The sequence below is a fragment of the Gillisia mitskevichiae genome (genome assembly GCF_003634585.1).
GTDB classification, from domain to species: domain Bacteria; phylum Bacteroidota; class Bacteroidia; order Flavobacteriales; family Flavobacteriaceae; genus Gillisia; species Gillisia mitskevichiae.
This window is the reverse complement of the sequence record NZ_RBLG01000004.1, coordinates 115,344-173,014: the sequence shown is the minus strand read 5'-3', so window position 1 is coordinate 173,014 and position 57,671 is coordinate 115,344. Positions and strand designations below refer to the sequence as shown.

The 57,671-nt window shown below is 34.6% G+C and carries 47 protein-coding genes and 3 tRNA genes (1 of these 50 only partly in view); 18 read left to right on the top strand and 32 right to left on the bottom strand.

Annotated elements, in window-relative coordinates:
* From BC962_RS13420 to BC962_RS13385, 8 genes are all read right to left on the bottom strand, one after another.
* Positions 1–451, bottom strand: partial view of an ABC transporter substrate-binding protein gene (locus tag BC962_RS13420; protein WP_121346534.1) — the 5' portion only. The gene continues 347 nt to the left of window position 1, outside the view; 451 of the gene's 798 nt are visible here — the first part of the coding sequence; it begins with the start codon at positions 449–451; its stop codon lies off the left edge, out of view.
* A gap of 11 nt (positions 452–462) precedes the next feature.
* Positions 463–1,287, bottom strand: coding sequence for an orotidine-5'-phosphate decarboxylase (pyrF, locus tag BC962_RS13415; protein ID WP_121346533.1), 825 nt, complete (start codon positions 1,285–1,287; stop codon positions 463–465).
* Positions 1,288–1,365: 78 nt separating this feature from the next.
* Positions 1,366–2,442 (bottom strand): peptide chain release factor 1, encoded by a 1,077-nt coding sequence (prfA, locus tag BC962_RS13410; RefSeq protein ID WP_121346532.1) that lies wholly within the window; start codon positions 2,440–2,442, stop codon positions 1,366–1,368.
* A gap of 94 nt (positions 2,443–2,536) precedes the next feature.
* A complete protein-coding gene (locus BC962_RS13405; protein ID WP_121346531.1) occupies positions 2,537–3,241 on the bottom strand; it encodes a hypothetical protein in 705 nt (234 codons plus the stop codon).
* A 141-nt stretch (positions 3,242–3,382) separates the two neighbouring features.
* Positions 3,383–4,030, bottom strand: coding sequence for a hypothetical protein (locus tag BC962_RS13400; protein WP_121346530.1), 648 nt, complete (start codon positions 4,028–4,030; stop codon positions 3,383–3,385).
* 177 nt (positions 4,031–4,207) lie between these two features.
* Positions 4,208–5,386, bottom strand: a complete 1,179-nt coding sequence (locus BC962_RS13395; RefSeq protein WP_121346529.1) for an AIR synthase related protein — start codon at positions 5,384–5,386, stop codon at positions 4,208–4,210.
* A gap of 141 nt (positions 5,387–5,527) precedes the next feature.
* A complete protein-coding gene (locus tag BC962_RS13390) occupies positions 5,528–7,714 on the bottom strand; it encodes a glutamine synthetase III family protein (protein ID WP_121346528.1) in 2,187 nt (728 codons plus the stop codon).
* A 117-nt stretch (positions 7,715–7,831) separates the two neighbouring features.
* Positions 7,832–8,773 carry a calcium/sodium antiporter gene (locus tag BC962_RS13385; RefSeq protein ID WP_121346527.1) on the bottom strand — a complete coding sequence of 314 codons (942 nt, stop codon included), beginning with the start codon at positions 8,771–8,773 and terminating at the stop codon, positions 7,832–7,834.
* A 138-nt stretch (positions 8,774–8,911) separates the two neighbouring features.
* Here BC962_RS13385 and BC962_RS13380 point away from each other — a divergent pair, with 138 nt between their 5' ends.
* The 3 genes from BC962_RS13380 to BC962_RS13370 all read left to right on the top strand — a co-directional run bounded on the left by BC962_RS13380 (position 8,912) and on the right by BC962_RS13370 (position 11,580).
* On the top strand, positions 8,912–9,274 hold the full coding sequence (locus BC962_RS13380) for a BlaI/MecI/CopY family transcriptional regulator (RefSeq protein ID WP_121346526.1): 363 nt from the start codon (positions 8,912–8,914) through the stop codon (positions 9,272–9,274).
* Entirely contained in the window at positions 9,274–11,262 is a 1,989-nt protein-coding gene (locus BC962_RS13375; RefSeq protein ID WP_121346525.1) for a M56 family metallopeptidase, read from the top strand. Before BC962_RS13380 ends, BC962_RS13375 begins: the two co-directional genes overlap by 1 nt.
* Positions 11,263–11,427: 165 nt before the next feature.
* Entirely contained in the window at positions 11,428–11,580 is a 153-nt protein-coding gene (locus tag BC962_RS13370) for a hypothetical protein (RefSeq protein WP_026839551.1), read from the top strand.
* 98 nt (positions 11,581–11,678) lie between these two features.
* Here BC962_RS13370 and BC962_RS13365 read toward each other — a convergent pair whose 3' ends face one another.
* A complete protein-coding gene (locus BC962_RS13365; RefSeq protein WP_121346524.1) occupies positions 11,679–12,194 on the bottom strand; it encodes an adenine phosphoribosyltransferase in 516 nt (171 codons plus the stop codon).
* A gap of 187 nt (positions 12,195–12,381) precedes the next feature.
* On the opposite strand from BC962_RS13365, the gene BC962_RS13360 reads away from it, so the two are divergent.
* The 6 genes from BC962_RS13360 to BC962_RS13335 all read left to right on the top strand — a co-directional run bounded on the left by BC962_RS13360 (position 12,382) and on the right by BC962_RS13335 (position 22,645).
* Positions 12,382–14,772: a S9 family peptidase gene (locus BC962_RS13360; protein ID WP_121346523.1), complete on the top strand. Its 2,391-nt coding sequence runs from the start codon at positions 12,382–12,384 to the stop codon at positions 14,770–14,772.
* Positions 14,773–14,957: 185 nt separating this feature from the next.
* Positions 14,958–16,439 (top strand): Na+/H+ antiporter NhaC family protein, encoded by a 1,482-nt coding sequence (locus BC962_RS13355; RefSeq protein WP_121346522.1) that lies wholly within the window; start codon positions 14,958–14,960, stop codon positions 16,437–16,439.
* Positions 16,440–17,071: 632 nt separating this feature from the next.
* Positions 17,072–17,893 (top strand): alpha/beta fold hydrolase, encoded by an 822-nt coding sequence (locus BC962_RS13350; RefSeq protein WP_121346521.1) that lies wholly within the window; start codon positions 17,072–17,074, stop codon positions 17,891–17,893.
* Positions 17,890–19,938, top strand: coding sequence for a response regulator (locus BC962_RS13345; RefSeq protein ID WP_121346520.1), 2,049 nt, complete (start codon positions 17,890–17,892; stop codon positions 19,936–19,938). The genes BC962_RS13350 and BC962_RS13345 overlap by 4 nt, the downstream gene beginning before the upstream one ends.
* Positions 19,939–20,128: 190 nt before the next feature.
* Complete coding sequence (locus tag BC962_RS13340; RefSeq protein ID WP_183075512.1) at positions 20,129–21,970, top strand: tetratricopeptide repeat-containing sensor histidine kinase; 1,842 nt, start codon at positions 20,129–20,131, stop codon at positions 21,968–21,970.
* 9 nt (positions 21,971–21,979) lie between these two features.
* The gene (locus tag BC962_RS13335; protein ID WP_121346518.1) at positions 21,980–22,645 is read left to right on the top strand and encodes a response regulator; all 666 of its coding nucleotides are present in this window, start codon (positions 21,980–21,982) and stop codon (positions 22,643–22,645) included.
* A 167-nt stretch (positions 22,646–22,812) separates the two neighbouring features.
* On the opposite strand, the gene BC962_RS13330 is transcribed toward BC962_RS13335, so the two are convergent.
* From BC962_RS13330 to mraZ, 15 genes are all read right to left on the bottom strand, one after another.
* Positions 22,813–22,886 (bottom strand) — tRNA-Arg (locus BC962_RS13330).
* Between the two features lie 58 nt (positions 22,887–22,944).
* Complete coding sequence (locus tag BC962_RS13325; protein ID WP_121346517.1) at positions 22,945–23,397, bottom strand: GatB/YqeY domain-containing protein; 453 nt, start codon at positions 23,395–23,397, stop codon at positions 22,945–22,947.
* Positions 23,398–23,486: 89 nt separating this feature from the next.
* A complete protein-coding gene (gene ftsZ / locus BC962_RS13320; protein ID WP_121346516.1) occupies positions 23,487–25,427 on the bottom strand; it encodes a cell division protein FtsZ in 1,941 nt (646 codons plus the stop codon).
* A gap of 27 nt (positions 25,428–25,454) precedes the next feature.
* Complete coding sequence (gene ftsA, locus BC962_RS13315) at positions 25,455–26,807, bottom strand: cell division protein FtsA (RefSeq protein WP_121346515.1); 1,353 nt, start codon at positions 26,805–26,807, stop codon at positions 25,455–25,457.
* A 3-nt stretch (positions 26,808–26,810) separates the two neighbouring features.
* Positions 26,811–27,527, bottom strand: coding sequence for a cell division protein FtsQ/DivIB (locus BC962_RS13310; protein ID WP_121346514.1), 717 nt, complete (start codon positions 27,525–27,527; stop codon positions 26,811–26,813).
* Entirely contained in the window at positions 27,517–28,872 is a 1,356-nt protein-coding gene (murC, locus tag BC962_RS13305; protein ID WP_121346513.1) for a UDP-N-acetylmuramate--L-alanine ligase, read from the bottom strand. The genes BC962_RS13310 and murC overlap by 11 nt, the downstream gene beginning before the upstream one ends.
* Entirely contained in the window at positions 28,872–29,978 is a 1,107-nt protein-coding gene (gene murG / locus BC962_RS13300; protein WP_121346512.1) for an undecaprenyldiphospho-muramoylpentapeptide beta-N-acetylglucosaminyltransferase, read from the bottom strand. Before murG ends, murC begins: the two co-directional genes overlap by 1 nt.
* Positions 29,975–31,186, bottom strand: a complete 1,212-nt coding sequence (locus BC962_RS13295) for an FtsW/RodA/SpoVE family cell cycle protein (RefSeq protein WP_121346511.1) — start codon at positions 31,184–31,186, stop codon at positions 29,975–29,977. The genes murG and BC962_RS13295 overlap by 4 nt, the downstream gene beginning before the upstream one ends.
* A 23-nt stretch (positions 31,187–31,209) precedes the next feature.
* Positions 31,210–32,553 carry a UDP-N-acetylmuramoyl-L-alanine--D-glutamate ligase gene (murD, locus tag BC962_RS13290; RefSeq protein WP_121346510.1) on the bottom strand — a complete coding sequence of 448 codons (1,344 nt, stop codon included), beginning with the start codon at positions 32,551–32,553 and terminating at the stop codon, positions 31,210–31,212.
* A gap of 1 nt (position 32,554) precedes the next feature.
* Positions 32,555–33,790: a phospho-N-acetylmuramoyl-pentapeptide-transferase gene (gene mraY, locus BC962_RS13285; RefSeq protein ID WP_121346509.1), complete on the bottom strand. Its 1,236-nt coding sequence runs from the start codon at positions 33,788–33,790 to the stop codon at positions 32,555–32,557.
* A gap of 37 nt (positions 33,791–33,827) precedes the next feature.
* On the bottom strand, positions 33,828–35,291 hold the full coding sequence (locus tag BC962_RS13280) for a UDP-N-acetylmuramoyl-L-alanyl-D-glutamate--2,6-diaminopimelate ligase (RefSeq protein ID WP_121346508.1): 1,464 nt from the start codon (positions 35,289–35,291) through the stop codon (positions 33,828–33,830).
* Complete coding sequence (locus BC962_RS13275) at positions 35,288–37,294, bottom strand: penicillin-binding protein (protein ID WP_121346507.1); 2,007 nt, start codon at positions 37,292–37,294, stop codon at positions 35,288–35,290. Before BC962_RS13275 ends, BC962_RS13280 begins: the two co-directional genes overlap by 4 nt.
* 8 nt (positions 37,295–37,302) lie before the next feature.
* Positions 37,303–37,620 (bottom strand): FtsL-like putative cell division protein, encoded by a 318-nt coding sequence (locus tag BC962_RS13270; protein ID WP_121346506.1) that lies wholly within the window; start codon positions 37,618–37,620, stop codon positions 37,303–37,305.
* A 38-nt stretch (positions 37,621–37,658) separates the two neighbouring features.
* Positions 37,659–38,555, bottom strand: coding sequence for a 16S rRNA (cytosine(1402)-N(4))-methyltransferase RsmH (gene rsmH / locus BC962_RS13265; RefSeq protein ID WP_121346505.1), 897 nt, complete (start codon positions 38,553–38,555; stop codon positions 37,659–37,661).
* Positions 38,542–39,009, bottom strand: coding sequence for a division/cell wall cluster transcriptional repressor MraZ (gene mraZ, locus BC962_RS13260; RefSeq protein ID WP_121346504.1), 468 nt, complete (start codon positions 39,007–39,009; stop codon positions 38,542–38,544). Before mraZ ends, rsmH begins: the two co-directional genes overlap by 14 nt.
* A 291-nt stretch (positions 39,010–39,300) precedes the next feature.
* On the opposite strand from mraZ, the gene BC962_RS13255 reads away from it, so the two are divergent.
* Positions 39,301–40,065 carry an alpha/beta fold hydrolase gene (locus BC962_RS13255; RefSeq protein ID WP_121346652.1) on the top strand — a complete coding sequence of 255 codons (765 nt, stop codon included), beginning with the start codon at positions 39,301–39,303 and terminating at the stop codon, positions 40,063–40,065.
* Between the two features lie 10 nt (positions 40,066–40,075).
* The gene (gene yihA / locus BC962_RS13250) at positions 40,076–40,681 is read left to right on the top strand and encodes a ribosome biogenesis GTP-binding protein YihA/YsxC (protein WP_121346651.1); all 606 of its coding nucleotides are present in this window, start codon (positions 40,076–40,078) and stop codon (positions 40,679–40,681) included.
* A 284-nt stretch (positions 40,682–40,965) separates the two neighbouring features.
* Here yihA and rpsT read toward each other — a convergent pair whose 3' ends face one another.
* The 4 genes from rpsT to proS form a co-directional block, all read right to left on the bottom strand.
* A complete protein-coding gene (rpsT, locus tag BC962_RS13245; RefSeq protein WP_034924290.1) occupies positions 40,966–41,214 on the bottom strand; it encodes a 30S ribosomal protein S20 in 249 nt (82 codons plus the stop codon).
* Between the two features lie 27 nt (positions 41,215–41,241).
* Positions 41,242–41,313: transfer RNA gene (locus BC962_RS13240), tRNA-Glu, on the bottom strand.
* Positions 41,314–41,392: 79 nt separating this feature from the next.
* Positions 41,393–41,464 (bottom strand) — tRNA-Glu (locus BC962_RS13235).
* A gap of 247 nt (positions 41,465–41,711) precedes the next feature.
* Positions 41,712–43,190 (bottom strand): proline--tRNA ligase, encoded by a 1,479-nt coding sequence (gene proS / locus BC962_RS13230; RefSeq protein ID WP_121346503.1) that lies wholly within the window; start codon positions 43,188–43,190, stop codon positions 41,712–41,714.
* A gap of 120 nt (positions 43,191–43,310) precedes the next feature.
* Between proS and BC962_RS13225 the strand changes: the two genes are divergently transcribed.
* Both BC962_RS13225 and BC962_RS13220 read left to right on the top strand, forming a co-directional pair.
* On the top strand, positions 43,311–44,381 hold the full coding sequence (locus BC962_RS13225; RefSeq protein ID WP_147405657.1) for a hypothetical protein: 1,071 nt from the start codon (positions 43,311–43,313) through the stop codon (positions 44,379–44,381).
* 15 nt (positions 44,382–44,396) lie between these two features.
* Positions 44,397–45,908: an OmpP1/FadL family transporter gene (locus BC962_RS13220; RefSeq protein WP_121346501.1), complete on the top strand. Its 1,512-nt coding sequence runs from the start codon at positions 44,397–44,399 to the stop codon at positions 45,906–45,908.
* 93 nt (positions 45,909–46,001) lie between these two features.
* On the opposite strand, the gene BC962_RS13215 is transcribed toward BC962_RS13220, so the two are convergent.
* Positions 46,002–47,858: a T9SS type B sorting domain-containing protein gene (locus BC962_RS13215; protein WP_121346500.1), complete on the bottom strand. Its 1,857-nt coding sequence runs from the start codon at positions 47,856–47,858 to the stop codon at positions 46,002–46,004.
* Between the two features lie 146 nt (positions 47,859–48,004).
* Between BC962_RS13215 and folE the strand changes: the two genes are divergently transcribed.
* From folE to BC962_RS13190, 5 genes are all read left to right on the top strand, one after another.
* Positions 48,005–48,682: a GTP cyclohydrolase I FolE gene (gene folE / locus BC962_RS13210; protein ID WP_183075511.1), complete on the top strand. Its 678-nt coding sequence runs from the start codon at positions 48,005–48,007 to the stop codon at positions 48,680–48,682.
* Between the two features lie 37 nt (positions 48,683–48,719).
* Entirely contained in the window at positions 48,720–50,207 is a 1,488-nt protein-coding gene (cysS, locus tag BC962_RS13205) for a cysteine--tRNA ligase (RefSeq protein ID WP_121346499.1), read from the top strand.
* A gap of 10 nt (positions 50,208–50,217) precedes the next feature.
* Positions 50,218–50,442 (top strand): membrane protein insertion efficiency factor YidD, encoded by a 225-nt coding sequence (yidD, locus tag BC962_RS13200; protein ID WP_121346498.1) that lies wholly within the window; start codon positions 50,218–50,220, stop codon positions 50,440–50,442.
* Between the two features lie 80 nt (positions 50,443–50,522).
* Positions 50,523–51,344: a prolipoprotein diacylglyceryl transferase gene (lgt, locus tag BC962_RS13195; protein WP_121346497.1), complete on the top strand. Its 822-nt coding sequence runs from the start codon at positions 50,523–50,525 to the stop codon at positions 51,342–51,344.
* Positions 51,341–51,826, top strand: a complete 486-nt coding sequence (locus BC962_RS13190) for a DUF192 domain-containing protein (RefSeq protein ID WP_121346496.1) — start codon at positions 51,341–51,343, stop codon at positions 51,824–51,826. The genes lgt and BC962_RS13190 overlap by 4 nt, the downstream gene beginning before the upstream one ends.
* 605 nt (positions 51,827–52,431) lie before the next feature.
* On the opposite strand, the gene secDF is transcribed toward BC962_RS13190, so the two are convergent.
* From secDF to BC962_RS13175, 3 genes are all read right to left on the bottom strand, one after another.
* Positions 52,432–55,416 (bottom strand): protein translocase subunit SecDF, encoded by a 2,985-nt coding sequence (secDF, locus tag BC962_RS13185; protein ID WP_121346495.1) that lies wholly within the window; start codon positions 55,414–55,416, stop codon positions 52,432–52,434.
* A 171-nt stretch (positions 55,417–55,587) separates the two neighbouring features.
* Entirely contained in the window at positions 55,588–56,514 is a 927-nt protein-coding gene (gene mdh, locus BC962_RS13180) for a malate dehydrogenase (protein WP_121346494.1), read from the bottom strand.
* Positions 56,515–56,606: 92 nt separating this feature from the next.
* Positions 56,607–57,578, bottom strand: coding sequence for a DUF6588 family protein (locus BC962_RS13175; protein ID WP_121346493.1), 972 nt, complete (start codon positions 57,576–57,578; stop codon positions 56,607–56,609).
* Positions 57,579–57,671 lie beyond the last annotated feature (93 nt).

The following is a 57,671-nucleotide window of genomic DNA, read 5'->3' as shown; positions in this document are numbered from 1 at the left end:
ATTTTTCAGCAGAAAGTTCTTTCTGAAAGGATGCTGTTTTTTGAGTTAAATCTGAAATCAACTGTTTAGATCTCATTTCTTTTTGAAATAGAATTCCATAACTAGATATTAGCTCTAAGGAATCGGAAAAGCTCACGATATTTGAAATATGCACCTGACATATTTCCTCCAGCTCCTGAACCATTTCTAAAGTATTCTCCTCTTTATTACAAAGAATAAGATCTGGCTTAAGTGCTCTAATTTTATCTAAATGCACCTGTTTTGTTCCTCCAACTATAGTTTTGGTTTTTTTCAGGTATTTGGGATGAACACAAAATTTTGTAATACCCACCAACATTTCCTCCAAACCTAAATAAACCACTAATTCGGTTAAGCTTGGTACTAGAGAGACTATCCTACAAAAGGACTTTGAAATATCAACTTCACGATCTAGTTGATCTTTAACAAGCATCACTTCAGGATTTAAGATAAGATTGCGGCCATTTGAGCAGCCATTTCTCGTTGCATTACTTCAGCCTTAGCTGCAGCAATTTCAGCAAAGTTGGATGTTTGAGATGCATAGATAATAGCTCGAGAAGAGTTTACTAACAAACCTACGTCTTTGTTCATTCCATACTTACATACCTCCTCTAAACTCCCTCCCTGCGCTCCAACTCCTGGCACTAAAAGAAAACTATCTGGAACGATTTTCCTGATCTCTAAAAGAAATTCGGCCTTAGTTGCTCCAACCACATACATTAAATGTTTAGAATTCTTATAAGTTTTAGAAGTTTCCAACACTTTCTTATACAATTCTTGTCCATCGCATTTCGTAGTTTGAAAATCAAATGCTCCTGTATTGGAAGTAAGTGCCAAAAGAATGGTGTGCTTATCTCTAAATTCTAAAAATGGTTCTACGGAATCCCGCCCCATATAGGGAGCAACAGTTATAGAATCGAACGCCATTTCGTGAAAGAACGCAATAGCATACATTCTTGATGTATTTCCTATATCTCCGCGTTTAGCATCTGCAATTGTAAAGATTTCAGGATAATTAGTTTTTATGTAATCTATGGTTTTGTCCAGTGCTTTCCAGCCCTTCCTACCATGAGCTTCATAAAAGGCCACATTCGGCTTATAGGCAACAGCATATTTATGGGTAGCATCTACAATCGCTTTATTAAAAGCAAAAATAGGATCTTCTTCGGTAAGTAAATAGGTTGGAATTTTATCTAGATCGGTATCTAATCCTACACAAAGGAAAGATTTCTTTTTATGTATTTGAGCTATAAGGTCCTGAGTGGTCATAAAAGATCAGTATTATATTAATTGCAAAAATAACTATATAAAAAATCCCGCAAAGAGCGGGAAATTTAATTTCAAAATTTAAAATGCATCGCTGTTCTCCTTCAGCTTCTCGGTGTTTTCTACCAACTGCAATTCATCAACTATTTTTTGAATATCTCCATTTATAATATTGGAAAGATCGTATAAGGTTAAATTGATCCTGTGATCTGTAACTCTTCCTTGAGAATAATTATAGGTTCTAATTTTAGCACTCCTATCTCCACTGGATACCATAGAATTACGTTTAGCAGAATCTGCCTCCAATTTCTTGGCTAGCTCCATATCATATAATCTAGAACGCAATACTCTAAATGCCTTTTCTTTATTCTTATGCTGAGATTTTTGATCTTGACATTGAGCAACTAATCCTGTTGGGATGTGTGTTAAACGCACAGCAGAATAAGTAGTGTTTACAGACTGTCCTCCTGGTCCAGATGAACAGAAAAAATCTACTCGAACTTCCTTTGGATTAATCTCAACATCAAATTCTTCTGCTTCTGGCAATACCATTACCGTAGCAGCCGATGTATGTACACGACCTTGGGTTTCGGTTTGAGGAACTCGTTGAACACGGTGAACTCCCGCTTCAAACTTTAAAGTTCCATACACATCTTCCCCAGAAATTTCAAAGATCATCTCTTTAAAACCACCGTTAGTACCCTCATTATAATCTACAATATTACACTTCCATCCTCGGCTATCGGCGTATTTATTATACATCTTATATAGATCTCCCGCAAAAATACTTGCTTCATCTCCCCCTGCACCAGCACGAATTTCCATCACCACATTCTTTGCGTCTTCTGGATCTTTAGGAACCAACATCATTCGGATCTTTTCATCCAGTTTCGGCAATTCTGCTTTAGCCTCATCTAATTGAAGCTTAGCCATTTCGGTCATTTCAGCATCACTTCCATCTGCAATGATCTCTTCAGATTCTTGGAGATTCTCTGTAAGTTCAATATATTTTTCACGCACATCCATGAGTGCCTTCAAATCTTTATATTCCTTATTCAATTCTACATAACGCTTCTGATTTGATATAACATCAGGCTGAATGATAAGATCATTCACTTCATCAAAGCGCTGCTTCACGATATTCAACTTCTCAATCATAAACTTTTCTAATGATTTTTCGATGCAAATTTACATTAATTTCACCAATTATTAAGGCGTGGCTTAGTAACTATTCAATTTGAATAATACTTCTTTAAAGAAATTTGTAGGATTCTAACATATCTCTATTTTTATCCATTCTAGAAAATTTTACTAAACACAACAAGCCAATAATATAAAACATTCTATCTGGAAAGAAAAATTCTTCAACATTCAAGTAATAAGACATAAAGCCTGAAATATCTGATATAACTAAGCCTAAAACCGCCCATAAGAAATAAAAAGAAGATTTATTACTATATCTGTTTGAATAAGAAAACCCGAGTATTACCATTGCAATCATGGCAATACCATATACGTAGAACAAAAATATATGCCAGGAATCATCCCATTTAGTGCCAGCCATATCTATTAACAAATAAAGCATCACTATATTTATTCCCAATACCCCCACAAATAACACTTTCTGAACTACTGTTGCCTCTAGGTTTTTCACATAAGGTCTTATATGATTCATGAAAGACAAATAAGCTATTATAACTATAACAAAGGTTAGCTTTTTAACCCAAGGTATTTCATATTTGAGAAGTAAAATATCTGAAACTAATAGCGAAGTGAATCCAAGAATTAAAAACGGCTCTTTACGCTTAACCCCAACAAGAAAAATAGAAAATAAAATTAAGGTTCCAATAATACGTAACCACCTGCTTTCTAATAATCCAAACTCTAGGATAATATAAAAATTGGTGAGTAAAAGAATAACTCCAATTACAACAAGTATAGTTTTGAGGTTTTTCATTTAATAGAAGAGGAAATGTCTCTAGTTTGAGGTAAAAATAATATTATCTCTGTGATATACAGATAAAACTAAAAATAAAACAGTTAGTTAAGCTTCAATTGCTTTAGAACAACAGATTAAAATTTTACTTAATTGCTACCATTAGCTATGCTGGTCATCCAAATCACTTTTTGCATCTATGTTTTCCAGTCTTTCTAAAAACATAAATTGAAGTAAAAAAGCAATTCCTAAAATATTAAAAACCCTGTCTACCATAAAGAATTCTGAAAACCCAAGGTTAAACGCTATAAAATAAGTGAGATCTGAAAATGCCAAACTTAAAACTGCACCTAAAAAAAATATTGAAGCTCTGTTAGCATATCTGTTACTAAAAGAAACTGCAGCCGTAACACATACTATTACAGCTAAACCATAGAGATAAAATAGAATATCTATAAAAGAATAAGATTGTCCAACAGGCACCATATCTGCAAGTAGGTATAATAAGTACAAATTCATACCTATTGCAATAGTAAAAATAATCTTCTGAAATAAATTGGTTTGAAGTTGTTTTAAACGAGTAAATACTAATCTTATTAAAGCTAAATATATTACAGCACGTACAATAAAGATCAATGCATTAATAACCGGATCTTCATAATTTATGAGTAGACCGTCTGAAAATAATAAGAGCGTAAAAACTAAAAGACCTCCCTGTTTATAATATAATGGGGATATAAATAGTAAGAAAAAGATAAGCATAGATGCAAATCTCACCCAACGACTCACTACTTCGTCTAAATTGATCATAACCCCAAGGTTAATCACAATTAAAGTGAGCGTAGTAATGAGTAAAAAATGCTTGTAAGGCTTCATAGTTGATCATTCATAGATCTAAGCACATATTTTTTTTCGCGCTTAAAGAAATACATTTCACTTAATGTAAAATACAACATTTTAGCAAAAACGTTCTAAAGTGGAGAGAAATCAATAGTTAAACTCTCCAAACTCACTCTTAATAGTAAGAGATTTATTATTTGAAGCTTCAACCCGACCAATGATTTGAGCATCTACATTAAAAGATTTTGATATAGAAATGATCTCCTCTGCTATCTTTTCACTCACATAAAGTTCCATGCGATGTCCCATATTAAATACCTGATACATTTCTTTCCAATCGGTCTTGCTTTCCTTCTGAATTAATTTAAATAAGGGTGGAACCTCAAATAAGTTATCTTTTATAATGTGGAGCTCTTTTATAAAATGAAGGATTTTCGTTTGTGCTCCTCCACTACAATGCACCATTCCGTGGATATCTTTGTTAGAATATTTAGAAAGGATCTTCTTTATTATTGGAGCATAAGTTCGGGTTGGAGATAAAACCAACTTACCAGCGTTTAATGGGGAATTTTCTACTTCCTCAGTTAAAGTTTTAGACCCAGAATATATAAGTTCTTCAGGAATACTATTATCAAAACTTTCAGGATATTTTTCAGCTAGAATCTTAGAGAAAACATCATGTCTTGCAGAAGTAAGACCATTACTTCCCATCCCTCCATTATATTCTTTCTCGTAAGTTGCTTGACCAAAAGAAGCTAACCCAACTATAACATCTCCAGGTTTAATATTTGCATTATCTATTACCTCACTTTTCTTCATTCTGGCAGTAACTGTAGAGTCTACGATAATCGTACGAACTAGATCTCCCACATCTGCCGTCTCTCCACCAGTAGAATGAATTTCTACTCCAAAACCTTTAAGATCTTTTAGCAAGTCTTCTGTTCCGTTGATTATAGCTGAAATAACTTCTCCAGGTATGCGGTTTTTGTTTCTTCCTATAGTAGAAGAAAGCATAATATTGTCTACTGCTCCCACACACAAAAGATCATCTATATTCATGATAAGTGCATCTTGAGCCACCCCTTTCCAAACAGAAAGGTCTCCAGTTTCTTTCCAATACATATAAGCCAAAGAAGACTTTGTACCTGCGCCATCTGCATGCATAATAAGGCAATAATCCTCATCGCCCGTTAAATGATCTGGAACAATTTTACAGAAAGCCTGCGGAAATAATCCCTTATCCACATTTTTAATTGCGTTGTGAACATCTTCTTTTCCTGCAGAAACACCTCTTCCGGCATATCTTTTACTAATTTCCTGACTCATGAAGCTCCTTTTTTATGAGATTGCAAAGATACATTCTTTTGATTTTTTATCCTGACTTAGCTCTATAATTATGAGGTAATAAAAAAACCACATTTTTCAGAATAACTGAAAAATGTGGTTTTATACAGATTTTGATAGATGTTATCTAGTAAATAACAACTCTCTATACTTAGTTAGAGGCCAGATCTCATCGTCTACCAATAACTCTAATTTATCACAGTGATATCTTATTTCTTCGAAAAATGGTTTCACGTTATCGCAATAAGCAAATGCTCTTTTCTCTGCATCTTCAATCTTATTCGCTGCTTTACGAGCTTCGATCATTTTGCTTACATCTGCATTTATATGCTCGATATGTCCAGATATTGCTTCGATAATTCCAATTTGCTCTTTAGAATGCTTTTTAAAGTTTTCTTCAAAGATCTCCTTCAAACCACGTACGTTTTCAATTAACACATTTTGATAACGAATACATGTTGGGATTACATGATTTCTTGCAATATCACCTAAAATTCTTCCTTCTATCTGGATTCTCATAGAGTAATCTTCCAGCTCAATTTCATGACGGGCTTCTACTTCCCTCTTGTTCATCACCTTCATCTCCTTGTACAAGTCGATAGTTTGCTTAGAAACCTTTGCTTTTAAAGCTTGTGGAGTTGTTTTATGATTACTTAACCCACGTTTTTCAGCTTCAACCTGCCATGCATCTGCATATCCATCACCTTCAAATCTAATTTTCTTAGACTTTTTAATGTAATCTCTCAAAATATTAAAGATAGCGTCGTCTTTCTTCATGCCTTTATCTTTTATTAAGGCATCAACACTTTTCTTAAAATCTTTAAGTTGTTTAGCAACTATAGTATTTAAAACCGTCATCGCATTTGCACAGTTAGCAGTAGAACCCACTGCTCTAAACTCAAATTTATTCCCAGTAAATGCAAAAGACGAAGTTCTGTTTCTGTCTGTATTATCAAGTAAAATCTCAGGGATCTTACCAACTACGTTTAACTTAAGATCGGTTTTTTCTTGAGGAGATAATTTCCCGTCTGTAACCTTTTCAAGTTCATTTAAAACATCTGTTAATTGACTTCCTATAAAAGCTGAAATAATTGCAGGTGGCGCTTCGTTAGCTCCTAATCTATGATCGTTGGATGCACTTGCAATTGTCGCTCTTAATAATTCTTCATGATCATGAACGGCTTTAATAGTATTCACAAAGAACGCTAAGAATTGTAAATTCTTCATTGGAGTACTTCCAGGACTCAATAAGTTAGTCCCGGTATCTGTACTTAAAGACCAGTTATTGTGCTTCCCACTTCCATTGATTCCTGCAAACGGCTTCTCATGGAAAAGCACTTTAAAATTATGTCTCTCTCCAATCTTGTCCATTAGATCCATCAATAATGAATTATGGTCTACTGCAAGGTTAGCTTCTTCAAAGATAGGAGCTAACTCAAACTGATTTGGGGCAACTTCGTTATGTCTTGTTTTTACTGGAATTCCCAATAACATACATTCTATCTCTAGATCTCTCATGTAAGCCAAAGCTCTGCTAGGAATAGATCCAAAATAATGATCGTCTAATTGTTGTCCTTTTGCAGGGGAATGTCCCAATAAAGTTCTTCCAGAAAGTTGTAGATCTGGTCTGGATGCATATAATGCTGAATCTATTAAGAAATATTCCTGCTCCCATCCAAGAGTAGCAATAACTTTAGTCACATTTTTATCGAAGTATTTACATACTGCGGTTGAAGCTGAATCTACAGCCTGTAAAGCTCTTAATAAAGGTGTCTTATAATCTAATGCTTCACCAGTATAAGAAACATATACTGTAGGAATACATAAGGTAGTTCCATAAATAAATGCGGGAGATGTAGGATCCCAGGCGGTATATCCTCTGGCTTCAAAAGTATTTCTTATTCCCCCATGAGGAAAACTAGATGCATCTGGTTCTTGCTGAACTAATTGAGTTCCACCAAATTTTTCAATTGCTAATCCGTCACCAATAGTTTCAAAAAAAGCATCATGTTTCTCTGCAGTAGCACCAGTTAATGGCTGAAACCAGTGAGTATAATGAGTAACTCCTTTAGAGATCGCCCATTCCTTCATCCCGGTAGAAATATGATCGGCTACACCTCTGCTAATTTTCGTCCCTTTAAGGGAAGCATCCCTTACACTCTGATAAGCTTCCTTAGTTAGGAACTGTCTCATCACTGTCTCGTTAAAAACATTTCTACCAAAAAGCTCAGATCTACGATCAGTCTCCTCGATCTTTACCGGTTTTCTATTTAATGTTTCTTTTAATGCCTGAAATCTTAAAATTGCCATGTGGTGTCGTTTAATTTTAAATTACTTCGACAAAAATATACTTTTTAAGATTACACCCCCTAAATTTTAGGGGTAAAAAATATTTATTTAACTTTTTTTAGGATTTAGCCCTGTAGATTACATAAATGCCATTCCAATAAAAATAACATAGGCAACGAAAAGAATTATTCCTTTATATCTGGAAATACTAAACCTCTTTGGAAGAAAAGCTAAAGGAATTAGCACAAAGGAAAAACCTAACATCCAGAAAATATCATTAGTAAGTAATTCTTCAGATTTTAAATATATAGGTTGTATAAGTGCAGTTATTCCCAACACCGAAGCGATATTAAAAATATTGGAACCTATTAAATTCCCTAACGAGATAGCCTTTTCCTTCTTTAGTGCTGCAATAACCGATGCAGCCAACTCGGGAATACTCGTTCCTACGGCTATAATACTTACGGAGATCACACGTTCACTCACGCCAATCATTTCAGCAAGATCTACAGCTCCAGATACCAACAATTCTGATCCTCCGTAAAGTGCCACCCCACCAATTAATAGCCAGATTATTATCTTAAAACCAGAAGTTACTTTTAAAGATTCATCTATCCCTTCTACTTCTATCCTATTCTTTCTAGCTCGTTGGATAAGAAATAACACATATATAATAATACCTATAAATAAAGCAGCTCCTTCTATTCTAGAGATATTCCCTCCTGTGTATAGGAAAAAATACAATGCGAAAGAAAAGAACATCATTATGGGCCAATTGAACTTATAAAAATCTTTATCTATAATTAATGGGGAGATAATCGCAGTTATCCCTAAAACCAAACCAATATTAGCAATATTAGAGCCTATTACATTTCCCAGCGAAATATCTGAAAACCCAGATAACGCTGCCTGCAAGCTAACTAAAAGCTCTGGCAAAGAAGTAGCAAAGGAAACTACTGTTAACCCAATTATCATCTTTGAAATATTGAATTTAAAAGAAATAGCTACAGAGGATCTCACCAAAAACTCTCCTCCTACAACTAGCAATACAAACCCAATTAATATATAAAGTATACTCATCTATCTCATTTTGTTGCGAAGATAAAGAAAGTTACGAATGCTGCACAATGCAATTCTCAAACTACAAAAATAGGTTTATAACTATTTTTATCGTTATATTTGGTTTTCACTTTAAACTTATTTTGAAAAAGTAGGACTATGGAGAAATTGACCAATAAAGAAGAAGCGATTATGCATATTTTATGGAAGCTAGAAAAAGCCTTCGTAAAAGAAGTGCAAGCCGAGTTGACCGAGGAGAATTTACATTATAATACCGTCTCTACCATTATTAGAAATCTTGAAGACAAAGGATATGTTGCACATACCGCTTTCGGAAAAACTCATCAATATTATCCCGCGGTATCAAAGGAGATTTATAGAAAGCAATTTATGAATACGGCTACTAAAAAATTCTTTGATAATTCTTACAAGAGTATGGTTTCCTTTTTCGCGAAAGAAGAAAAAATTTCTGCTGAAGAATTGAGAGAGATCTTGGCAATTATAGAAAAAAAGGAAAAATAATGGAAAGTCTATTAGTCTATATTCTGAAAAGTGCTGGCCTTATTAGTCTCTTTTATATTCTTTATATAGTCATGCTAAAAAATGACACCTCATTTATAGCAAATAGAAAATTCTTATTAATAGGGATCTTTACCTCTGCAGTTTTACCTGTAATATACTTTACAAGAAAGGTGTTTATTAATGTGCCTGAAACGATCTACACTGCACCCAGCATAAATTCTAATTTGGTAACAACCCAGGAATCTCCAGAAACAAATTGGTGGACGATCGTGGGGATATTTTATGTAATCATTACTGTTTTCTTCCTTTTACGATTTAGCTTCAGAATATTCCAGATCTTAAAAATGATCCATTTCAGCAAAATTCATAAAGAGGAGAAGTTTAAGTTTATTAAAACCCCAGACAAATCTGGACCTTTTTCCTTCTTCAAATATATTTTTATAAATCCTGAGAATATAGAAGAGGATGAAATACAACTTATGCTAACTCATGAAAAGGTCCATGCCAGGCAATTTCATTCTATAGACATGCTTTTCTCCAATTTTATTACGGCGGTTTTATGGTTTAATCCAATAAGTTGGTATTATAAGAAAGCTGTAGAGCAAAATCTAGAATTTATTGCAGATTCTGAAACCGCGAAAGCCTCTGGATGTATCCAAGAATATCAACATGTCTTAGTAAAAGTTAGTACAAATCAATATCAAAACGTATTAGTTAATCATTTTTATCAATCATTCATCAAAAAACGAATACTTATGTTAAACAAGAAATCTTCCAGCCGAAGCAATATCTCTAAGATGAGCTTAATTTTCCCACTGTTGCTAGCATTTATGCTCACTTTTAATGTAAAGACAGAGGCTCAGGTAAAACGAGTTTCTAAAGTTGTTTTAGATCATGTTCAATTTTATCCAGATGAACTGGCATCTGCCATTATTACAAAAAATTCTACAAAAGAGCAATTAGAAGAAGTGGTTCGAGAATTCGAAAAACAGGGAGTAGAACTCAAATTCAAAAAATTGAAATTTTCAAAAGAAGGGCTTTTAACCCGAATCAATATTAAATATGAAATCGAAAAATCTGGTCAATCTGGAAATTTCAATAAAAACGGTGACGCTCCAATAGATGATATTGAAATCAGGTTGTCTGAAGATTTTAATATTGAATTTCGTTCTAAACCATCTACGAATGAAATTAATGAATTTATAATTGTAAAAAATTCCAAACCTATAACAATAGATTCCATTACAAAAGATAAAAATATAATCTGGAAAACTAATCTTGCGGACGGTACAATGGAGGAAGTAACTTTCACAACGCCATCTAATGCTTCATTTAAAGTTGGGAATAAGGTTCATTATTTTGTAACAGAATTCGATTCTATTAGCGGAAAAGGACAAGTCATAAATGTAAATTCCAAAGGTGGGAATAGAATAACATGGATAGAAAAAGATAGTGTTTCTTCAAATAAAAGTTTCAAAATTGCAGATAGCATGCAGGTATATAATTTAAATAAAAAAGAAAGTAAAAATGTAAAAGTAATTTCAGATAAGAAAGGAGATTACATTATAGTAATAGATGGAGAAGTCATGCCTAAAAATTTTAAAGCAGATAAAATTCCTGCTAAAAGTATTAAATATGTAAATGTGCTAAAAGGAGAAGTCGCTGTTGCAAAATATGGCAAAACGGCTAAAGGAGGAGCTATAGAAATGAGCACCAAATCTAATTTAAAAAACACAAAGAGAAAAGCTCCTATAGTTCATGTAGCGAAATCTGCGGGTTCTAATAATACTAAATTCGTTTTTGAAAATGCAAATGAAATACCATTAATTTATATTGATGATGAAATACAAAAAGAGGATTTCGATTTAAACTCTATAGATCCAAAGACTATAGAAAGCATGATGGTTTTAAAATCTGATGCTGCAGTAAAAGAATATGGAGAGAAAGCTGAAAATGGGGTAATTAAGATCACCTTGAAAAAAGAGTAATAAGAAAAGTCTAGAATTTGATCTGGTTATTATTTAGTGAAGTTGAGATTAATCGTATTAATTCTTCGATTAATCTCAACTTCCTTTATTAATAAGCATCACGAAACACCATTACAATTGATTGATTTTAAATATCTTTGGATAAAACCAACCAATCAAGTTTTTATGAAAAATCACTTTTTTAAAACATTGTCTAAGATCAATCAAAAAGTATTGCCTAGTTATACCAAAAAACGCTTAGATCTTCAAAAAGCAAGTAAAATTCAATTGGCAGTTTTCGGTTGGAAACTTTGGGTTACTAAAAAGGCATTAGATTAAATTTAAAGCATTTAATAGTGTTTATGAATAATAGGGTTCCGAAATGTGATTTAAAATTTGAGACCAGCTTCAAGGATTTTCCAAAATATATTGTTGGATTAGTATTTAAGCAAGGATTCTACGGGATAGGATCTTAATTTATTCCTGCCATTTAAAAACTCCAACTCTATCAAGAAATTACACTGCACGATTTCTGCACCCATTTTCTTAACCAAATTACACGCAGTTCTCGCTGTACCTCCTGTGGCTAAAACATCATCGTGCAAAATTATGCGTTCTCCTTTTTTAATTGCATCACAATGAATTTCCAAAGTGTCTTTTCCATATTCCAATTCATATACTTCAGAGTAAGTTTCGGCAGGGAGTTTACCCGGTTTTCTTATAGGTACAAACCCGGCATTAAGCTTTTCGGCTAAAAGCATTCCAAATAAAAAGCCGCGAGATTCTATCCCTACCACTTTATCTATTTTCTCATTGCCAATAAGTTTTAAAAACTGAGCGACAGCTTCCTTAATGGCTTCAGGGCTTTGTAATAATGGAGTGATGTCTTTATACTGAATTCCTACTTTAGGAAAATCAGGGATCTCTCGAATATATTTACTTAAATCGGTCATGAAGGAATATTTTATATCCTATAAAAATAACCATATGAATTTAATAAAGCAGCTAAGTATGGTTAACAAACTGAAATATTTCAACTTCCAGCTTACACAAGGCCTATGAAATTTTAATTATATTGCTAACTCAATTTATTCTAATCATTATTCGCTCTTTTAGCAAGTAGCATTTACCCATAATTCTATGAGAATCCTTCAATTGAATATCTTCAAGATCAAATCTCTTTCTTTATTCTTCTTTTTCACGTTAATCACTTCTTCTGGATTTTCTCAAAGCAGTGATCTTTCAGTAGAAAAAATAATGCAGGATCCTACGTGGATGGGAACTTTTCCTTCTAATATTAATTGGAGTGAAGACAGCAAAACGATCTATTTTGATTATAATTTACAAAAAGAACCATCAGATTCTCTTTATAAGATCCAATTGTCTAACCAATCCAGTATTGAAAAAGTTTCCTCTTTAGAGCAGCAAAATAAAGTCTCTGCTCGTGGAGATTATAATAAAGATCATTCTCAAAAGATCTTTATTAAAGATGGTAATTTAATGCTTTATTCAGCAAAAGACAGATCCTCCAAAACCATATTAGAGTTAGGAAAATCAATATCCAATCCGAATTTCCAACAAAATGAAAACTTGGTTTCTTTCGAATTAGAAGATAATTTATATCTCTACAATCTAAAAAAAGGAAGCGTAAAAAAACTGACTTCAATTAAAAGCGGTGAAGACAAAACGAATGATACTAAAGATCTATCGAAAAAGGAAAAATGGCTGGAAGAAGATAATTTAAGCTTATTGGAAGTGGTTTTAGAAAGAAAGCAAAAAGAAGATTCCAGTAAGGCTTATGATAGTAAGTTTAAAAAAGAAGCCTTTACTTTTTATACTGGGAAACGATTTATTACCAATTTACAAATGTCGCCTAACTCTAAATATGCAACATTCAACCTTATAACCAGAACAGATAATAAGAATACGATTGTCCCAAATTATTTAGATGCATCGGGTTATACCGTAGACCTAAATACTAGATCTAAAGTAGGAGACGATATAAGTAAAGTGGAACTTGCTGTCTATAATTTTGCAAAAGACACTGTTTATTTAGTGAAATCTGATGAGCTCCCGGGAATCTCAGACCTACCCGACTATGTAAGTGATTATCCAGATAAGGAATGGGAAGAGGAACCTAGAGATGTAATCGCATGGGGAGCCAATTTTTCTGATAATGGTGAAAAAGCTATTGTAAATGTTCGTTCTCACGATAATAAAGATAGGTGGATCACTCTTTTAGACTTGGAAAATGGAACTCTAAAAAGTTTAGATAGACAGCGAGATGAAGCTTGGATAAACGGACCGGGAATTGGTTATTCTTATGGCGGCGGTACTCTAGGCTGGTTGCCAGATAACAAACACATTTATTTTCAATCTGAGGAATCCGGTTATTCCCATTTATATTTACTGAATACTGATAACGGAAAGAAAACTGCCTTAACTTCTGGAGAATATGAGGTGTTCGATCCGCAATTATCCAATGATGGAAAAAGTTGGTTTTTAACCACTTCTGAAATTGATGCCGGAGAACGTCATTTCTATAAAATGCCTGCTATGGGTGGCAAAATGACCCAATTAACAAGCATGGCTGGAAATAATGAAGTTAAACTTTCTCCAGATGAAAAGCACATGGCAATACTGTATTCTACGAGCAATCAGCCTTGGGAATTATACCTTAAAAAAACTGGAACCAATAATAAACCTGTTCAATTAACCAAAGGCAAATCTGAGGCTTTTAACGCCTACAATTGGAGAGCACCTAGCAGAATAGAAGTAAAAGCAGAAGATGGAGCTATGATCCCGGCAAGATTATATAAGCCTAAAGATGATGTAAAAAATGGAGCTGCCGTGATCTTTGTTCATGGTGCGGGATATCTACAAAACGCGCATAATTGGTGGTCTTCCTATTTTAGAGAATACATGTTTCATAATCTTTTAACAGATCTTGGATACACTGTTTTAGATATGGATTATCGTGGAAGTGCAGGTTACGGAAGAGATTGGCGAACCGCTATTTATAGACACATGGGCGGGAAAGATTTATCTGATAATGTAGATGGTGCACACTATTTGATTGAAGAGCATGGAATAGATAAAGAGAAAGTCGGTATTTATGGAGGCAGTTATGGTGGCTTTATTACACTTATGGCAATGTTCAATGAAAGTGACACTTTTAAATCTGGAGCAGCATTAAGGTCGGTAACAGATTGGGCTCATTATAATGACGGGTACACATCTAATATTCTAAATACCCCTGTAGAAGATCCTATTGCTTATAAACGCTCCTCTCCTATTTATTTTGCTGAAGGCCTAAAAGGAAATCTTTTGATCGCTCACGGAATGGTAGATACCAATGTGCATTTTCAAGATGTAGTAAGGTTAGCCCAGCGATTAATAGAGTTGGAGAAAGATAATTGGGAAATGGCTTTGTATCCAGTAGAAAGTCATGGTTTTGTAGAACCTAGTAGCTGGACAGATGAATATAAGAGGATTTTAAAGTTGTTTAATGAGACCTTATTAGCCAAGTAATAAAGTTTGTAAATCCCTTCTTTAAAAAATCAACAATTTTAAGTGTTGACTTTTTAATTTATTAGAGAAGAAAAATAACAGACAACATTGAATATAATCAATTCTTGGAAGAGATATAGGTCAAATTGTTTTTATACATTTAGGGCCATCATATAAATAATATTCCACTTTTTTTAAAACTGCTTATGGAGAATTACGGGCTGCTATCCATTTTACCACCTGTCATAGCTATTATTCTAGCTTTAAAAACAAAACAAGTATATATCGCCCTCCTTTTCGGGATATGGTTTTCTTGGGTTATAATAAGTGATTGGAATTTCCTGACCGGAACTGTTGCCTCAATAGAAGGATTAGTTAACGTTTTTAAGTCTGAAGGCAATACCAGAACCATCATGTTCAGTGCATTAGTTGGGGCTTTATTACTATTCATTCAATATTCTAAAGGTGTAGAAGGTTTTATTAATAAACTGAATGTTCTAATTGGCTATTTCGAAAAAAAAGAAACAGGATACAGCAGAGTAATTATTCAGTTATTAGCATTATTAACTGGGATTCTTTTATTCGTAGAAACCAGTATCAGTTCCCTAACTGTAGGAACCCTTTATAGACCAGTATTCGATAAATTAAAAATTTCCAGAGAAAAGTTAGCATATATAGCAGATTCCAGCTCAGCTCCAACCTCTATATTAATACCATTCAACGCTTGGGGCGCATTTATCATGGGGTTATTGATAACTCAAGGAATACAAAATCCATTTTCAATGATGCTTTCCTCTATCGCATTCAACTTCTATCCTATTCTGGCCATATTAATTGTTTTTGTAGTAATAGTATTTAAGAAAGATATTGGCCCAATGGCAAAAGCCGAAAAGAGGGTAAAGGAAACAGGAAAACTTCTTAATGATAACGCCAAACCTATGCTTTCTGACACCATTACATCTTTTAAACCGAAAGAAGGCCTTAAAGCAAAAGCTTATAATATGATCATCCCATTGGCAACAATGGTGTTTATGATGCCTATAAATTTAGCTGCAACTGGATGGGCTAATGTGGAGAATTATAGCTCGTTTGGAGATCATCTTTTCCAAGCTATTGGTCAAGGTTCTGGCTCATCATCTGTTTTGTATGCTGTATGTACGGCAATACTGGTAGCTATGGTCTTGTACAGATCTCAAGGTATCATGAAAACTAAAGAAATGATAGACCTTGTACTTAAAGGAATAAGCGAATTAATGCCCTTAGCATTATTAATGCTCTTAGCTTTTGCTATAGGTGACGCTTGTAATCAATTAGGCACAGGTGATTTTATTGCTAATTCATCTAAAGATTGGTTGTCGCCAGAGTTTCTCCCAATGGTAGTATTTATAATAAGTTCATTTATTGCCTTTTCTACCGGAACATCCTGGGGGACTTTCGCTATAATGTTGGCGATTTCAATTCCAATGGCTAATATACATGGCGCTGAATTACCATTAATTATCGCAGCAACTTTAGGTGGAGGTATTTTTGGAGATCATTGTTCTCCGATATCAGACACTTCTATAATTTCCTCTATGGCTTCCGCTAGTGATCATATAGATCACGTGAGAACACAATTACCTTATGCTCTTATTGGAGGGGTTATTACATCTTTTCTTTACTTGATATTAGGCTTTATGATGGTTTAATTATTTAAACTTTATATACTACATAACAAGCGTGTTAATTTGAGGCAAACAACTATTAGTTTACTAGCTACCAGATAGTGAAATTAAAAGAGGAAGCCCCCAAACGAAAGAGGCAAAATCGGTAATAAATTGCTCTATTTGAGTCTTAGGTAATGTAGGCTATAATAGAATTAAGTTGTTAAATTATAAATTGGATGAAGATGAAAAGATCTTTTATTTTTTAAGATCGTTTTCCAAAAATTCATTGATCAGATAAAACGCTAATTAAGACCTGAATTTATTATAATAAAAAATTACTAAGTAAACCTGTGTTTAACAATGGTTAAATTATTAAGTTTAATAAATTATGATAATAATTCATAAAATATTCAAAAGTATTTATTATTTATATTTAGTAATAATTAAACAAAATTCTAATCAACTTAGTTTTTAAAAATAAGATATATTCAAAAAACATCACCTTATTTGACAAATTAATTAATAATTCATAATTCATAAATTAAAAGGTATCTCATAAGAAACCCCTAATTATCATCAATAATTATAATCATATATTTTAAAATGATTCAAATTTCAAATCTCTGTTAAACAAAATATATAAACATTGCTTAAATTCACCTTAAAATAGGATTATGCCTTCGAAACAAATCAACTCGGTTTTAGAAAGAAATAATGTAAAGGTTCTTGGCACCGGAACACAGCCTATTCTTTTCGCTCATGGGTATGGTTGTGACCAAAATATGTGGCGCTTTGTTTATCCAGAATTTACAAAGGATTATAAGGTCATACTTTTTGATCACGTGGGTGCAGGACATTCCGATCATAATTCATATTCAAGAGAAAAGTACGATGACCTTTTGGGTTATGCTGCAGATATTTTAGAGATTTGTGAAGAACTGGATTTAAAAGATGTAATTCTAGTAGCTCATTCTGTAAGCTCTATGATAGCTGCCTTGGCAGCAAACTTGGAGCCCTCTCGTTTTGCGAAATTAGTCATGATAGGCCCATCTGCCAGATATATTAATGATAAAGATTATGTGGGTGGATTTAACAAAGAAGATATTGATGACCTTATGGAGGCATTAGATAGCAATTACCTAGGCTGGTCTACTAATATGGCTCCGGCAATAATGGGAAATCCAGAGAAACCAGAGTTAGGAGAAGAACTAACAAATAGTTTTTGCCAAACAAATCCTGAGATCGCTAAACATTTTGCTAGAGTAACTTTTTTATCTGATAATAGGAAAGACATTAAAAAAGTAGTGGTCCCAACTTTGGTCTTACAGTGTTCCCAAGATATAATTGCCCCTGTAGCAGTTGGACAGTATATTCATGATAATCTTCAAAATTCTGAATTACAAATATTAAATGCTACTGGGCATTGCCCCAATCTTAGCGCACCTGAAGAAACCACCCTTGCCATAAAGAAATATCTCGCAAGCACAACTTCATGAGTATTACAAATAAGGATAAGAACCCTAATGGGAGAATCACGGAAACTGCAGAGGAACTATATGAAAATGCTCCCTGCGGATATGTATCGTTTTTAACAGATGGAACGATCTATAATATAAACGCTACCCTATTGTCTTGGATTAATTTCAAGAAAAAAGAGGTGATCTATATAAAGAAATTTCCTGAGCTTTTTAAAATCGGGGGGCAGATTTTTTTTGAAACTCATTTTTTTCCTTTAATCCGAATGCAGGGATATATTCAAGAGATCAATTTTGATATTGTTAGAAAAGACCGCACCTCTTTCCCCGGACTTCTTAATGTGAATGAAATCCCTGCCAAGGGCGAAAATCCGTTAACTTATAGAGCTACAATATTTGATATTACAGACCGTAAGAAATACGAAAAGGAATTAATAGCAGCCAAAAAGAAAGCAGAAGAAGATTCACATGCAAAAGCTGAATTTTTATCTACTATTAGTCATGAAATAAGAACTCCACTGCATGCTATTTTAGGAATTGGGAATCTCCTAAATAAAACCCACCTAAATGAGGATCAAAAAGAATATGCACGCATTCTTTTACTTTCTTCTGAAAATCTTTTGGGTTTGGTTAATAATTTATTAGATCTCAGCAAAATTGAAGCTCAAAAGGTAAAACTCGAAAAGCGGCCTTTTAACCTTAAGAATATGGTTAAAATGATGCAGCAGACCTTCAAGGTTAAGGCAGCAGAGAAGAATATAGATTTGTTAGTTAAGCTGGATAAAAATGTCCATCAAGAAGTATTAGGAGACCCAGTAAAACTTTCGCAAATTCTAACTAATTTAATTGGGAATGCTATAAAGTTTACAAAATATGGCTCTGTTACACTTTCTATAGAACATGTTGAAACCTCAAAAAATAAATGCTTATTAAGCTTTAAAGTACGTGATACCGGAATTGGAATTCCGAAAGACAAATTAGAAGCTATATTTCAGGAATTCTCTCAGGCCAGTTACGACGTTAGCATGGAATATGGCGGAACAGGCCTTGGTCTTACCATAAGTCAGAAATTGCTTCAATTGCATAAATCTGAAATGAAAGTTCAAAGTAGCGAAGGTAAAGGTTCCGAATTTAGTTTTGATATTTGGTATCAGGTTATCACTAATCATGTTTCCAAAAAAGATAAAAAAATAAGTCTGAAAGATCGAGAAATATTTAGATCATCTCGAGTTTTGGTAGTAGATGATAATCCAGCAAATATATATATTACAACTCAGTTTTTAAATGAGTGGAAGCTGGAGAATGAATCGGCAAAAAGTGGTCTTGAGGCAATAAAACTATTAAAGAAAAAACATTTTGATTTGATCTTATTAGATTTGCATATGCCAAAAATGAATGGGTATGAGACTGCAATGCAAATTCGTTCTTTAAATTTTATTAAACAACCTGTAATTATAGCATTATCTGCGACAGAGAGAGGAGAGATCAATTATAAGCTTAAAAAAGCGGGAATGAATGATCATGTCCCGAAACCCTTTCAGCCCGAAAAATTAATGGAGATGTTGGTGCATTACTTACATAATCCAAATGATTGTATAATAGAGAAAAATTTATACCTCCCAGTAGATTTAGAGGAGGAGCTAGAAGACCTTACAGAGATAGAAAGCTCTAATAATAGCGAAGTATACCCAAATATTAAACAGGCTTCCTTCAATGTGTCCAAATTCGTGAAGATGGCAAATAAAAATGCGCATTATCTGGATAAGTTTATAAAGAGCACCTTAGATGCTTTAGTATCTTATAATAAGGAATACATGGAAGCAATTAATAAAAATAGTGAAGTGATGATTGGAGATCTCATTCACAAAAGCACCATGTCCATGTTTTATATTCAGGCAGACCATCTTAGCAAAATCATGGAGGAATCCAGAATTTTGATCGCTACTGAGGATTGTGATGCATTGGTTCTAAAGCAAAAGTCGGATGAATGTAGCGCTGAGTTCAGAAAAATTATTGATGGCTTAAAGAATTTGAAAGCAAATGAAATTCTAGCTCATTTAGATTAAGTTCAGCTATGCCTATCTTTTTTTTATAACGGTGGGAGTTGCAAATTAGTGTTCGATTTTTACCTATTTTCGCCATATGAGAATCCCCCACCTTTTTATTAGTATTAGTTTCCTACTGGCAATATTACTTATTTCTTGCACTTCAGATTCAACAGAAAATTCGATAAAAATAAATTCAGAATCAAGGCTTTTGAAGTCTTCTGGAGTAGATTCAGCCAATATATATTTTCAACAAGGAATTAAGGAAAAGGATCCTGAGAAGATGCTATTAAGCTTTCAGAAAGGAATGGCAAAAGCTGATCGCAAGGAAGATACAATAAGTCTTTATCTATTAGACGGAATAATTTATTCTCGAAAACGTCAAAAAAATTACGACTCTACACTAGATTACACAGACAGTTTAATCTATACAGCAAAACTACAAAAGAACACTTACTTTGTCGCCTTAGCTTACTATCGTAAAGCCTCGGTATTTCAAGCACTAAACAATTCAGAAGAAGCATATAGAAACTACTACAAATCTAGAGATCTGTTCTTACAAATTGGAGATAGCTTGCGGGCAGGTCAAAGATCTCTTGAAATGGCAAATGCCCAAAGTAGAATGTCAGATTATTATGGCAGTCAGGAGAATGCAACCAATGCTTTAAAACTGCTTTTAAAGGTAAAAGATTCGGCATATATAAACAGTGCATACAATGTTATAGCAATGTCCTATCGGGAAAGAGGTTTTTATGACGATGCCCTAAAAGAATACAAGAATGCTCTTCGATATTCAATATCTAAAGAAGACAGTTTAAGCTTTTTAAATAATATAGCATTGGTTTATAGAGATAAGGGAAATTACTCAAGCTCACTCTCTATTTTCCAATCTGTTTTAGAACAAAAGGAAGTTGCAGATGAAAATTCCCAGGCTCGTTTTATAGATAATTATGCATACACCAGATGGATGCAGGACTCCAATGCTCTTGTATTAGACGAACTTAACACTGCACTAGCTCTTCGTCTAAAAACAAAAGATCTAAATGGTTTAACTGCTAGTTACGAACATCTTTCTAGCTACTTCCAAAAGAGTAAACCAGATCTAGCACTAGATTATGCTTTTAAATGGTTAGAAATAGCGAGAGAGAATTCCAGTAAAACTTCAGAATTGAATGCTTTAAAGAGAATAATTAATTATTCCCCTGAGGAAGGCTCCAAAATATTTACTAATAGTTTTATTAAACTCAATGACAGTATAAAACAAGCGAATATTAATGCTAAAAATACCTTTGCCAAAGTAAAATTTGATGAAGAACAAAAGCTGCAAGAAATATTGGGTTTGGAAAAACGAAATAATCAGCAACATATAGAAGCGCAGCAGCAACGAGACCGGATTATTATTATCTCATTAATTGCTGCAGTGATCACACTAATAGCAGCTTTCCTATTATATTATTTTAAACAGCGACACAAAAAGGACAAGATTAGAGAAGTATATAATACAGAAACTCGTATTTCCAAAAAGATTCATGATGAATTAGCAAATGATATATATAATGTGATGGGAAGATTAGAGCCTTTAGCAAATACAGAAGTGCTTGATAGCTTAGAAAACATTTATACACGTACTAGAGATATATCCAGGGAGAATAATGAAATAAACACTTCCAATAGTTATGAGGAAGATCTAATTGCAAACCTTTCCAACAGCAGCTCTAAGAACACTAAACTTATAGTAACGGGACAAGAAGACATTCTATGGGCGAATATCTCTAGGGAAAAGAAGATCGTTATCTATAGAGTGCTTCAGGAGTTACTAGTGAATATGAAAAAGCATAGTACTGCAAGTTTAGTTGCAATTCGATTTATAGCTAAGTCTAAAAAAGTCGAGATTAGATATTCCGACAATGGAAAAGGTTTTGACCTTCAGAATAAAATACCAGGAAACGGCATTAAGAATGTGGAAAACCGTATTCATTCAACTAATGGAAGCATTAATTTTGAAAGCGAAGAAGGAAAAGGATTGAAAGTTAATATCCAAATACCGGTTTAATCTAAAACAATGTTTAAAAAAGTATTAGTTGCAGAAGATATAGACAGTATTAACTATGCTGTTGCTAGTGTACTTTCAGAAATGAAGATTGCTCATATAGATCATGCGCAATATTGTGATAAAGCTTATATACTTGCCAAAAAAGCTCTACAAGATGGCAATCCATACGATCTTTTAATCTGCGACCTTTCCTTTATCCCAGACTACAGAGATAAGAAGATCACCTCTGGAAAGCAGTTAATTGCAATATTAAAAGAACTAGATCCAAATTTGAAGATATTGGTTAACTCCATAGAGGATCAGCCTCAAACCGTTAAACAATTATGGGATACTGGGGATATCTTAGCATACGTATGTAAGGATAGAAATGGCATGAGAGAACTTAAAAAAGCCATTTTAGAGATTGATGAAGGAAGAACTTATAACTCTCCTAAAATTGAATCTGCATTGAAACAAGAGAACCTTTTTGTTTTAAAGAAATTCGATATTAATTTACTCAATGGTATCGCAAATGGATTAACCCAAGATGAGATCCAAGAAAACTTTAAGCAAAATAACATCATCCCTAATAGTAAAAGTTCTATTGAAAAACGACTTAAGGAATTAAGAGAAGAATTTAATGCCAATACCAATCCGCATCTTATTGGCATAGCTAAAGATCTTAGCCTTATCTAGTAGAAAAACGCGATTTATATAACCATTCTAGATCAAAAAAACCCGCAGCGAAAGCTGCGGGTTTTTTTTGACCTGCGGTGATCCCTCAATGCTCCGCTTTGAAAATAGTCCAAACAAAAAAACGCTCAAGTGAACTTGGCGTTTTTTCTAATTGAACTATTTAATAGTGACCGCGAAGGGATTCAAACCCCCAACCCTCAGAGCCGAAATCTGATGCGCTATTCAGTTGCGCCACGCGGCCAAATCAATAAACAATTAACATTGACCAATGATCATTGCTAATTGATAATTGTTAATTGCTAATTGCTTAATTCTCTCTTAACGATCATAGAGATAGTTTTACCATCTGCTTTTCCTGCTAATTCGCCAGAAGCCATTCCCATCACTTTCCCCATATCTTTCATTCCTGAAGCTCCGGTCTTAGCAATTATATCTTTAACTTTTTGTTCTATTTCCGCTTCGCTTAACTGAGCTGGTAAAAATTGCTCGATCACCGCCGCTTGATCCAATTCTGGCTGAGCCAAATCTTCTCTGTTCTGTTCTTTATAAATCGCAGCGCTGTCCTTACGTTGTTTCACTAGTTTCTGCAACAACTTCAATTCTGCATCTTCAGAGATCTCTTCTTTGGATCCATTCTCTGTTTGCGCCAACAATATCCCACTTTTAATGGCACGAAGAGCCTCTAATTTAACCGCGTCTTTTGCACGCATTGCCGCCTTTAATTCGGTCATTACTTGGTCTTGTAAACTCATATTAAGTGTATTAATTAAGACTGCGAATATAAAAATAAAACCTGAAATTCGTGGGGGAATTTCAGGTTATTGTTAGGGCAAAATTAAGCTTAGTCTACGTTATCATGTAGAAATGAATTGTTACTTCTAAATTTAAGGTCGTCATTATCACCCCCTAAAGTAGTTCTTGAAAGCTTCTCTTCTTCTTTCCTAGAATTGTCTAAATCTATGCCTGCTCGTTTATAAGCTGGTTGCTTTTCAATTTCATCAATTTGAGCAGCGTTACTTCTAAATTTGTAATTGAATTCCTTCATTTTCGCTCTTCTTTCTGCAGCTCTTTCAATTAAGCCTTCAGAAATAGGATTATCAAAAGGATCGTTATCATGGTCTGATATACTTTTTCTTTCCGGTTCTGGAGCTACTGTTTTCTTTTCAAAAACGATATGCTCTTCCTCTATTTCTTTTTTCTGAACAGGTTTAGATTTTTTAAGCATTTGCTCTACTTCCATATAATCATCCAGACTATAACGCTTTTCTCCTGTAGAAGAATTTTCGGTTACGGGAATGATCTCAATAGGCTCATTTACCTCCATATCCCTAGTCTCATCATGAAGCTCATGAATGATCCTGCTATTATTGGGTTTCTCTACCTCTAATGATTCTTTAGCTTGCGGACTTTTTGGCTCATCTCTAGGCTTCTCTTGTTCCTGATTAATTGGGAAATCAAAAGTAAACATGAACTGATCTTCAGCATCATCATCTAAATCTTCCTGCTCTTGCTTCTGCAGTTTATTGATTTTTGCTGAAGTATCTGTAATAATAAAATCTTCTTCCTTATAATTTACTTCCTCATATTCCACGTCCATAATTCTAGCACTTGGTGGGGTATGTAAATTATCATCTTCTTCTAAAGTATGAACGATCTTCTGTTCTTTTACTTCTTCTGCAGCCTCTTCATTAAAAGCAGGTCTTTGAAATTTATTCTGACCAAAATTGTGAACTGCTTTTTGCTCATCCTCTAATGTGTGGATGATTTTTTTAGTTTCGGTATTAACAATTTCATTTTGCTGCTCTACATTAAAACCCGTAGCAATAATGGTTACCGCGATTGCATCTTCCAAGCTTTCATCTTCACCAACTCCCATAATGATGTTGGCACTATGTCCAGCTTCATTCTGGATGTGATCGTTGATCTCTCCAATTTCATCTATCGTGATCTCTTCTGAACCAGAAACGATCAATAACAACACATTTTGAGCGCCTTTAATTTTATTATCATTCAATAAAGGAGAATCTAAAGCTTTAATGATCGCGTCATTTGCTCTACTTGCTCCAGATGCAGATGCAGAGCCCATAATAGCAGTACCACTATTACTAAGAACCGTTTTAGCATCACGTAAATCGATGTTTTGTGTGTAGTGATGTGTAATAACTTCTGCAATCCCTCTAGAAGCAGTTGCTAACACCTCATCGGCTTTAGAGAATCCAGCTTTAAAACCAAGGTTCCCATAAACCTCTCTTAGTTTATTGTTATTAATAACAATAAGAGAATCTACATGTCTTCGTAAATTTTCTACTCCCAGTTGAGCCTGCTCATTTCGCATTTTCCCCTCAAACTGAAAAGGAATAGTAACGATCCCAACAGTAAGGATATCCATTTCTTTGGCTTGCTTGGCAATTACAGGCGCAGCTCCTGTTCCTGTACCTCCACCCATACCGGCGGTAATAAATACCATTTTGGTATTGGTACCGAGCATGCGTTTAATCTCCTCACTACTTTCTATAGCGGCGTTTTCACCCACTTTTGGGTCTGCGCCAGCTCCTAATCCTTCAGTTAAGTGTACTCCTAACTGAATTTTATTGGGAACCGTACTATTTTCCAAGGCCTGGGAATCTGTATTACAAATAATAAAATCAACTCCCTTGATTCCTTGTTGAAACATGTGATTGATGGCATTGCTACCACCCCCTCCTACTCCAATAACCTTGATCACGTTGGATTGGTTTTTGGGTAAATCGAATGAAATATTTTCGAATTCTGTACTGCTCATAAATCCTTTTTTACTGGTTCTATATTGTTATTCTGCGTTGTCTAAAAAATCTTTGAACTTTTCAGCCCATTTATCAAAAACACTCTTTTTAGATGATTTTGATTTTGTTGAAGAGGTTTCCTGCTCTTCATCTTCCTCTTCTGTATTAAAGGAATGTGTTCCTTCTTCTACTATTACTTCCTTTTCCTCTGTTCCTGCACGGTTTTGAAATTTAGCATTCTGCTGCTCTAAACTATTCAATACCAAACCAACTGCAGTTGCATATAGTGGGCTCGTAGTTTCGGTATCGCTATCTCCTGCTAAATGCTCGTTAGGATATCCAATTCTGGTATCCATTCCGGTAATATACTCCGCCAATTGCTTTAAATGTTTCAATTGAGCACCACCACCGGTAATTACCATTCCGGCAATCAATTTCTTCTTTTGCTCTTCGTGACCGTAGTTCTTAATTTCAAGATATACTTGCTCTATAATTTCTACAACACGTGCATGGATAATTTTGGAAAGGTTTTTAAGGGTGATCTCCTTTGGCTCTCTTCCACGTAATCCTGGAATAGAAACGATCTCATTATCCTTATTTTCTCCCGGCCAAGCAGATCCAAACTTGATCTTCAATAACTCTGCCTGTTTTTCTATAATAGAACAGCCTTCTTTAATATCTTCTGTAATTACATTTCCTCCAAATGGGATTACTGCGGTATGTCGAATAATTCCATCTTTAAAAATGGCTAGATCTGTAGTTCCACCTCCTATATCGATAAGAGCAACTCCTGCTTCTTTTTCTTCCTGACTTAATACTGCATTTGCAGATGCTAAAGGCTCTAAAGTCACTGCTGAAAGTTCCAAACCGGCACTTTTAACACATCTACCAATATTTCTAATAGAAGAAACTTGACCCACAACTACATGGAAATTTGCTTCTAATCTTCCACCATACATTCCAATTGGCTCCTTGATCTCTGCCTGCCCATCTACTTTAAATTCTTGTGGTAACACATGAATTATCTCTTCTCCAGGTAACATTACCAGTTTATGAACTTGGTTACAAAGTGTATAAATATCGTCGCTATCTATTACCTCATCTGGATTTGGGCGAGTGATATAATCACTATGCTGCAAACTTCTAATATGTTGTCCTGCAATCCCAACAACCACCTCTTCGATTTTTAATCCTGAATCTGCTTCTGCTTCTTGTATCGCTTGCTGAATAGATTGAATAGTTTGGGTAATATTATTCACAACCCCACGGTGGACACCTAAACTTTTAGATTTTCCAATCCCTATGATCTCCATTTTCCCGTACTCATTCTTCCGCCCTATCATGGCCACGATCTTCGTGGTTCCAATATCCAGCCCTACTGCAATTTCGTTGTGTTCCATCCCTTATTTTTTAGTGCAAACAACCTGATTCCCAAATTGTAGATCCACCATTTTGTAAGTATTTATTAAATCGTCTTTAAGTGCTTTTTTATAAAAAGCTTTAAAATTGTTGAATTTCTCATCTATTCGGCTCACTTTTCCGAAGAAAATATTGAAATCTGTTTTTCTTAATTCTAATTGATAATATCCACCACTCACTCGTGTGATAGACGTAATATGTTCAGTCAAAAATTGGTCATTGTTAATATAATCTACTAACGGAAAGACTTCTTTGATGTCCTTTTCCTGCATATTAACAAGAACTGGAACTCTAGCAGAATAATTTTTAGAAAGCGGCATCTTCTTGCCTAACCTATCTAAATAAAATGCATTATTCCCCAAAACCCTACCAATAGGGCGGCGCTGACTGATTTTGGTTTTTAAAATTCCATCTAGCGTAAGAAACACTTCTGCATTTTCAATCATCTCATGTTTATTCAACAGCGTCTCTACTCTATTCAAATCTAAAGTTTCTTTACCTATACTTGAGACCTCTATGTCATTTTGTATTAACAATTTATTAACCGATTCTTCGGACACATAAAGGTTTTCAAATTGCGTAAATTGAACTTCAATTTTCTCAACTTTTCTTGTGTTATTTCGCTTTTCAGCAAAGCCATAAAAAAAGATGATCAAAGCAAATAATAAAAAGCCTTTTATGTAATTAAAGTTAATTTTCATCCTTAAAATATTTTTCAACTTTAATGATCTCTTCTCCAATATCTCCTGCTCCCATCATAACAATAATAGGACTTTCCGATACATTTAACTCATTTATGATCTCTGATTTTTCTATTAATTTTTTATTCAGATTATTTATTTTATTCAATAACCAATTAGAAGTAATTCCTTCTATTGGAAGTTCCCTCGCAGGATAAATATCCAATAATCTCACCTCATCGAATTTACTTAGGCTTTCCGCAAAATCATCTGCAAAATCTTTAGTTCTGCTAAATAAGTGCGGCTGAAAAATCGCAATCACCTTTTTATTGGGATGCATTTCTCTAACAGCTTGGTAAACAGCGGCAATTTCTGCCGGATGATGAGCATAATCGTCTATTAAAATGCGATCTTCGGTTTTCAATCTATAGGTAAATCTGCGATTTACACCCTTAAAACTATATAATGCTCTGGCGAGTTCATTGGTTGGGGATCCGTAATGAATGGCAATCGCCAGAGCAGTAATAGCATTTAATAAATTGTGTTTGCCCGGGAGGCTAAACTTTAAACCTTCTATAATTTGTGTTGGGGTGATCAGATCGAAATGATAAATTCCGTTCTTTATTGTAACATTTTGAGCAGAATAATCTGCGTTATCTTCAATTCCAATAGTTCCACCTTCAAGTGGTAGTCCATTCTTCACAAAAAGGGTACCGTTCTCGGGTATTAAAGCTGCGAAATCCTTAAAAGATTTAATTAATTCCTCTGGAGCTCCATAAATGTCTAAGTGATCGGCATCCATAGAAGTGATAGCGGCAATATTTGGCGATAAATTTAAAAATGACCTGTCAAATTCATCTGCCTCTACAACCATAACATCATTCCCATTAAGAATAAGATTGCTCTGTATATCCTCACTTATTCCACCAAGAAATGCTGTCACTTTTGCTCCAGTCTCTTTTAATAAATGACCTAAAATTGCAGTGGTGGTAGTTTTACCATGGGTTCCTGCCACACCCAAGGTAAATACTCCTTGCGTGATCATTCCTAAAACTACCGCTCGCTTTTTAAGCTGAAATTCCTTTTGAATAAAATAATTGTATTGTTTACTATCCTTCGGAATAGCTGGGGTGTAAACAATTAAAGTATTTTCCGTATTCCTGAAGCTATCTGGAATTAACTCAATTTCATCTTTATAAAAAACCTGAATCCCTTCTTCCTCTAGAGTTCTTGTAAGAACAGTAGAAGTTTTATCGTAACCAGCAACTTGCTTTCCTAGATAATTGAAATATCGCGCTAACGCGCTCATTCCTATTCCGCCAATGCCGATAAAATAAAGATTTTCTATGTTTTTAAATTGATCCATTAATTTAATTCCTGCTTCTTTATAATTTTTTCCATGGTATCTACAATTGCAGCTGTTGCTCCAGGTAGGGCCAATTTTTTAATATTTTCTGAAAGGTTCTTCTGAACTTTTTCAGATTCTAATACCAGCATAATAATTTCAGAGAAATCCTTAGCCAGATCTTTTTCATCTAATACATAAGCTGCATCTTCATTTGCAATAGTTAAAGCATTCTTCGCCTGATGATTTTCAGCAACATTAGGAGATGGAATGAATATCACAGGCTTCCCAACGATACATAGTTCTGAAACACTTATTGCTCCTGCCCGAGATACGATTACATCTGCTGCAGCGTAAGCAAGATCCATTCTGCTTAAAAAAGCATGGGTTTGCACATATTTGCTATCGTATTTTTTATATTCCTCATAATACAAAGAACCCGTTTGCCAAATTAGTTGGATCTCATTCTTTTCAAAAACATCTACAAAAGCTTCCATTAACTGATTTATTCTTCTTGCTCCCAAACTCCCACCTAAAACCAATAATGTTTTTGGCTCTTTTTTCAGCTTAAAGAATAACTGTGCTTCTTCTCTCTTATTTGCAATATTCAGAATATCCTGTCTTACTGGATTCCCAGTCTTAATTGTTTTTTCTAATGGAAAGTAACTCTCCAAATGATCATAAGCTGTACAAATAGCATCAGCATTTTTACCTAGCAATCTATTAGTAATTCCAGGGTAAGAATTCTGCTCTTGGATTAGAGATGGAATATTCATAGAATTTGCCATCTTCAGTAAAGGTCCGCTTGCAAATCCACCAGTTCCAACAACCACATCTGGCTTAAATTTTTTAAGGATCTTTCTAGATTCCCAAAGACTACTAATTAATTTAAAAGGAAAGCTTAAGTTTCTTGCGGTTAAACTTCTGTCTACCCCAGAGATCCAAAGTCCTTCTATTTTATATCCCGCTTGTGGCACCTTTGTCATTTCCATTCTATCCTTCGCACCTACAAAAAGAATTTCCGCAGATGGATAGCGTCTCATAATTTCATCGGCAATAGAGATCGCAGGATAAATATGTCCTCCTGTACCTCCACCAGATATTATAACTTTTAATTGCTCCTTCATATCGCTTCGCTTAAAATGTCCAAAGGATTCTCTTCTTCTCTTTCTCTATCAGATTCTTCAGATAATTTTATTTCTTCTTCTCTTTTCGCACTCACACTAAGCACTATTCCCAAAGCAAGGCAAGTCATCCAAATAGATGTTCCCCCGCTACTTACCAAGGGTAAAGTTTGTCCTGTTACCGGGAATAATTCCACAGCGACAGCCATATTCACTAGGGCTTGGAATACGATAGGTAATCCAACGCCAATGGCTAAAAGCTTACCAAATACGGTATTTGCTTTCGTTGCCACAATAACTATTCTAAATAGCAACATTAAATACGCCAGCATCACCCCAAAGCCACCAATTAATCCCATTTCTTCAACAATGATCGCATAAATAAAATCTGATGATGACTGCGGTAAAAAATTCCTTTGTATACTTTTTCCAATTCCTTCCCCAGTAATTCCTCCTGTGGCAATCGCTGTCTTTGCTCTCTCTATTTGGTAATCTGCCTCTGTATCTTCATCATTTGCAAAATTCTCTATTCTACTCGCCCAAGTATCTACCCTATTTGGTAATAATCCTGGAAATGCTTTTGCTGTTAAAATGAACATTGTAAGCAACAGTAAACCTGCACCAACAATAATCCCTAAATATTTAACTGGATATCCACCAAGAAAAACAAGCATGATCACCATTGTAAAAATGATAGCTGTTGTAGAGAAGTTAGCAGGTAAAATTAGCACTAACACTACAAAAACTGGCATCCACAACGGGAGAATGGTCTCTTTAAATGTCACTACTTTTTCAGTAATTCTGGAAAGATATCTTGCCACATAAATCATAAGAACCACCGCAGCTAGTGTAGAGGACTGAAAAGTTACTCCCACCACCGGTATCTGTATCCACCTACTTGCATAAGCACCATCTATAGTTGTTCCTTGAAAAATAGTGTAAACCAGCAATACCACTACCACCGGTAACATTAATATAGAAAGCCCTTTAAAATAATGATAAGGAATTTTATGAAATGCGAACAACACACAAAACCCTAGAACAAGATGAAAAAAATGAACTACCAAGTAGCTACTTGTGCTACCGTCTCCATATAAATAGGCCAGATTACTACTCGCGCTATACACCGGCAAGAACGAGAATATCGCCAGCAACGCGGTGGTAGCCCAAATAACTTTATCACCTTTTATATTTGAAAATAAGTTGTTCATTAAATTCTAACTCTTATTGTCTATTATAAATTTCTTACAGATTCTTTAAACTGTCTCCCTCTATCTTCATAGTTCTCGAAAAGATCGAAACTTGCACATGCAGGAGAAAGCAATACCGTATTTCCTCTTTCAGCAATTTTATATGCCATTCCAACAGCTTCCTTCATAGAATGCGTTTCCACAATTGTATCTACACAATTCCCAAAAGCCTCGAAAATCTTAGAGTTATCCACTCCTAAACAAATAATTGCCTTTACCTTTTCATTTACCAAAGGCAATAATTCTGAATAGACATTTCCTTTATCTACACCTCCAACGATCCAAACCGTTTCACTTTCCATACTTTCTAAAGCATAGTAAGTAGCATTTGTATTAGTTGCCTTAGAATCGTTCACATACATAACGTTATTGATCTTAAGTACTTTTTCTAATCTATGCTCTACCCCTTGAAAATTCTCCATACTTGCACGAATGGTCTCTTTTCTAATTCTTAATAATTGAGAAACCGTGGAGGCAGCCATGGCATTCTTAGTATTGTGTTTACCTTCTAGTGCTAATGCGTTATTTGGCATAATAAATTGGGTGTTGTTGAGGTTTATTTTAATGTTGTTATCTTCTAAATAGGCTCCCATTTCTAATTTCTTCTGAAGTGAAAAAGGAATCATTTGAGCTTTTACTGAATTGGCTTCAAGCCATTTTGAAATTATTTCATCGTCGGCATCATAAATAAAGAAATCGTCTTCAGTCTGATTTTCAGTGATTCTGAATTTCGATGCCACATATTCATTTAAATTATAATTATAACGATCTAAATGATCTGGAGTGATATTGGTAATTACAGCGATATCGGGTCTAAAATTCACTATTCCGTCTAACTGAAAACTGCTAAGTTCCAATACGAAATAATCAACCGGTGCTCCTGCTACCTGTTTTGCAAAACTATCTCCCACATTTCCCGCCATAGAAACATTCAATCCGGCATTTTTAAGAATATGATATATCCATTTTGTGGTAGTGGTTTTCCCATTACTTCCAGTTATCCCAATAATTTTTGCTGAAGTATACTCGGCAGCAAATTCAATTTCAGAAATAACGGGAATACCTTGCTCTTTTATTTTTATAACTAAAGGCGCATTATCTGGTATTCCAGGACTTTTCATGACCACTGAAGCATCCATGATCTTAGATTCGGTATGTCCCGACTCTTCCCATGAAACTTCTAGTTTTTCTAATTCAGCTTTATATTTATCTTTTATCTTTCCAAAATCTGAAACAAAAACATCATAGCCCTGCTTAAGCGCAAGAATCGCAGTACCAACACCACTTTCTCCACCTCCAAGAATTGCTATTTTTTTGTTTTTGCTCATGTTATCTAACTTTCAAAGTAATTATGGTTACGATCGCAAGGAAAATCCCAACGATCCAAAACCGAACTACGATCTTGCTTTCATGTAAACCTTTTTTCTGATAATGATGATGCAATGGAGACATCAAAAATATTCTTCTTCCTTCTCCATATTTCCTTTTAGTGATCTTAAACCAGCCCACCTGTAAAACAACGGATAAGTTTTCTAAAAGAAAGATTCCGCATAAAATCGGGATCAATAATTCCTTTCTTGTTGCTATAGCGATCACCGCGATAATTCCTCCTATTGTCAAACTCCCAGTATCTCCCATAAATACTTGAGCTGGATAAGTGTTGTACCATAAAAAACCCACTAGGGATCCCGCAAAAGCGGTTATAAAAATGGTCATTTCCCCAGATCGCGGGATATACATGATATTGAGATAGTCTGAAAATATGATGTTACCAGATACCCATGCAAAAATTCCCAGAGTAAGTACAATAATCGCGGAAGAACCCGCTGCAAGACCATCTATACCATCGGTTAAATTTGCTCCGTTAGAAACTGCCGTAACAATAAATATTACGATTGGTATAAAGATCAACCAAGCATAGTTCACCAAAGAGGGATTAATCCAGCTTATTAAGCTTGCATAATCAAATTCATTATTCTTTACAAACGGGATGGTTGTGGTGGTAGATTTCTCTTCTACCCCAGAGCTAATTTCCTGGTCGTTAGATGCAACTTGTTCTACATTAAAGGCAGGGACATTAACATCTTCTTTTATGGTAATTGCTGGGTGCAAATACATCGTTCCACCTACAATTAGTCCAAGTCCAACTTGACCCATAACTTTAAAAACACCTTTTAAACCTTCTTTGTCTTTTTTAAAGGTTTTAATATAATCGTCTATAAATCCTATAGTACCCATCCAAAGGGTGGTCACGATAAGTAAAATCACATAGATGTTATCTAATTTGGCAAATAACAAAACCGGGATAAGAGTAGAAATAATGATTATTAAACCACCCATTGTTGGGGTTCCGGCTTTTTCACTCTGCCCTTGTAACCCAAGATCTCTAACACTTTCTCCTACTTGCTTCTTTAAAAGATAGTTGATGATCTTTTTTCCATAAATGGTAGATATTGCCAATGACAAAATAATAGCCATTGCAGAGCGGAATGAAATAAATTCAAACAGTCCTGCACCAGGAATCTGGTAATGCTTATCTAAAAAATCAAACAAATAGTATAACATATCTTTTCTTCTAATCTCCTTCTATAGCTAGGAATTTCTATTTTCCTAGTTGGCTTAAATATTCATTTACAATTTTATAATCATCAAAATCAGATCGTACGCCATTCACTTCCTGATAGGTTTCATGTCCTTTTCCAGCAATAAGAATAATGTCATTAGGATTGGCCAGTTGACAAGCTGTTTTAATCGCCTGATTTCTGTTTACAACCGTCATCGTCTTCTTAAAATCTAGCGCATCTACACCTGCTTCAACATCTTTCAATATTTCTTCAGGATCTTCGGTTCGTGGATTATCACTGGTAAAGATCACTTTGGAGCTTAGGGCTGCAGCAATATTTCCCATTTTTGGTCTCTTAGTTTTGTCACGATCTCCGCCACAGCCTACAACCGTAATCAATTCTTCGTTCTTGGTGCGAATAGCATTAATGGTTTCTAAAACATTTTGTAATGCATCTGGAGTATGCGCGTAATCCACAATCGCCGTGATCTTTTTATCGGAAACTACATATTGAAATCTTCCACTTACAGAGTTCAATTCACTTATAAGTCTTAGGTTTTCCTGCTTTTCTAACCCTAATAAACTTCCTGCTCCAAAAATTGCAAGAATATTATAGGCATTGAAATTCCCAATTAACTTAGTCCAAACTTCATCGCCATTTATCTTCAGCAACAAACCACTAAATTGATTTTCTAAAATTTTAGCATTAAAATCTGCAAAAGTTTTTAGTGCATAGGTGTGTTTTTCAGCTTTAGTATTCTGAAGCATCACTGCTCCATTTTTATCATCTGCATTTACCAAAGCAAAAGCAGATGCAGGTAACTGATCAAAAAATAGCTTTTTTACATCGCGGTACTCTGCGAACGTTTTATGATAATCTAAATGCTCGTGTGATAAGTTTGTGAAAATTCCGCCGGCAAATTTAAGACCGGTGGTTCTATCTTGCGCAATCCCATGAGAGCTCACTTCCATAAAGCAAAATTCTACACCCTCCTCATTCATCATTTTCAAATAAGAATTGATGGTTAATGAGTCTGGAGTTGTATGAGATGCCGCATAGGTTTTTTCCCCAACCATGATATTTACAGTAGAAAGTAAACCGACCTTAAAACCAGCTTTAGTAAACAAATGATATAATAAAGTGGCAACAGTTGTTTTCCCGTTAGTACCTGTAACTCCTACTAATTTTAAATTCTCCGATGGTGAATCGTAATAATTGGCTGCCATAATAGCTAATGCCTTTTGAGAATTCGCAACTTGTATATAAGTAACACCATTCACAATTTGCTCTGGCATTTCTTGGCATATTACTGCTAATGCTCCTTGGTTAACCGCAGTAGTTATAAATTTATGACCATCTGAAAGTGTTCCTTTTATCGCAACAAATACATCATTCAATTCGACTTTTCTAGAATCGAAATGAATGGAATTTACTGTTACCCCGGTATTGCCAATTACGGCTTCCATAGGAACTTTATATAATATGTCTTTTAATATCTTCAACTTAAACTAAGTGCTACTTGTTGATTATTCTTTATTTTTTGTCCTGCAGGAATAGATTGATTTCTCACCTTTCCCTTTCCATCTATTCTAACAGATAAACCCAAGTTCTCTAATAATGATAGAGCATCCATAGCTGGCATTCCAACAACATTAGGCATCAACTTTTTTGAGCTTTGCGCTGCGGAATAATATTTTTCAAAATCTTTAGAGATCTTATCATTTTCAATATCTAAAGATTCCAATTCATCTTCTATTGGAGTATCTGTATATATTTTTTGAGCAATTCTTTTAAATACAGGTCCACTAACATCTGCACCATAATAGCCAACCTTATTGTTTGGTTTATGAATAATTACAATACTTGTATATTTTGGATTATCTGCAGGAAAATATCCAACAAAAGAAGAGATATATCGAGGATTAGAATTCCAACCTTTCATCCAGTATTCGGTTTGTGCCGTTCCTGTTTTTCCAGCCATAGAGAAATTTGGAGAGTATAAACTTTTAGCCGTTCCTCGAACCACTACATTCTCCATCATTGCTTTTACTTTATCTACAGTTTCTTGAGAACAAATTGAGGGATCTAGGACCGTTAATTCATTTTTCTCAATAACCTTATCCCATTCTCTTACTTCTTTTATAAAACGAGGCTTTACAAGAACTCCATTATTAGCGATCGCATTATAAAAGGCTAGAGTTTGCAAAGGTGTTATTTGAATACTTCCATATCCATATGCCATCCAAGCCAAAGAAAGTCCAGACCATTTTTTATCTCCTGGTTTTGGAATATACGGCTCACCTTCACCCTTAATAGAGATCCCTAATTTTTCGTTTAAATGCATTCTATTTAAACCATCAATAAATTTCTGAGGCTGATCTTTATAGTTATCGTAGATCAATTTTACAACACCCACATTCGAAGAAACTTCGAAGGCTTTAGCAGCAGATATTTTACCATATCCACCACGATGAGAGTCCCTTACTTTATAACCACGCACATTCATAATTCCATTTTCGGTATCTACAACAGTGCTGGTATCTATCACTTTATCTTCTAAAGCTACTACCAAAGCCATTAATTTAAATGTAGAACCCGGCTCATGTGTTTCTCCCACCGCATAGTTCAACTTTTCAAAATAGGTTCCTTCAGAAGTTCTTCCCAAATTAGATATCGCTTTGATCTCTCCTGTTTTAGTTTCCATAACCACCACAGTTCCATGATCTGCTTCGTATTTCTCTAACTGAGCCAATAACGCATGATGAGCGATATCCTGAATATTTACATCTATTGTAGAAATTACATCATATCCATCCTTAGGCTCCACCTCATTGTTATCACTTATAGGTTTCCATTGCCCCTTCGCGATCTTTTGTTTTAATCTATGCCCATCTGTTCCTTCTAAAAAGGGTCCAAAAGCTCCTTCCAAACCTACCCTAGTATAATATCCTTGTTTATCTTTTCGCTCGTAGCCCACAGTTCTTGCAGCCATTTCCCCAAGAGGATGCTCGCGCACTGTTCTTTGCTCTACGATCATTCCGCCTTTGTAAGTACCAAGATTAAAAAGAGGGAAATTCTTCACTTTGATATAATCTGAATAACCTAAATTTCTTGCTATCAAAAAATATCTATGCTTATTTACTCTGGCAGTTCTTAAAGTTAAAGACCAATAAGCAACACTTTTACCAAACATTTTATGGAGCTCTTTAGAAAGAGGCACTATGTTTTCTTCGAAATTCTTGTCTGATACAGTTACTGCATCAAACCGGATATCGTAGTTAGGAATGGACGTAGCCAATAAATTCCCATTAGAATCGTATAGATTTCCACGATTGGCAGGAATTGTAAAATTCTTTAAAGTTCTCTCCTCAGATAACTGCTTATATTTATCTCCTTCTACAAACTGTATATTAAGCAACTGCACAGCTACCGCCACCGCAAAGATGAACATACATCCGGCTACAAAGTACAATCGGTTTAATATGTGCTTTTCGTTAGTTGCCAAAGGTTTACTTAATCTGTTATATTAATTTTAATTTTAAATGGCGGCGTTTCCGAAGGCTTTACTCCTCTAGCAGCCATTTTATTGGTAATGGTAGATTCCATTTTAAGTTTCATCAAAGCAGAGCGCATATCTACAAATTCGCTACGCAATTCACGCACCTCAGTATTTAACTTAGCTATATTATGAACCTTACGCTCGGCACTATGCGAGCAAGCAATCATGATTATTGCAAGACTTGTACAAAACACAATAAATCGCCAGTTCTTAACAGCATCATTGTTTATTAAAAAATCAGCTTTCAATATGTTATACATCCCCTTTTTCATCCTGTCTTGCTACTGATTATTTTTGATATCACTCAGCCTTATAACTTTACTGCTATTCTTAATTTTGCGCTTCTAGCTCTGTTATTTTTATAGATCTCATCTGCAGAAGGAACTATTAATCCTTTAACTTTTTTAAATGGTACAGATATATTTCCATAAAAATCTTTCTCCGGTTCCCCTTCAAAAAGGCCACTTCTTATATATCTTTTTACCAACCTATCTTCTAAAGAGTGATAAGAAATAAGACTTATTCTCCCACCTTTATCCAACAACTCCTCAGTTTGCAATAGAAACTCCTTTAGAACCTCTATTTCCTGATTAACTTCTATTCGGATTGCCTGATAGATCTGTGCTAATATTTTATGTTCCTTTTCCTTAAAAAGGAAAGGCTTTAAAACCTCCTTTAATTGATCACTACTTTCAATTGGAGCAACTTCCCTAGCTTTTATTATTTCCGCAGCAATTTTGGAAGCGTTTCTAAGATCGGCATATTCAAAAAACATTTTTTTAAGCTGCTCATGGTCATACTCATTGATCACCTCAAAAGCGCTTAAACTGCTTTTCTGGCTCATTCGCATATCCAACTTCGCCTCAAATCTTGTTGAAAAACCACGCTCTGCAACATTGAATTGATGTGAAGAAACACCGAAATCGCCAAGAATTCCATCTACTTTCTTAATTCCGTGGAATCTCAAAAAGCGTTTTATGTATCTAAAATTCTCATTTATCAAAGTAAATCGGGGATCATCTATAGCATTATTTAAAGCATCTTCATCTTGATCAAATGCAAATAATTTCCCTTTTTCACCAAGCCTACTCAATATCTCACGGGAATGACCACCACCGCCAAATGTCACATCTACATATACTCCGTCTGGTTTAATATTTAAACCATCCACAGATTCTTTTAATAAGACAGGATTATGATATTCCATTAAAATCGTCGTTACCCATAACTTCTTCAGCTAGATCTGCAAAATCATCGGCAGAAGCATCTATGGTATTTTCATATTTATCTTTATCCCAGATCTCGATAATGTTAATAGCAGAAGAAAGAACGATCTCTTTGTCCATTTTAGCAAAGCCAAAAAGATCTTTAGGAATCAATAAACGTCCATTTGCATCTACTTCTACCGTTTTAACACCAGCTGTAAACCTTCGTATAAAGTCATTATTTTTCTTCTTAAATCTATTTAAGGCATTGATCTTTTGCATCATTTCATTCCATTCCTGCATTGGATATAACTCCAAACAAGGCTGAAAAACAGACCTTTTCAAAACAAAACCCTCCTGCAAAACCGGCGTCAGCTGCTTTTTTAAAGCTGCTGGAACCATAAGACGCCCTTTAGCATCTACTTTACATTCGTATGTTCCAATTAGATTTACCACTCAATAACTTTATAGAGTCAAATATATTGAAATTATTACCACATTTTACCACTTTTTACCACTTTGTTGATAAGTTTCTCTGTCTATTGTGCTGAAACACTTCTAAATAGAGCTACTTCATTATGTTTCAGACTCTTGGTTTTTTATCGATATTTTAAGTGAATTTTAATAGCAATTATTTGTGTTTTTAATCAGAAAAAGCATTGCCCAATAAAGTTATGTATTAAGTAAAAATGATTATACTTGTACTGAAATCGCTATATTTGCGATTGCTAATTGCAAATGGCATTCATGGAACACGATTTACAGCAAGAAGGAAAATTTACTTACCTAGAAAAAGGGGAAGGAACACCAATAGTAATTTTACACGGACTCATGGGTGGCCTTAGTAATTTTGACGGCGTTGTGAATTATTTCCCTGAGAAAGGTTATAAGGTTCTAATTCCAGAATTACCACTTTATAATATGTCCTTGCTTAAAACAAGCGTTGGAACATTCGCTAAATATCTTAAAGACTTTATTGAGTCTAAGGGTTTTTCTGAAGTGATTCTTCTTGGTAACTCATTGGGCGGTCATATTGCTTTACTATGTACTAAAATGTATCCAGAATTAGTGAAAGGTCTGGTTATTACAGGAAGTTCTGGTCTTTACGAGAATGCTATGGGCGAAAGCTATCCAAGACGTGGAGATTACGAGTTCATAAAGAAAAAAGCACAAAATGTTTTTTACGATCCAGCTGTTGCCACTAAGGAAATTGTAGATGAAGTTTATTACACCATTGGCGACAGAAATAAGCTTGTAAAAACATTGGCTATCGCTAAAAGCGCGATTCGTCATAATATGGCTAAAGATCTTCCAAAAATGGAAACTCCCACTTGTATTATATGGGGTAGAAATGATAATGTAACTCCTCCGGATGTTGCAGAAGACTTTAACAAATTGCTACCAGATTCAGATCTTTATTGGATAGACGAATGTGGGCATGCAGCAATGATGGAACATCCAGATACCTTTAACGAGCTATTGTTTGAATGGCTTCAAAAAAGATCTTTCTAAGAAAGAAATAATGATAATAAAATCTTCTGAATTTGTAGTAAGTAACAGTGATGTTGCAAAATGTCCAAACAGTAAATTGCCGGAATATGCATTTATTGGAAGGAGTAATGTAGGAAAATCCTCCCTTATCAACATGCTTACTGCCAGAAAAAGTCTTGCTAAAACGTCTGGAAGACCAGGGAAAACTCAACTCATCAATCATTTCTTAATCAATAAAGATTGGCATTTAGTAGATCTTCCAGGTTATGGATATGCAAGAGTTTCCAAATCTATTAAAAAGACCTTCCAAAAATTTATTACTCAATATTTTGAACAACGAGAACAAATGCTTTGCGCTTTTGTTCTTATTGATAGCAGGCACAATCCTCAACCTATAGATCTAGAGTTCATGCAATGGCTAGGAGAACACGGTATTCCGTTTTGCATCATCTTCACAAAGGCAGATAAGCTTAAGCCAAATGCATTAACAAGAAATGTAGAAGAATACAAAGAAAAGATGCTGGAGATCTGGGAAGAAATGCCAGTTCATTTTATCACTAGCTCTACCAATGATCTTGGACGAGATGAAGTTCTTAAGTATATTGAGGACTTAAATAATCAGTTTATATCTAATTAAACAGCTTCGAGATTAATCTTCTCAAGAATCAATATATACTTTTTTCATACAGAAAGATTGATCAGCACTTCACCCTAAACTTGTATCAGGGTCTCTACACAACTTAGCGAAATGCTGAAACAAGTTCGGCAGGACGAAAACTTGAATATTGCTAGTTAGAAATGATTCTTGTTACCGAAGGAAGCAATCTGTAGAAAATTTTTCGGAGATTTTAGAGAACAAAAAAACTGCTGAAAATTTTCATTTTCAACAGTTTCTAAAAATATTAAACACTAACTATATAATTATAGTGCAGCTACGTGCTTAGCCAATTTAGACTTCAAGTTAGAAGCTTTATTGTCGTGTATTATGTTGTTCTTCGCTAATTTATCAATCATTGAAGCTACAGAAGGATATAATGTTTCAGCATCCTTTTTGTCTGCTTCACGCAACTTTTTGATAGCGTTTCTGGTAGTTTTATGTTGGTAGCGATTTCTAAGACGTTTGGTCTCATTGCTACGAATTCTTTTTAACGCTGACTTATGATTTGCCATTACTAATGTATTTGATTATTTTTAAAGTAGTCCGTAGGGGAATCGAACCCCTGTTACATGGATGAAAACCATGCGTCCTAACCCCTAGACGAACGGACCATTATTGTTTCAAAAAACACCTGCTTTCCAACAGATCAACTTATATTTCTATAAGTTTTGCAATCCTAAAATTGCTTTGTAGTCCGTAGGGGAATCGAACCCCTGTTACATGGATGAAAACCATGCGTCCTAACCCCTAGACGAACGGACCAGTTTTTGCTTTAATGCGGATGCAAAAATACAACTATTTTTTAATGACGCAAATGTTGATCTATATTTTTCTGAAAAAAATATTAGCTTTCTATTTACTCCACAATTTCAAACTCTCAATATTTCAACAACACGTCTAATTCCTAGTGATTTAGCCTTTCCTAATCTAAAATCAAGCTTTTTAGACTTCATCTTTTATTCTAAAAATGAATTATATTTTTTTTCTTAAAGCAACAAATTAGCGTGTATTAGTATGCCTTAGCAAATAATACACGCTGAGTTGAAGGATTTCCTGTGAAAACACACTTCCCTTCTTCTCGCTTTTGCCCCATAGGAATACATCTTATTGTAGCCTTGGTTTTATCCTTGATCTTCAATTCAGTTTCTGAGGATCCATCCCAATGAGCAGAAATAAATCCACCTTTGGTTTTTAAAACCTCTTTAAACTCTTCAAAAGTATCCACTTCGGTAATATGAGAATCTCTATAATCTCTAGCTCTATTATGGAGGTTTTCCTGAATCTCTATCATTAAACTTTTCACTTTCTCCACCACATCTTCTTGAGAGACAAATTCTTTTGTTAATGTATCCCTTCTCGCTAATTCTACACTACCCTTCTCAAGATCTTTAGGCCCAATAGCAATTCTTACCGGAACTCCCTGTAATTCGTACTGTGCGAACTTCCAGCCCGGCTTGTACGTGTCTCTGTTATCATACTTCACAATAACTCCTGCTTTTCTAAGATCGGCAGCCAGCTGTTCAGCAACTTCAGAAATTTGAGCTAATTGCTCTTCTCCTTTATATATTGGAACAATAACAACTTGTATAGGTGCTAAGTTTGGAGGTAACACCAATCCTTGATCATCACTATGTGTCATGATTAAAGCTCCCATCAATCTAGTGGAAACTCCCCAAGATGTAGCCCATACATGCTCCAGCTTTCCTTCTTTAGTAGCAAACTTAACATCGAACGCCTTGGCAAAATTTTGACCTAGAAAATGTGAAGTTCCAGCCTGTAAAGCTTTTCCATCCTGCATTAAAGCTTCTATACAATAAGTCTCTTCAGCTCCAGCAAAACGCTCATTAGCTGTTTTTGTTCCTTGAATCACAGGAATAGCCATAAAATTTTCAGCGAATTTCGCATACACGTCATTCATTTGTTCAGCTTCTTCAATTGCTTCCTGTTTTGTAGCATGAGCAGTATGCCCTTCTTGCCATAAAAACTCCGCAGTTCTAAGGAACAATCTGGTTCTCATTTCCCAACGCACCACATTGGCCCATTGATTTATAAGTATAGGTAGATCTCTATAAGATTGGATCCAACCTTTATAAGTACTCCAAATAATAGCTTCAGAAGTAGGCCTTACAATAAGCTCTTCTTCTAACTTAGCATCTGGATCTACAATTAATTTTGAACTGTTTTCTGGATCTGTTTTTAATCTATAATGAGTGACTACAGCACATTCTTTTGCAAAACCTTCCGCATTTTTCTCTTCTGCCTCAAAAAGGCTTTTCGGTACAAATAATGGAAAATAGGCATTTTGATGACCTGTCTCTTTGAACATTCTATCTAATTCGGCTTGCATTTTTTCCCAAATGGCATATCCATATGGCTTAATTACCATGCAACCTCTCACAGCGGAGTTTTCGGCTAAATCGGCACTGACTACCAATTCGTTATACCATTTCGAATAATCTTCTTTCCTAGCAGTTAATTTCTTACTCATTCCTCTTATTTGGCATAAATGTTGCACTTTTACTAGCGTTGTAGCTAATTAACTCAAGTTGCAACTAGTTAGCGCAAAACTAACTAATTTTGTAATGTTCAACAATTAAAACCTCTGCTAATGAAACTTTATAATTATATACCAAAATCGATATACTTCTTCATGGCTGCTGTGTCTAGTCTTTTGTTGACATCTTGCGGTTCTTACCAATATGCAGGTACTTCTAATGATGGAATTTATGGCGACGACGAAAATATAGAACTAGCTTCTTCTGAAGTTGAATACGGAAGTAGAGAAGATAACGGCGATTACTATAAAAGATTGTTCGAAGAAGAAGCCGCTCTTTACGGAGATGTTTTAGCCGATGATGCTATTTTTACAGATGTAGATGCCTATTCTTCAACAGGAAATTACGATTACAACAACGAAAATACCAGTTATCAAGGTGGTAATGCTCCTTGGGGTGATTCTCCTTCCAGTTATTCCATAAATATTTACAATGATGGCTTCTATGGAGGCTTTTATCCTTATGGTGGTCTGGGGTATTATGGATATAATAATTTTTGGGGACCTGGAAATATTTATGGCCCTTATGGACCAGGTTTCTATTCTCCTTATTATGGATATGGTTTTGGATATGGCCATGGTTTCGGGTATGGTCATGGATATGGCTACGGGATAGGTTTTTCTGTACATCCATTTATCTACGGCGGTGGAGGCTACTATAATCCTTATTATCACTATTCTTCAAGACAACATTATTTTAGACAAAACGTAGCTTATAATTATGGGCGAAGAGGTGCAAATACTTATAGTAGCAATAGAAATTCTGCAATAAGAAATGCGTCTGCCTTAGATGATAGAGGTAGAAGTTCTACTTACTCCAGATCTATAAGAAACATTAGAAACTCCAACGATGAGTACGGTATCACCAGAAGAGCGACCACCTCACGAGTTTATAATACCCGCTCTAATTCTGATGGCTCCTATTCTAGAAGTAGAAATTCTACTGCAAGAAGAAGTACTAGCACTAACTCTAGATCCAATTCCAGCAGAAGCTCATCTTCTACAGTTAGAAGCACCTCTAACACAGGAAGATCTTCTAATGCGGTGAGAAGTTCTAGTTCAAGTTCCTCCAACAGAACACCATCAAGCAGCAGTAGTAGTAACAGAGGAAGAGGTAATCAATAAATAAGTTTTTATTCTATGAAAAAGCTATGTTTTACATTAATAGCCTTGGCGGTTATGAGCTTTTCTCAAGCTCAAGATATAACAGATGCTATGAGGTATTCATCAGATCAACTTTCAGGTACTGCTAGATACAGAGCTATGAGCGGTGCATTTGGCGCATTGGGAGGAGATCTATCTGCAATATCTATTAATCCGGCTGGGTCTGCTATCTTTTTAAGCAGTGCCGCAACGGTTACTTTAAGCTACAACAACAGGCAGAATGATACTCGTTATTTTAATGGGCTTACTTCTAATGAAAATTCTGATGTATACTTTGATCAAGCTGGAGCTGTTTTAGTTTTTAACAGCACAAATGATAATAATCCTTGGAAAAAATTTGTTCTTGGAGTTAATTATTCTCAAAACAATTCTTTTGATGATAGTTATATAGCACAAGGGACAAGTACTAATTCTATAGATCAGTATTTTCTAGATTATGCTAATGGAGTACCATTGGATCTTTTGGAGACTATGACTAATGAAAGTCTAACTGACCTTTATTTATTCTTAGGTGAAAATGAAGGCTTCGGAGCTCAACAAGCATTTTTAGGATTTCAGGGCTTTATTATAAATCCTGACAGTAATGATCCTAACAATACCTCTTACAGTTCCAATCTTGGTTCTGGAAGCTTTGATCAGCAACATTCCTATATCGCAACGGGCCTAAATGGTAAGTTTGCTATAAATTTCTCTTCAAAGTATAAGGACTTTCTTCACTTTGGAATTAATTTGAATGCACATTTTTTAAATTATGATAGAGCTACACGTTTTGTTGAACAGAATTCTAACAGTGGAAGCGAAACTAACCAGATCGTTTTTTCAAATAATTTAAGTACCACAGGAAATGGATTTTCGCTTCAACTAGGTACTATAGCTAATATAACAGATAACCTTAGACTTGGGCTAACTTACGATACTCCGACTTGGTATTTAATTGAAGAACAAGCTACTCAGCGTTTAGAGACTTTTAGCAATGAATTTAATGATAGAGTAATTGTAGATCCTAATGTAGTTAACGTATATCCAGATTATCGCTTAAAAACACCAGGTAAGCTTACAGGAAGTTTAGCTGTGCTATTTGGCAGTAAGGGATTGATTAGTTTTGATTATTCATATAAAGATTTTTCCAATACAGAACTTAGACCATCAAATGATCCTGAATTCGCTTTTCAAAACAATTTAATTTCGGAAAATCTAAAAGCTGCTTCCACTTATAAAATTGGAGGAGAATATAGAATCCAAAACTGGAGCTTAAGAGGAGGTTACAGATTTGAAGAAAGTCCTTATAAGAATGAAATCACTCTAGGGGATCTTAATGGTTATTCTGCAGGAGTTGGTTATGATTTTGGTTCTATTAAAGCAGATCTTTCTTACGATCAATCCTCCAGAACAGACAATCCTCAATTATATCAAGTGGGACTTATTAACACAGCTAATATTCAAAGAGATTTTTCAAGTGTAGTGTTATCCTTAAGTTTCGGAATCTAGCAAAACAGCATTTAAACTTAATTATACTCCTCGTGTCTTATAAAAAAGATGCGAGGTTTTATTTTATTAAAGGAAGATCATTCAAGACAATTCCTATATTTTCAAAGTAAAATGACCACTGAATTCGGATATTATTCCAGTTTCCTGATCCTTCATGTCTATTGTAAACCAATAATCATCTGCCGGCATGTTTTTACCATTAAGCGTTCCATCCCAACCATTTCCGCGGGGATCTAACTGCTTGATGAGTTTACCATACCTGTCGTATATGAATATCTTAGAAATAGAAATCTCAGGATCATTTATAATGTTCCAAGTATCGTTAAAACCATCCCCGTTCGGAGTAAAAAATCTAGCATACCCAATAAGTCTAAATTCAGCAGAAGTAGCCATTCCGCAGCCATAAATATCTCTTGCCGAAACTGTATGTAATCCTGGTTTTACATTTGTGAAATTTACTTGAGTTTGCCAGGCACTATTATCCAACTGATATTCATAAGTTGGCCCTTCTTCCACAATATTGTTTATCATGACAGACACAATATACCCATCCTCAAAGTCGTTTCCAGCAATAGACACCCTAACATTTTTGGGTGCAGAATAATAAGATAGATTCGTAGTAAAATTATTAGAACAGCCGGTAAGCTTATTAATAATTTCTACTGAAATAGTAGGATTGGCAGGTGCTTCAATTAAGGAGAGAATAGGATTTTGCACTCCATCCCCATCTGGATCATTATTTACATTCCAATTATAAATAAAATCTGGACCAAGATCTTTTCCTATAGATTGAGGATTTAATAAATTTCCTTCTGAATCTATACAGAATATTGTTTCAGTCTCTAATTCTATTATAGGGATTGAAGCTATTTTCAGTATAAATGCAACTGGGTCTGAAACACATCCAGATTCCTGATTGGTAATAGTAGCTAAAATTTCCTGCTGATCTACTCCTTCAAAAGAATTAGGATTTTCGATGGCTATTCTATTAGCAAAATTAGTTTCATTGCTATAAAAATTTAAGTTGAATAAAAAATTCGCGTTTTGAGGATCCTGAGTAATTTCAGTATAAACCTGAGAAAGATCAAATATTGCTGTCGGTTCAATACTACATCCTAAAAGATCATTCGGCTCAATTGCAATTGGTTTTTCAAAATACTCTACTAAAATTTCATCATCAAATCTTAATCCTGTATTATCATTAATCGCAATCACTTTATACCTTCCTGTTGTAGAAACCGTAAAATCTGGACTCACCTGGTCTGATAATAATTCAAAATCATTAATCCCATCATTAAAAACATAATACTCGTATCTAGAGGCATCTACATTTTTCGCTGTTAACTTAACAGGATCGCTATTGCACAGCGAAAGATCATCCCCTAGAATATTCACAATAGAACAATCTGTAGCGCCAGAATTCGATTGATTTTGATTGGTCTGCTCCAATCTAATAAAACCCGGTTGTTCTGAATAATTAGTGATTAAAACCACATAAACTTGACCTTCAGCAGCATTATTAATTACAAAATTCTCTGTAGCAGATGGAGAATAGCTACAATCTACAATTCGAGATACAGATAAAGCATTGTTACTACAAAGATCATCGCCTTCCTTAAAGGGCCCCCAAGCAATAAAATCTACATCTAAAGTTCCACCAGAACCATTAGAGTTTACGGTCTGACTAATACTAAAATTTAGATCTCCTGGATCTTTAATCTTCAAAAAAAACCAAGCAGGATAAGGCTGAAATTCCAAACATCTATAGTCTGGCCCACTTTCGGCTACTGCTAAATCTCCACTGAAAGCATTGGAATTAGGAAAAACATATTGTGTAGTTCCAGCACAAAACGGCTGAATACTCGAACAACGATCTCCTTGTGCATAAATCTGACAGGTTCCCCCAAGAGAGATCACTAGAAACATAGTAAGGAATAATAGGGACTTCATATATCAGATTACCAAAGAATTGCAAATTACACATTTTACCCCAATTGCATCCCTTGGCTTTTTAGAATCTTTAGCTTAAAGAGTCATAAAATATGTATCTTTGCAAGCCTAATAGATAGATTACGACTAGTATTGAAAAAAGTGCTATGAAGATAGACCATATGGAAAATAAAATAGATGAAATGGGCGATGCTCACGTTTCTACAAGTGCAAATAATCCACTTAGAGATGACGCTTTTGATCTTAGCAATGAAGAGAAAATTGCAAGGATCAATGAAGATGTAAAAAGTATTTTGCAGACTTTAGGAATGGATCTTACAGATGACAGTATAAAAGGAACTCCACAGCGAGTTGCAAAAATGTTTGTAAATGAAATTTTTGGCGGTTTAGATCCTAAAAGAAAGCCCAAGGCTTCAACATTCGAAAATAAATACAAGTACGGTGAGATGCTAGTAGAGAAAAATATAACTATTTACTCAACTTGTGAACACCATTTATTACCTATAGTTGGAAGAGCTCATGTTGCATATATTTCTAAAGGAAGTGTAATTGGTCTTTCTAAAATGAATAGAATTGTAGACTATTTCGCAAAAAGGCCACAAGTCCAAGAGCGATTGACCATGCAAATAGTACAGGAATTACAAAATGCATTAGGAACTCAAGATGTTGCATGTGTTATAGATGCTAAGCACCTTTGTGTTAACAGTAGAGGAATTCGTGATATTGAAAGCAGCACGGTTACAAGTGAATTTGGCGGAGCTTTTAAAGAAACTTCTGTTAGAAGAGAATTTCTAGATTACATTAAGCTAGAAACATCCTTTTAAGTATATTCATAATTCAAACCTTAGTAAGCAATAATTTATGGCTCTTTATAAAGAACAAAGCTTAAAACTTTACAACTCGATCTCTAGAGAAAAGGAAATTTTTAAACCAATAAATGAAGGCCACATAGGCATGTATGTATGTGGACCTACCGTTTATAGCAATGTTCATTTAGGAAACTGCCGCACATTTATTTCTTTCGATCTTATTTTTAGATATTTTAAACATTTAGGTTACAAGATCCGATATGTTCGAAATATCACAGATGCTGGGCATTTAGAAAATGATGCCGACAGTGGTGAAGATAGAATTGCGAAAAAAGCCAGGTTAGAGCAAATTGAACCTATGGAAGTCGTGCAACGATATACTGTAGATTTTCATAATACCTTACAGAAATTTAATAATTTACCTCCAAGTATAGAACCTACTGCTACGGGACATATTGTAGAGCAGATAGAAACCATTAAAACTATTATTGATAAAGGTTTTGCTTATGAAGTAAATGGATCTGTTTACTTTGATGTTCTAAAATTCAATAAAGATCACGACTACGGAAAACTTAGCGGGAGATCTATTGAAGATATGATCGCAAACACCCGTGAACTTGCTGCACAGAGTGATAAAAAAAATCCGCAGGATTTTGCGCTTTGGAAAAAGGCAGAACCGCAACACATTATGCGTTGGCCTTCTCCATGGAGTGATGGTTTTCCTGGATGGCACCTAGAATGCACCGTAATGAGCACCAAATATTTGGGAGAGCAGTTTGATATTCATGGCGGCGGAATGGATTTAAAGTTCCCACATCACGAATGTGAGATTGCGCAAGGAGAAGCCTCTACAGGTAAAAACCCTGTTAATTACTGGATGCATGCAAATATGCTAACCCTTAACGGGCAAAAAATGGCAAAAAGCACTGGCAACAATATCCTTCCTAATGAAATTTTCTCTGGAGAAAATGATAATTTAAGCAAAGGTTTTAGTCCTTCTGTAGCAAGATTTTTTATGCTTCAGGCTAATTACAGAAGTATTCTTGATTTTTCTAACACTGCACTATTAGCGAGTGAAAAAGGATTTAATAGATTGATGGACGCATATAGAAATAGCTCACTACTACCAGTTTCTGAATCCTCTACCTTTTCTGTAAAAGAGTGGAAACAGCGTTGTTATGATGCTATGAACGATGACTTTAATAGTCCAATCTTAATAGCAACACTCTTTGAAGCCGTAAAATTCATTGTAGGAGTAAAAGAAGGCAATGAGAAAATCACTGCTGAAGATAAAGAGCTTTTACATACAACAATGCACGATTTTATTTTTGATGTACTTGGATTATTAGACACCACAGTGGCTAATCAGGATAATTCTGAAAAACTTTCTGGAACAGTTGAATTACTTATTAAATTAAGAGCTGAAGCTAGAAACAATAAAGATTTTGCTACTAGCGATCAAATAAGAGATCAATTACTTGCTCTAGGAATCCAATTGAAAGACGGGAAAGAAGGAACAGTTTTCACCCTCGAAGATTAAAACATAGTCTGTGCTAAAAAAAAGCTTGGCATATCCCTTTATTCTTTTGGTAAAATTTTATCAGAGAGTCATCTCGCCATTAACTCCCGCAACCTGCAGATATACTCCAACATGCTCTCAGTATACATTGGTTGCCCTTCAAAAATATGGCGTATTTAAAGGAGGTTGGATGAGCCTAAAGCGAATTGCGAGTTGTAATCCTTGGGGAGGTTGCGGTTATGATCCAGTTCCTTGATCCATTTGCTATTTAGTTAAAGCTTTATTGCCAAACCATCCAAATATGTATCTTTACCCAACAATTTAAAAAAATAATACATGCTTTTTAATGCTATAACCTGGAGTCCTTCTGAAGGATTAGATTTAGGATTTTTTACGCTTCACTACTACAGTTTGATGTTTCTTATAGCATTTGGCTTAGGATGGTATATCATGAAGAGTATCTATACTAAAGAAGGTGTTTCAATAGAAAAATTAGATCCGCTTTTTATATATACAGTATTAGCAACCTTAATAGGAGCTAGATTGGGGCATGTTATATTTTATGACTGGGAGTATTTCCAACATCACTTATTAGAAATCTTTCTACCGGTTCGTTTTGAGCCAGAATTTGAATTTACTGGGTTTCGCGGATTAGCAAGTCATGGTGCAGCTATTGGAATCATCGTAGCGATGTACCTTTATAGAAAGAACATTTTAGACAAACCTATTCTTTGGATCTTGGATAGAGTGGTAATTCCAGTTGCAAGTGGAGCTATTTTCATTAGAATTGGTAATTTTATGAATTCTGAAATCATTGGAAAACCTACTAATAGTGATTATGGTGTGATCTTTAAAAATCTGGGAGAGAGCTTTCCAAGACATCCAGCTCAGTTATATGAGTCTTTCTGTTATTTATTGATCTTTTTACTTCTATGGTTTGTTTATTGGAAAACAGATAAAAAGCAAAAAATAGGATTTCTATTTGGCTTATTTTTAGTCTTGCTTTGGACTGTGCGATTCTTTGTAGAATTCTTGAAGGAACCTCAAGTAGAAGAGAGAGCTATCTGGCTTATTAATACCGGTCAATGGCTAAGTATTCCCTTTATTTTAGCTGGTTTATATTTTATGCTACGACCTTCAAAAAGAGTAGCTGCATGAAAAAAATAAAAAGGTTCATATTAACTGGATTTAGTCTTGGGATCATTTTCTCTTGTGCCGATAATGATAAAAACACTTCCATTGAAACTGATGAAATTCAGTTTACAAAAGAAGGAGAATTATATCTTTTAAAAGCAGAGGACACTATACAGAAACTGGATATAGAGCTTGCTGAAACTTCTTACGAGCAACAAACTGGTTTGATGTACAGAAAATCTATGAAAGCCAATCAAGGTATGCTATTCGTGTATTCTACAGAAACGCTGCATAGTTTTTACATGAAAAACACCTACATCCCATTGGATCTTATTTTCTTCAACAAAGATAGTAGTGTGGTGAGCTTTCAAGAGAATGCAAAACCCTTAGATGAAACCTCATTACCTTCTAAGGTGCCGGCACAATACATATTAGAAGTAAATGCAGGCAAGGTAAAAGAATGGGAACTTGCTGAAGGAGATAAAATGTTATTCCTAAGAAACTAATTTTATTTAGTTCTCTATTTCATACTGCTTATTTAGACCTTGAAACAAGTTCAGAGTGACGATAGTGGTCTTAACTTTCGTTATACTGAAATTATTTTAGCATCTATATATTTATCTAGTTAATTCTTTAAAAGATCACGAGAGCCCTCAACAAACAGGTTACGATACTGATTTAACTTTCGTCATGCTGAATTCGTTTAAGCATCCATCATACGTGAATAACTTCGCGAGATAATTTTATTATCTCAAGTTTTCCATTGACGTATATTCTAAGTTGCCACAAATAACAGACCCTGAAACAAGTTCAGGGTGACGATACTGGAATTAACTTACGTCATGCTGAATTTATTTCAGCATCTATATATTTATCTAATTAATTCTTTAAACGATCACGAGAGCCTTCAACAGGATGACGATACTGATTTAACTTTCGTAATACTGAATTCGTTTAAGCATCCATCATACGTGAATAACTTCGCGAGATAATTTTATTATCTCAGGTTTTCCATTAACGTATATTCTGTTCAGTATTAGAAATCTCGAAAACAAAAAAAGCTGCTCATTACTGAGCAGCTTTTTTATTATTGTATTAAAATAATTGCTAATTAAGCAACAACTTCTTCATTCTTTTTGCTATCTCTAATTGCCTTTTTATTAGCACTATCATACATCACAGGAGTTGCGATGAATAAAGATGAGTATGTACCAACAATAACTCCAACTATCATTGCGAACATAAATCCTCTAAGGCTTTCCCCTCCAAAAATAAAGATCGCTAACAATACTAATATAGTAGTTAATGAAGTATTTAATGTTCTACCCAATGTACTGTTTAAAGCACTATTTATAATTTTATTCCTTGGCCATGTAGTATGCTCATTCGCATATTCTCTAATCCTATCAAACACAACTACTGTATCATTCAGGGAGTATCCAATAACCGTTAATATTGCGGCTATGAATGCTTGGTTAATCTCCATACTAAATGGCATAATGTTATATGCTAAAGAGAAGATACCTAACACTATTAAAACATCATGAAATACTGCAGCTACAGCACCTAAACTATATTGCCATTTTCTAAATCTCAATAAGATATAAAGGAATACCACAATTAGCGATCCTAAAACTGCCCAGAAGGAATCATTTTTAATATCATCGGCGATAGTAGGACCTACTTTCATAGATTCCATAATTCCGATTTCTCGTTCGTTAGAACCAACCGTAAAGTCATCGTAAGTCATATCTGCAGGTAAATGCGGCTGTAAAGCATCGAACATCATTCTTTGAACTTCTGCATCTACCGCCTCCCCTTCATCTTCCACTTTATATTTAGTGGTAATCTTTAATTGATTATTTGGACCATAAGTTTTTGCTTCTGCACTTTCAAAAGTAGCGATAAGATCTTTTTCCACTTCTGAAGCATTTACATCATCTGCAAATCTTACAGTATAAGTTCTACCTCCAATAAAATCTACACCTTGATTCAACCCGTTCATAAAGAAAGATCCAACACTTACAAGAATAAAAATTCCTGAGATAGTATAAGCGATTTTTCTTTTGCTTAAGAAGTCAAAATTCATATTTGCGAATAGATTCTTAGTAATAGAAGTACTAAATGCTAGTGACTTTCCATTTTTACCATATCCATCAATAAATAATCTTGTAATAAAAATTGCAGTAAATAAAGAAGTTGCAATACCTATTAATAAAGTAGTAGCAAATCCTTTAATTGGTCCTGTTCCTAAGATCAATAAAATTAAACCGGTAAGACCAGTAGTAATGTTGGCATCCAAAATAGAAGAAAGTGCATTGTTAAATCCATCTTTAATAGCATCTTTTTGAGACTTCCCTTTTGCCAGTTCCTCTTTTATACGTTCAAATATAAGAACGTTCGCATCTACCGACATACCTATCGTTAATACGATACCTGCAATTCCAGGTAAAGTAAGCACAGCTCCAAGACCGGCTAAAATTCCGAAGATAAAGATGATGTTCACTACAAGAGCAACATCAGCAAAAAGACCAGCTTTACCATAATAGAAAACCATCCAAATTAATACGATAGATAAAGCGATTAGAAATGAATTAACACCACTATCTATAGCTTCCTGTCCTAAGGATGGACCTACGATCTCACTTTGTATAATATCTGCTGAAGCAGGTAATTTACCAGCTCTAAGTACGTTCGCTAAATCTTGCCCTTCTGTGATATCAAAGTCTCCTGTGATCTCACTTCTACCTCCACTAATTGGGCCTGTAGAAACTCCCGGTGCAGAATACACCACATTATCTAAAACAATAGCAATATTGCTTTTTTCAGTATATGCCTTTCCAGTCATTTCTTCCCAGATCTTAGCACCTTTTCCATCCATTTGCATAGATACTGCTACTCTACCTACCTGATCGTAAGTTTGTGTAGCATCTGTAATAACATCTCCAGTTAATGCAGGAGTCATTTCACGATCTCCTTTTAATGCATAAAGATCTGAAACATTGTTTTTAGATACTCCCCATACAAATTCTGCAAAGCGAAGATCTACTGGTAAAAGTGATCTTACTTGAGATTTATTTAAATATTCTCTAACCTGTGCAGTATCCTTAGAAGCAAAAGATGCTAAAATTGGACTCCCCTGAAAACCTGGAGAAACCATAAGGTCTAATAAAGGATTGTTTGCTGTTTGAACTTCAGAAGAATCTTCTGTACTTGCTAATAATGCCTCTATCTCTTCATCTTCTTCAGAACCAGATAATGTATCTTTTTTCTCTGCAGATTTATCTTCTTTCTTAACCATTTGTGCAAGAGTATTATTTGCATTGATCAAGAAATTCCCGAAATCTGTATTTTTATGTACATACCAGAATTCTAATTGGGCAGTACTTTGAAGTAATTTTTGAACACGATTAATATCTTTCGCCCCAGGAAGTTCTACCAAGATTCTTCCAGAATTCCCTAAACGTTGGATATTTGGTTGTGCAACTCCAAACTTATCTATACGCTTACGCAATACCTCGAAAGCTGATGTAATAGATTCGTCTACCTTTTGTCTAATAATAGGTTTAACAACATCATTGGTCATTTCGAAGTTCACCTGATCGCTAAGTGTCTTATTGGCAAATATATCTGGAGAAGCTAATTTTGCTCCTTCATTTTTCTCGAATGCCTCAAAGAAAAGATCTAAATAGCTTTCTTGACTGTCTTTTTGTGCAGCGTCTGCTTCAGCTAAAGCTTTATTAAATGTAGGATCAGTACTATCATTAGCCAATCCCTTTAAGATATCTTTTACAGAAATTTGAAGAATTACATTTATTCCTCCTTTAAGATCGAGTCCTTTATTAAGCTCTTTATCTTTTGCTGTGTTGTAAGTAATTCCAGCAATAATCTCATTATCACCAATAGAATCTAAATATCTATTTTCCTCAACATCTCGCAGTACAGAATATCCCTCTACGTTAGTTCCTATTTTTTGCTTAGCAAACGCCTCTGCATCACCCTCTACTCCGCTGGCAATAAATGTAAATGATAGCTGGTAAATACATACCAGACCAAATAAAACCGCAAAAATCTTGATCAGTCCTTTATTCTGCATTATTCTTTATTATTTAATATCAATTTTTAAAACGGACAAATATAGGATTTCATTATTCAAATGCCAATTATTTTTTTTTGAAAAATTTAACTTTTTAACAATAAAAAAGACCACTTTAAAAGTGGTCTTTTTTGAAATTCAGTTTTCACCGAATTATATTAGAAATAATGCTTAAAATGACAATAAATCATTCGTTTTCTTTACGCCTTCAGCACTTTCTTTGATTTTCGCTTTTTCAGCATCTGTCAATTCTATTTCCACGATCTTTTCTAATCCATCTTTCCCTAAAATTGCAGGAACTCCAATACAAAGATCACTTAAACCATATTCCCCTTCTAATAATGCAGAACATGGGAACATTTTTTTCTGGTCGCATGCTATAGCTTGAACCATTGCAGAAACAGCAGCACCTGGCGCGTACCATGCACTAGTACCTAACAATTTAGTTAATGTTGCACCACCTACTTTAGTATCTTCAGAAACTTGATTCAGTCTATCTTCAGAAAGAAAAGCCGATACAGGAATACTATTTCTTGTAGCCAATCTTGTTAACGGCACCATTCCAGTGTCACTATGTCCACCTATCACCATTCCATCAACATCAGACGGAGGGCATTCTAAAGCTTCACTTAGCCTAAACTTAAAACGTGCGCTATCTAAAGCTCCACCCATTCCAATAATTTTACTTTTTGGAAGGCCAGTAGTTTTATGTACTAAATAAGTCATTGTATCCATTGGGTTACTCACCACAATAATTACAGTGTCTGGAGAATGCTTAATTAGATTTCCTGAAACTTCTTTTACAATTCCAGCATTGATACCAATTAATTCTTCTCTTGTCATTCCTGGTTTTCTAGGAATCCCACTTGTAATAACTACAACATCACTACCAGCAGTTTTAGAATAATCGTTAGTAGAACCTACAATCTTAGAATCGAATCCGTTAAGGGTTGCAGTTTGCATTAGATCCATTGCTTTTCCTTCAGCAACACCCTCTTTAATATCTACTAAAACAATTTCTGAAGCAAAGTTCTTTATTGCAATATACTCAGCACAACTTGCTCCAACAGCACCTGCTCCAACGATAGTAACTTTCATTTTATATGATTTAAATATTAATTATTGATTTTTTACGAAAATACAAATTATGTATTAGTTAAGTAATAAGGAATGGTTAAATGTATTTGCTTCTAATTCAAGCGGTAATGAAGCCCAACGTTCGCATTGAACAATCCACTCGCAGAAAGAACTGTGCTGAATTTAAATTTATTAAAGTAATAGTTAAACCCAATATTACCTTTAAATTTCCCATCGCTATTTCCTAATGCCCCTAGTTGATCATTTAAAGCTGGCAATGAAGCTCCAGTCCCACCAAAAGCATAGTCGAAATTGGAATTAGTGTAGCCAAATCCGCCCATTACTTCAAAATTATCATAAAGTTTAGATCCAATTAATTGCACATTGTACATATTTGCATCTACATCAATCCTATTTAGATTTGCAATTTGAATGTCTATTGGGATAAATTTATAATCTGCTTTAAAATTACTGTAATTAGCTATTAAGGCAAATTGAAAATCCTCTGCTCTCAATCTTTTGTATAAATATTGAGAAAAATTATGCTTCAATCCTACACCATAAGTACTTATTCCAACATCATTAATAAAAACTTTAGGTAAATATCTAACAGCGATCTCTGTCTTATAAGGCAGTCCAACCGTTACTTGTGGAAACGCATGTAAGACTACACCTTTATCTAAACCATCAATTGCATCAAAATCGAAATCCTGACCGAAAATGGTGCCTTCATAAACAGCATCTGTATTGCCTCCATACACCGTTGGTAACAAGGCATTACTTGCTCCACTTATGGATAGTTTATTAAATTGGTTATCGTTAATTAATTTATTTTTCTTAGAACTCGGAACAAACAAAGCATTTCCATGAACCGAAATTTCTACTTGCCATTTCTCTAAGGTAGATGCCGAAGAAAACCAACCCGCACTAGATTGTAAAGTCGCTCCCTCCGCACCAGGTGCTGCAAAATTTTCTGCGATTAATAACATATCTTCTATTAATCCGTCCACATCATTTTGAGCGAAAGAATTATTAGATATAAAAAATAGGCTAAGGATAAATGTAGATTTAAGGAGGTTTCTCACAGTATAGGTTTTATAATTAACGTAAAAATAACAAAATAGAGTATGTTAAAATTCAGAAAATAAATTTTAACTAATAAGTAACAAAAATAAAGC

What these genes read in the sequence shown, in the direction of transcription:
- proS (WP_121346503.1), bottom strand. Translation starts at nt 43,190, where the DNA reads ATGAGTAAGAAATTAACTGCTAGGAAAGAAGATTATTCGAAATGGTAT.
- BC962_RS13255 (WP_121346652.1), top strand. Translation starts at nt 39,301, where the DNA reads ATGGAACACGATTTACAGCAAGAAGGAAAATTTACTTACCTAGAAAAA.
- BC962_RS13190 (WP_121346496.1), top strand. Translation starts at nt 51,341, where the DNA reads ATGAAAAAAATAAAAAGGTTCATATTAACTGGATTTAGTCTTGGGATC.
- BC962_RS13365 (WP_121346524.1), bottom strand. Translation starts at nt 12,194, where the DNA reads ATGACCGATTTAAGTAAATATATTCGAGAGATCCCTGATTTTCCTAAA.
- BC962_RS13405 (WP_121346531.1), bottom strand. Translation starts at nt 3,241, where the DNA reads ATGAAAAACCTCAAAACTATACTTGTTGTAATTGGAGTTATTCTTTTA.
- ftsA (WP_121346515.1), bottom strand. Translation starts at nt 26,807, where the DNA reads ATGGAACACAACGAAATTGCAGTAGGGCTGGATATTGGAACCACGAAG.
- BC962_RS13385 (WP_121346527.1), bottom strand. Translation starts at nt 8,773, where the DNA reads ATGAGTATACTTTATATATTAATTGGGTTTGTATTGCTAGTTGTAGGA.
- BC962_RS13400 (WP_121346530.1), bottom strand. Translation starts at nt 4,030, where the DNA reads ATGATCAATTTAGACGAAGTAGTGAGTCGTTGGGTGAGATTTGCATCT.
- BC962_RS13390 (WP_121346528.1), bottom strand. Translation starts at nt 7,714, where the DNA reads ATGGCAATTTTAAGATTTCAGGCATTAAAAGAAACATTAAATAGAAAA.
- murD (WP_121346510.1), bottom strand. Translation starts at nt 32,553, where the DNA reads ATGAGCAAAAACAAAAAAATAGCAATTCTTGGAGGTGGAGAAAGTGGT.
- secDF (WP_121346495.1), bottom strand. Translation starts at nt 55,416, where the DNA reads ATGCAGAATAAAGGACTGATCAAGATTTTTGCGGTTTTATTTGGTCTG.
- murC (WP_121346513.1), bottom strand. Translation starts at nt 28,872, where the DNA reads ATGGATCAATTTAAAAACATAGAAAATCTTTATTTTATCGGCATTGGC.
- BC962_RS13310 (WP_121346514.1), bottom strand. Translation starts at nt 27,527, where the DNA reads ATGAAAATTAACTTTAATTACATAAAAGGCTTTTTATTATTTGCTTTG.
- murG (WP_121346512.1), bottom strand. Translation starts at nt 29,978, where the DNA reads ATGAAGGAGCAATTAAAAGTTATAATATCTGGTGGAGGTACAGGAGGA.
- BC962_RS13220 (WP_121346501.1), top strand. Translation starts at nt 44,397, where the DNA reads ATGAAAAAGCTATGTTTTACATTAATAGCCTTGGCGGTTATGAGCTTT.
- BC962_RS13360 (WP_121346523.1), top strand. Translation starts at nt 12,382, where the DNA reads ATGAGAATCCTTCAATTGAATATCTTCAAGATCAAATCTCTTTCTTTA.
- BC962_RS13215 (WP_121346500.1), bottom strand. Translation starts at nt 47,858, where the DNA reads ATGAAGTCCCTATTATTCCTTACTATGTTTCTAGTGATCTCTCTTGGG.
- BC962_RS13395 (WP_121346529.1), bottom strand. Translation starts at nt 5,386, where the DNA reads ATGAGTCAGGAAATTAGTAAAAGATATGCCGGAAGAGGTGTTTCTGCA.
- BC962_RS13270 (WP_121346506.1), bottom strand. Translation starts at nt 37,620, where the DNA reads ATGAAAAAGGGGATGTATAACATATTGAAAGCTGATTTTTTAATAAAC.
- BC962_RS13375 (WP_121346525.1), top strand. Translation starts at nt 9,274, where the DNA reads ATGGAAAGTCTATTAGTCTATATTCTGAAAAGTGCTGGCCTTATTAGT.
- prfA (WP_121346532.1), bottom strand. Translation starts at nt 2,442, where the DNA reads ATGATTGAGAAGTTGAATATCGTGAAGCAGCGCTTTGATGAAGTGAAT.
- cysS (WP_121346499.1), top strand. Translation starts at nt 48,720, where the DNA reads ATGGCTCTTTATAAAGAACAAAGCTTAAAACTTTACAACTCGATCTCT.
- mraY (WP_121346509.1), bottom strand. Translation starts at nt 33,790, where the DNA reads ATGTTATACTATTTGTTTGATTTTTTAGATAAGCATTACCAGATTCCT.
- ftsZ (WP_121346516.1), bottom strand. Translation starts at nt 25,427, where the DNA reads ATGAGCAGTACAGAATTCGAAAATATTTCATTCGATTTACCCAAAAAC.
- yihA (WP_121346651.1), top strand. Translation starts at nt 40,076, where the DNA reads ATGATAATAAAATCTTCTGAATTTGTAGTAAGTAACAGTGATGTTGCA.
- BC962_RS13325 (WP_121346517.1), bottom strand. Translation starts at nt 23,397, where the DNA reads ATGAGTTTACAAGACCAAGTAATGACCGAATTAAAGGCGGCAATGCGT.
- BC962_RS13295 (WP_121346511.1), bottom strand. Translation starts at nt 31,186, where the DNA reads ATGAACAACTTATTTTCAAATATAAAAGGTGATAAAGTTATTTGGGCT.
- rpsT (WP_034924290.1), bottom strand. Translation starts at nt 41,214, where the DNA reads ATGGCAAATCATAAGTCAGCGTTAAAAAGAATTCGTAGCAATGAGACC.
- BC962_RS13350 (WP_121346521.1), top strand. Translation starts at nt 17,072, where the DNA reads ATGCCTTCGAAACAAATCAACTCGGTTTTAGAAAGAAATAATGTAAAG.
- rsmH (WP_121346505.1), bottom strand. Translation starts at nt 38,555, where the DNA reads ATGGAATATCATAATCCTGTCTTATTAAAAGAATCTGTGGATGGTTTA.
- folE (WP_183075511.1), top strand. Translation starts at nt 48,005, where the DNA reads ATGAAGATAGACCATATGGAAAATAAAATAGATGAAATGGGCGATGCT.
- BC962_RS13370 (WP_026839551.1), top strand. Translation starts at nt 11,428, where the DNA reads ATGAAAAATCACTTTTTTAAAACATTGTCTAAGATCAATCAAAAAGTA.
- lgt (WP_121346497.1), top strand. Translation starts at nt 50,523, where the DNA reads ATGCTTTTTAATGCTATAACCTGGAGTCCTTCTGAAGGATTAGATTTA.
- BC962_RS13335 (WP_121346518.1), top strand. Translation starts at nt 21,980, where the DNA reads ATGTTTAAAAAAGTATTAGTTGCAGAAGATATAGACAGTATTAACTAT.
- BC962_RS13345 (WP_121346520.1), top strand. Translation starts at nt 17,890, where the DNA reads ATGAGTATTACAAATAAGGATAAGAACCCTAATGGGAGAATCACGGAA.
- mdh (WP_121346494.1), bottom strand. Translation starts at nt 56,514, where the DNA reads ATGAAAGTTACTATCGTTGGAGCAGGTGCTGTTGGAGCAAGTTGTGCT.
- BC962_RS13225 (WP_147405657.1), top strand. Translation starts at nt 43,311, where the DNA reads ATGAAACTTTATAATTATATACCAAAATCGATATACTTCTTCATGGCT.
- BC962_RS13380 (WP_121346526.1), top strand. Translation starts at nt 8,912, where the DNA reads ATGGAGAAATTGACCAATAAAGAAGAAGCGATTATGCATATTTTATGG.
- pyrF (WP_121346533.1), bottom strand. Translation starts at nt 1,287, where the DNA reads ATGACCACTCAGGACCTTATAGCTCAAATACATAAAAAGAAATCTTTC.
- BC962_RS13355 (WP_121346522.1), top strand. Translation starts at nt 14,958, where the DNA reads ATGGAGAATTACGGGCTGCTATCCATTTTACCACCTGTCATAGCTATT.